We start from the raw sequence: 57,671 nt of genomic DNA, 5'->3' as shown, positions 1-57,671 counted from the left end.
GTCAAAGCAGAATCGATCACCACATCCCAAAAAGGAGCAACAGCTTTTGACCAATCAGCGGTGCGAATACTTGTCAAAGGCAAACTGCGGACAATTTCCTCGTATTCCGGCAAAGAAATCACATAAGGCAAAGCATAAACCCGGTAAATTTCTGCCAATTCCTTTCTCTCTTCATCAGTTAATTCTCCCGCCGTTTCTCCCACCGGGCGGTGACACCAAGTAGCCAAAATCAAAGTTCCTCCCGGCTTGAGTACGCGGCAGCATTCCTGCAAAAACTTAATTTTGTCGGGCATATGTTCGCCACTTTCGAGCGACCAAACCAAGTCGAATGACTCATCAGGAAAAGGCATATTCAAAGCATCTGCAACCAAAAAATTCACATTGCTTTGAGCATCGGCAATTTTAGCGCGTTCCGTCGCTCTGTTTGCCTGTACCGGACTCAGAGTAATCCCGGTAGCTGTAACGCTACCGCCCGTTTTATTTGGTTCGGGCGATCGGCTAAAATCACGATCGAACCCGCCATCCAACTTTAAATTATTTTGAGCGATCAAACTAAACTTTTCGGTCAAATACAGCGTGCTGCCGCCGATCCCGCAACCGACATCGAGAATGCGGTAAGATTCACACAGTGCCTTCTCTGACGGTACTTCAGCCCAAGCCAGCAGTTCTTCTATCAAATCTATCTGAGCCTGTCGGCGCTCTTTTTTCAAATTGCCATCTGGGCCGTAGTAACCGTGGTGCATATGTTCGCCCCACACCTGCTCCCACAAACCGCTAGAAGCGTCGTAAAGTTGCTGAATTTGCTGGTAAAGTGTTGATGTCATCGCCGGATCGCAAGTTATTAAAGGAATTCTACCGTTATTTTCCCGATGTTGTCATAGAATTTGGCGATTGAGTTCGATCGACCGCAGGCACTCGCCAGACAGAGATGTCCTTATTTGAAGCCCGAGGATCTATTTGTGGGTTCCCTCTAAAACCTCAAATCTAAAATCTAAAATCGATTTGTGGTTCCCTCTCAAATCTAAAATCTCAAATCTAAAATCTAAAATCGAATGACTGTCTCGCGAACCATTTGCTTGGGCTTTCTCGCCGTCATCACCGTAGGTGCTCTATTACTGATGATGCCCTTTTCCACAATTGATGGAACTTGGAGCGATCCAATAACAGCACTGTTTACCTCTACTTCCGCTGTCTGCGTCACGGGCTTGTCGGTGGTTGATATCGGAAAATATTACTCTTTTTGGGGGCAACTGTGCCTACTTTTACTGGTGGAAATAGGAGCCTTGGGCTACATGACAGCCACGACTATCTTGCTGCTGTTATTGGGCCGCCGCTTTGGCTTGAAAGAAAAAATTGCCCTGCAACAATCTCTCGACAAATCCGGGCTAGCCGGCGTAGTGCAACTCGTGCAGTCAATTCTAGCAACAACCGTTTTGTTTCAATTAACGGGAGTGTTTTTGCTGATGTCGGTTTTCGTCCCAGAATACGGATTTAAAGACGGTCTGTGGTTGGCTATATTTCACAGCATTAATGCCTTTAACAACGCCGGTTTTAGCCTCTACTCAGATAGTTTTATAGGCTACGTTAGTTCGCCTCTAGTTAACTTCACAGTTTGCGGTTTAATCATATTTGGAGGAATCGGCTATCAAGTAATTATGGAAATGTACCTGTGGCTGCGCGATCGCTTGAACAAAAGTCTTATCTGCACAGTTTATTCCCTGAACTTCAAAGTCGTTACCAGTACAACTGCTGTGCTTTTGATTTTAGGAACGCTAGCCTTTCTGGTGCTCGAATACGACAACCCAGGAACTTTCGGATCTCTAAATTTTCCTCAAAAGGTGATGGCCGCTTGGTTTCAATCTGTTACTCCCCGCACGGCGGGATTCAATACAATTGACATTGGCAAAATGAGCGAAGCCGGGCTATTTCTGACCATCGCGCTGATGTTTGTCGGCGCCAGTCCTGGCAGTACCGGCGGCGGAATCAAAACCACAACTTTTAGGATATTGTTTTGCTGTACTACAGCAGTTCTCGAAGGCCAGGAAGATGTGGAGTGCTATCAGCGTCAAATCCCGCCAGCAATGATTCTGAAAACTATTAGCGTAGTCTTCGGTTCTCTGTTGGTCGCGTTCACATCTGCAATTTTAATTGAGCTGACCAATCCCGAACTAAAATTTATCGAAGTGCTATTTGAAGCAGTTTCAGCTTTTGCCACGGTCGGCCTTTCCACAGGGATTACAGCCAAGATTTCAGTGATCGGTAAGCTGGTTTTGATTGCTACAATGTACATAGGTCGTGTTGGCGTGCTGATGCTGATGAGTGCCGCTGTCGGCGACCCCAAACCCAGACCTTTTAAGTATGCTGAGGAAAGTTTGTTAGTCGGATAAAAAATCCTGCCTCGTTGCTGATAATCTAAACAATGGGTGACAACCCAAATCAACTTTTACTACTTACCCAAAAATCAAAAGGAGGCGGCGCTGTCTCTGCTAAAATTTAAACAGCAAGACCCTCAGCGCTGGATATTCAGTGAACCTGTCATCTTTAAATTTTTTTCGCACTTTGCGCGCCGACAACAAGCAGTTTGCAGTTATTGGTTTGGGACGCTTCGGCAAAGCTGTGTGTTCTACTCTGCACGGTTTGGGTTACGAAGTCCTGGGAATTGACACCGATGAAAAAAAAGTAACTCAAGCTTTGAACGATCGTATTGCTGCTCACGTTTTGCAGTTAGATTCTACTGAGCCTAGCGCTCTTCAGGAAGCAGGTATATTTGAATTTGAAACAGTGATTGTTGCAATCGGCAATTATCTAGGAGAAAGCATTACCACCACCTTAAATCTTAAGGAAGGCGGGGTACGTCACGTAATAGCCAAAGCTTCTTCGGAAACTCACTTAAAACTGTTGAAAAAAATCGGCGCAGATCATGTAGTTTTTCCCGAACGAGAAATGGGCTGCTCTTTGGCCCGCCTTCTTACAAAACCCAGCATTTTAGAACGCTTTGACCTCGACCCAGCTCACAGCATCGTTGAGTTGCTAGTTCCTGAAAAGTTTGATGGCAAAACCATCTCGGAATTGGAACTCCGGCGCAGGTATGGTTTGAATTTGCTAGCAGTCGGTCGTGCCGACAAGTTCGAGATCAATCCGCAGCCCAGCGAACGCTTGAGCAAAGGCGAGGTGATGGTAGTAATTGGTTCTAATAAAGATATTAATCGCTTGCCAATTTAACAGCTCGCCATTTTACGCACCTACAGGAAAAGTCCTGGACCTATAAACCCAGTTTCTTGGGTTCCGAGTGTCGAAGTCCTCAGCAAGTGGTGCGGGATGTGTCAAAATTTCAGGCCCTCATAAACCCGGTTGATCTTAGATCAACCGGGTTTTTCTGTCTATCTTTATGTTCTAATTTTTAACCGAAATATCTAAATTGAATTTCACCAATTTTAGGGTTGGTTCCGCCTTTGCGACCCCCTCTGAGAACTTAGCCAGACAAATCGCGAAAAATTTCAACAAACTAGCAGCACTCGATCATCGCGCTCCCGCAAATCATAGGAGCGCTAGCCCTCAAAATTCAGCCGACTTTCAAGATTTTTTGCAAATAAGCTTTGCCGAAAATCAGCACCGCCAATACTAGAGCGAGTTCAACAGGCCAAGGACACACCGCTACCAACCAAATTAACGAACACATTCCAATAATTGCAGCTATGGGAGCCGGAATTCCGTCTAGCGTTCTGTTGTCAGTCCCGGCAGTCACCCACCAAGCAATCAAGCATACCGTCAACGGAATCAAGCAACTTGTGATCATGATTTTTACCCCATCAATTTTTTTACATATGGCATCTGAGCATATTGTAACAATACATCAAACATTCGGAAATGCACCATCAATTGCGATAAAATTTAAGGTTAGGTAATTCATACGCTGGGGTGATAAATTTTTTGAATTTTTAGCTTCGCCTCTCTCCGAAGGCAGAATTAGGCGGGCATTAAGCATGATTTGGGGATTTTTATTTCGGCAGAAGTGCTTTTGTTTTATACCTTGAGATGAATTGCGATGGGCCGATATCTGCAAGTTATACTCATGATTGCAGTCATTTACTGTAGAGCGTGAATCAATGCTGGGCAAATTTTTTCGCAAGCCAGAATTAGAAAACAGCGATCGCGTCCCGCCGGGTCAATACCTCGCCAACGGCTTTCCTGTCCTGACCTACGGCGATACACCCTCCGTCAGCATAGAGAGTTGGGAATTTAAAGTCTGGGGATTGGCAGAACCAAAAACCTTCACTTGGTCGGACTTCCAGGCCATGCCCCAAAGTAACTTTACTGCGGATTTTCACTGTGTCACTCGGTGGTCAAAACTCGACGTGCAGTGGACGGGAGTCAAAGTCACAGATTTTATGAAGTATGTAGAAGTCGATCCAAAAGCTCTGCACGTCCTGGAACACTGCTACGGCGGCTACACTACCAACATTGCGATCGCCGACTTCCTCCGAGAAGAAAACTTTTTCGCCCACACCGTCTTCGGCGAACCTCTATCCGCAGACCACGGCGGCCCGATGCGGCTGGTAGTTCCCCACTTGTACGCTTGGAAAAGCGCTAAATGGATTAACGGCCTGGAGTTTACAGAAACCGAAGAACTCGGTTTTTGGGAACGCAACGGCTACCACAAGCGGGGCGAACCTTGGGCAGAGGAACGTTACAGCGGTTTGTTTTGATGCGGGCGATGGGAACCAAGGACTTACCCAGAGCTTCTCTATACAATCTTTGTTGAGAGGCAATCCGGTCTTTTACCGCTTCAATCTGCGGAAATTGCATCTCCTCGATCGCATCTTTGGGATATCTCACGCCACGGGCTCTATTTAATTCAACCCAAATACGTAGACCCAACGATCGCATTTTGTAGGTAATTTACCCGATAGATAAACTACTTTAACTCCCCTACACAAGCCCCAAAAAACAAATATTGCCAGTTTCTGGCTAATAGAAAACTTCTGGAACTATCAGTACCCACGAATATTACCGTATTTATACTTAAGTGTTTCCTGTTGAGTATTGAGACTTGAGAATATAATAAAAAATTAGTCTAAGCCCGATCCAAATCAGTTTGACTGGCCCGCGCTCCCATGCCCGCGACTGCAAGGTTTCAAGCCACAATATTTATAATTATTTAGTGGGTATTATGAGGGAGCGATCGCCCGCAGATAGATGCGACCGACAGCATTTGTGAAGGTTATGTAAAGGCTTGATAAAGAATATGTCAAAATTCACCTAAAGTGAACCAAATACAAACAAAGTATCGCATAATGAAAATATTAAGACCATCGCACAAAAGGAACAGGTTATGAATACCAAACTCTTATCCGCCCTCACAGCTACCGCCGCCGCCACAGCTCTGTTTGGCGCCGGAACTCCTGCTCAAGCCTTCTCCTTTGGTACCAACGGCATCCAATTCGGCCAAGATACAAGTATCAAGTTTAGCTTCAAAGAATCTCACGGTATGTACCAATCCTCTTTGGGCATCTACAGTGTGGAGAACTCGGCGGTCTCTCTAGTTAAGACCCTGTTTTCGGAAACTAAATCCTCAGACAACCAGTGGGAAAACGAATGGAAAGGAACTCTGGGCAATACAGTCACGGGTCCTGGCTCAGTAGTATTCACATTCCTGGCAAATCAAATTTACACTTTGGGACTCGACAGCGGCTGGGGTGGCAGTGTCTACTCGAGCTCAAGCTTGAACAGTGGCAGCCAGCAAGCGGTGTTTGGCGCGCAATCGCAACTGTGGGACGAACTCGACAAAGAAAGCACGAACGTCTTCCAAGCTGCCGGACAATTCACAAATGGAACAGGTTCTCTGTTTAACGGAGGCACGCTAATTGGCTTGGACGATCGCGGTAACAGCAACGACAAAGACTTCCAAGACTTCACAGTGAGCGCAGAAGCAGTTCCCGAACCGATGACAATGACTGGTTTGGCTCTCGGTTTGGGTGGCTTGGTTGCAGCACGCCGCCGCCGCGCTAGCAAGACGACTTCATGATTTTTTTCAACCGGAACAATTTCCTCAATGACGTTTGACAAAATAAAATTCAATTAGGAGGCGCGCTAATGAGAAATCGGCTCGCCTTTTGCTTGATTTAAAAAGTCAGAAGGGAGAAGTCATATCAATTCTGGTTGCACTCCTCATGATTGTTGACTGTTGACTGTTGACGGGCGGGTCGCCAAACTGAATGATGGTTGAGTGTTGGATGTTGACTCGATTTTACGCCCGACGATGAAGCGCGGATTTGATATCAGGGTGAAGTTCGGCAACGCCCAGTGTAAGGGATTTAATGGATTTAACGGATGGGTGTTGAGGGAAGAAGTCAAGCGTGAAGCAAAAGGATTGTTCCCACTCTCCCACTCTCCCACTCTCTCGCTCTCCCAACTCAAAATTCAAAACTCACGGTAAATTGTTCGATCGTACAAAGTCACCAGTACCGGTTAAGGAATTTTAATATCCGCCCGGATGCACGCTACTTTAATCGCCAGTACAACCCTGGTGTTTGTCCGTCGCACCTGTGCTTGTTCGCGCAGCGTCCAATACCCGACAATAAGATGCAAAGAACCATCCTTAAAGCCTGAAGTATCAACATCATAGGCTAAATTTAAAGGCAAGTTAGTTCGCCTCTGGAGCAGGCTTATTAGTAAGCTGTTGTGCATTTAAATTGTATATTGAGGGCGGATTATCCTGCCCAATCCCTACTCCCCACAAAAGTAAAAATTTATTTGACTATGCAATTTAAATGCGGATTAGCTTGCCCGCACTGAATTGGTAAATACGATCGCCTTCGGCATGATAACTCGTTCTCCCCGATCAATAATAATTTGAGTTGAACGCCGCAAAATCTTTTCAACAGTACCTTCAAAGCCTTCTACAATTATCCGATCGCCCCATTGAAACGATTCGTGCAACAGCAACAATATTTCCGCTAAAAAGTATTTGAAGATGTCTTGGAACGCGAAACAAATCCCTACTGAACAAAGTCCTAACCAACTGATCATATCTGCAGGCCGCCAAGCTGGGAACGCAATTACGCAGGCGCTCAAACTGCCAGCAGCCCAAGTGAGAGTGTCAATCGATTTTCGATTTTCGATTTTCGATTTTCGATTGAAGCCTTGACCCCACGGATAAATTCGGGGGCTTGTATCCTGGATGCTTTCGGTCAAATAATTGAAGAATGCCACGCTAACACAAAAGATTGAGATCGATCGCCGGACAGGAATGTTTGACTCTGGCTGTGCAGGTGACTCCATCGACTAGCTCGCTAATCATTAAAACACAATCAAAATTTAAGATTAGCCTCGCCGCCCCCGATCAAGTAAAATCACAGCACTTGCCCGCCGATGGGTTAATCTGCTAAAACTAACAAAGTTTGATGATTTCTCAGAAATAACATACATGGTTGCTACATCCGTCAAGATTAAACACGAAGTCAAAGACTTGTCCCTCGCCCCCTTGGGAAAGCAACGCATCGAGTGGGCCGGCCGGGAAATGCCCGTTTTGCGGCAAATTCAAGAACGCTTCGCTAAAGAAAAGCCTTTCGCTGGCATTCGCTTGGCTGCTTGCTGCCACGTAACCACAGAAACCGCTCATTTGGCAATCGCCATCAAACTCGGCGGTGGCGACGCCGTACTGATCGCCAGCAACCCCTTGAGCACTCAAGATGACGTAGCGGCTTGTTTAGTTGAAGACTACGGCATTTCCGTCTTCGCCCTCAAAGGAGAAGACGCGGCTACCTACGAACGTCACGTCTACACAGCCCTAGACCACCGCCCCAATATTATCATCGACGACGGCAGCGACGTGGTAGCTGCCCTAATCCAGCACCGCCCGAACCAAATTTCCGACTTGATCGGAACTACCGAAGAAACTACCACAGGCATCGTGCGCCTGCGGGCAATGTTGAAAGACGGTGTGCTGACTTTCCCCGCAATGAACGTCAACGACGCCGACACCAAGCACTTCTTTGACAACCGCTACGGCACCGGTCAATCTACCCTAGACGGCATTATCCGCGCTACCAATATTTTGTTAGCCGGTAAAAATATTGTGGTTGCAGGTTACGGTTGGTGCGGCAAAGGTACGGCACTGCGCGCCCGTGGTATGGGTGCTAACGTAATTGTCACCGAAATTGATCCGATTCGGGCGATCGAAGCAGTGATGGACGGTTTCCGCGTCATGCCGATGGACGAAGCCGCAACAGTCGGAGATATATTCATTACCGTTACCGGCAACAAACACGTCATTCGTGCCGAACATTTCGAGACAATGAAAGACGGCGCAATTGTTTGCAATTCCGGTCACTTCGACATTGAAATTGACCTCAAATCCCTCGGCGCAAAAAGCACTGACGTGAAAACAGTCCGGTCTTTCACTCAAGAATATCACCTCAATAATGGCAAGTCGATTATTGTGTTGGGCGAAGGTCGTTTGATCAACTTGGCAGCCGCCGAAGGACACCCCAGCGCCGTGATGGATATGAGCTTTGCTAACCAAGCTTTAGCCTGCGAATATCTAGTTACGAACAAAGGCAAACTAGAGCCTGGTATTCACTCAATTCCCGTGGAAGTTGACAAAGAAATTGCCCGTCTCAAATTGGAAGCAATGGGTATTCACATTGATACCTTGACTGCCGAGCAAATTGAGTACACAAACTCTTGGACTTCGGGCACTTAATCATCGTTTATGGTTCCCACGCTGTGCCGGGGAATGAATACAAGGAGGCTCTGCCTCCCTCATGGGGAGTCGAGGCAGAGCCTCTAGATATTTGTTCCCCGGCTGTGCCTGGGAACGAGCGATGACTAATGACTACTGACTTCTTCTTACCAAATTATTAAATCAAAATGGTTGAATGGATAACTAACACAATGCAGTCGATGGGCTATTTCGGAATTGGCCTGTTGATGTTTTTAGAAAATCTTTTCCCGCCCATACCCTCAGAATTGATTATGCCGCTGGCAGGATTCACGGCATCAAAGGGTGATGATATACAGTTAGTACCGGCGATCGCAGCAGGAGTAATCGGTACAGTTCTGGGGGCGCTTCCCTGGTACTATGCTGGTAAATTATTGAGCGAAGAACGCTTGAGCAGTTTAGCCGACAAATACGGCAAGTGGATCGCTGTATCGGGCGCCGATATTGACAAAGCAAATAGATGGTTTAACAGACACGGCAACAAAGCCGTGTTTTTGTGTCGCCTCGTACCGGGAGTTCGCACCCTAATTTCCCTTCCGGCTGGCATCAATAATATGCCTTTAATTCCTTTTTTAATCTACTCAACAGGCGGCACTCTTTTATGGGTAAGTTTCCTGACTTTTGCCGGATATAAACTAGGGGAAAATTATACACTTGTAGAGGATTATCTCGGCCCGGTTTCCAAAATAGTTGTGGTGATTATAGTCATCTGGTGTATTTTGTGGATTGTGAAGAAGAATATGCAAAAAGAATAAAATTTTAGATAAATGCAGACATCCCCAAAAACATCTGCGTTTATCTGCTATTATCGGCGGTTAAAAATCAATTTATCAAAAATTCATAGAAATATTTAGGAGGGATTGAAGTTTAGGCAGATAATCGTGGCAAAATAGGGAACATTCCTATCCGCACTGTTAAGATATGTACGAAAAGATTGTAGCCCCGACAACAGGTTCTAAAATTACTTTCAAAGACGGTTTGCCGATCGTCCCCAATGACCCAATTATTCCCTTCATTCGCGGCGACGGTACCGGCGTTGACTTGTGGCCTGCATCCCAGAGAGTCATGGATGCTGCGGTACAAAAGGCTTACGGTGGCGATCGAAAAATCAACTGGTTTAAAATCTATGTAGGCGACGAAGCCTGCGATGTCTACGGTACTTACCAATATCTGCCCCAGGATTCCTTAGACGCCATCAAAGAATACGGAGTCGCCATCAAAGGGCCACTGACAACGCCCATAGGCGGCGGAATTCGATCGCTAAACGTAGCTTTGCGGCAAATCTTTGACCTTTACGCCTGCGTGCGACCCTGCAAATATTATGCTGGAACACCATCGCTACACAAAACTCCTGAACTCCTAGATGTAATTATTTACCGGGAAAATACAGAAGATATTTACCTCGGAATTGAATGGGCTAAAGGCAGCGAAATCGGCAAAAAATTGATTGAATTCCTCAATAATGAGTTAATTCCTGCAACACCAGAACATGGCAAAAAACAAATTCGCCTCGATTCTGGAATCGGAATTAAACCCATTAGCAAAACAGGTTCTCAGCGTTTAGTACGGCGCGCCATTACCCACGCTTTACGGTTGCCTAAAGATAAGCAGCAAGTGACTTTGGTGCACAAAGGCAACATCATGAAATATACTGAAGGAGCTTTCCGAGATTGGGGTTATGAATTAGCAACCACCGAATTTCGCCAACAGTGCGTAACTGAAAGAGAGTCTTGGATTCTGGGCAACAAAGAAAAAAATCCCGACATTAGCTTAGAAGATAATGCTCGCCAAATAGACCCTGGATACGATGCTTTGACGCCAGAAAAACAAGCCAAAATTCGTCAAGAAGTAGCCGACGTTCTGTTTGCAATTTGGGACAGTCACGGCAGTGGCCAGTGGAAAGAAAAAATTATGGTCAACGACCGAATTGCTGACAGTATTTTCCAACAAATTCAAACCCGACCGGCCGAGTATTCGATTTTGGCGACAATGAATCTGAACGGGGATTATTTGTCCGATGCGGCCGCCGCCATTGTGGGTGGATTGGGCATGGGCCCAGGCGCGAATATTGGTGATGAATGTGCAGTTTTTGAGGCGACTCACGGCACTGCACCGAAACACGCTGGTTTGGATAAAGTCAATCCCGGTTCTCTGATTTTGTCCGGGGTGATGATGTTAGAATACATGGGATGGCAGGAAGCAGCAGACTTGATTAAGAAGGGTTTGGGAGCGGCAATTTCTAACGGTGAAGTTACTTATGATTTGGCGAGGTTGATGGAGCCGCCGGTGCCTGAGTTGAAGTGTTCGGAGTTTGCTGAGGCGATTATTAAGCATTTCGCCGATTGAGTTCCTCGGTGCGCCAACAATTGAGTGCTGAAAGCAGGTCAGAAAATCATTCCAATCCTGAATCAGCAGTAGCTTTTAAACAACACCGCGATCTTCTATGTATTGGTACACTTGCCAAAACAGGGATAGCGGTGTTATAAAGTTCTTGAGTCCCATAGCAATTCTCACTCATTAGCGAATAATTAGTTAGGGTAGGCAAGCAAGGGGGTAAGCGCAGGGAAGTTCTCCTAAACCAATCTCGCGAATAATTATTATGACAAATTGTACAGATACTGGAGTTTTTATGAAAAACAAAGAGAAAACTGATACGATGCGGGTTTTGATTCTGGCGGATGTTTGCAATCCTGAGTGGCCTTCCTTACCGGTGGTTGGATATAAATTTGCGCGTGCAATCAGCCATTATGTTGATGCTACGGTTGTTACTCAAATTCGGAATAAACAAAATATCGATAAAGTCGGGATGGGTAAGGCTAAAGTCGTTTATCTAGATACAGAAAATGTTGCTGCTCCCATTCAAAATCTAGCTAATTTACTAACCGGTGGCTCAGAAAAATCCTGGACTATTAGGACAGCGCTGGGTTATTTCAGCTATCTCGCCTTTGAGTGGGAAGTATGGCAGCGCTACAAGCAAGAGTTGCAAAGCGGGCATTTCGATGTCGTTCACCGGATTACCCCGATGTCGCCCACGCAGCCAAGTCCTATGGCAGCTTGGAGTCCTATTCCTTTTTTGCTAGGGCCTCTCAACGGCGGGCTGCCTTGGCCGAAAGCTTTCACAACTGAGTTGAAGCGGGAACGCGAGTGGTTGAGCTATGTGCGAAATGCTTACAGGTTAATGCCTTTTTACCGCTCTACTTATGAACGTTCAGCAGGAATTCTGGCGGCATTCGATCACACGATCGTAGATTTGCCAGTCTCAGCGAGATCGAGGACAATTAATTATGCCGAAGTTGGCATCGATCCCGAATTGTTTAAGCTGCCAGAACGCTCTAGCAGCGAACAAGTGACGGTACTGTTTGCCGGGAGGCTTGTTCCCTATAAATTGCCAGAAGTTGTCATTCGTGCTTTCGCTAACAGTTCGATTTTGCAGCAGCATAAATTAGCGATCGTTGGGGACGGACCCGAACGTCCTAGACTAGAACAATTCATCGCAGAACACAATTTAGGCAACTGCGTTAAACTTTTAGGTCAAAAAACCCAAGCTGAAGTGGGAGAATTAATGCGCCAAGCAGAGATCTTTGCTTTTCCCTCGATTCGCGAACTGGGGGCTGGCGTTGTGGTTGAAGCGATGGCCTGCGGTATGGCTTGTGTTGTAGTTGACTACGGCGGACCCGGTGCGCTGGTAGAGCCCGATCGGGGGATTAAAGTTCCTATGGATAATTTTGACACACTGGTAAAAAATTTTACCGCAGAACTCGAACAGCTTGTCGCCGATCGCGCTCGTATTGCACGCATGGGCATTGCAGCCCACAATTACGCCATGAATCACTATTCCTGGGATGTTAAAGCTCAGCAGATGCTGCAAGTTTATCAATGGTTAGCAAGTCATGGCAGTGTCAAACCGGATTTTGAGCTACAGTCAAATACCTTGTGACGGCTCGTCAAGTTTAATTCTCAGTTAGGACTTCCGCCAACTGCCATGCCGCGCTCAACGGCGGGACGCTTTTGCACGGTTTCTACCCAACGTTTGAGGTGGGGGTGGTTGTCGAGGGTTAATCCTTGAAATTCGTAAATAGCAACCCACGGATAGGTAGCAATGTCGGCGATCGAATAGTCGCCGCAAATGTATTCATATTTTGCTAGTTGAGTGTCTAATACTCCGTAGAGGCGCAAGGTTTCTTTTTCGTAACGCCCAATTGCATAGGGAATTTGTTCGGGTGCAAAGCGTTTGAAGTGGTTTAGCTGACCAAACATCGGGCCGACGCTGGCCATTTGAAACATCAGCCACTCTATAACTTGAAAGTATTTTTGTTTGTCTGTGGGCAGAAATCTGCCGCTTTTTTCGGCAAGATACATCAGAATAGCGCCAGACTCGAAGACGGTGATGCCGTTATCTCGATCGACTATCGCCGGAATTTTGCTGTTGGGGTTGATTGCAATGAATTCTGGGCTAAATTGGTCGTTTTTTGTGATGTCGATGACGTGCAGGTTGTAGGGTAAACCTATTTCTTCGAGCATGATCGAGACTTTGCGACCGTTCGGGGTGGTAAAAGTGTAGAGGTCAATCATAGTTGTGATGTTAAGTTGAAAGTTTGCAAGGCAGGAAATAACCCGATATAATATCACAATTTGGACGAGAAGTGCGGATTTTTGATCTATTGTGTTAAAATTCTATTCTAATAATATAGCAATCCTAAATCAGTTTCAATAACTGCTTAACTGGTTCCCAAGCTCTGCCTGGGAACCGATGTAAGCGAGGCTCTGCCTCGGCTGCGACAATGGAGGCAGAGCCTCCGGATATGCGTTACCAGGCTCTGCCTGGTAACGAGTATAATCATTTAGGATTGCTATAGAAGAATAACGATCGCTCGAAATGGACATTCTTGAAATTCTCAAAGAAGATTATCAAAGATTTCCCGATAATCAGACTTACAGCATCTATGCAAAAGATGTTTATTTTAAAGATCCGGTGAATCGATTTACAGGAGTCGATCGCTACCGCAAAATGATCGGGTTTATGGGGACTTTTTTTCAGGATGTAAATCTCGATTTGCACGGGATTTCGCGATCGGGAGATACTATAGACACTCGCTGGACTCTGAGCTGGATCGCACCGCTACCTTGGAAACCGAAAATGGCGATCGCCGGTAGGAGCGAACTCAAAATCAACAGCGACGGTTTAATTGTTTCTCACATCGATTATTGGGACTGTTCGCGGTTGGATGTGATCAAACAGCTTGTATTTCCTCTGAAAACTAATGTTTGAGAAATTTTATTAGGTTTTTTAGCAATAAAAAATAGTGTTTCAAGAGCGAGATCCCTTTTTTAACCGCAGATGTTAGCAGATCAACACAGATGAACGCTGATGGATTTTTATTTGTTGCAATTGATATCTGAGATAAGTAATTTGAACTAATCTTGAAATGGCAGCAATTTCCTGGAACACGGGAAATGTGCTGGGTTCAGCGGCTGCTTGTCGCCAAAATTAATTCCCCCACTAAATTAATCTCTGTTACAGAACGTTACAATAAAGAAGTAAAGAATTTTCAGGCGAGCTAAACAATCAATGCGCTTAATTTTAATGACCGGAAAAGGCGGCGTCGGCAAAACCTCCGTAGCCGCTGCTACTGGGCTGCGATGTGCGGAATTGGGATACAAAACCCTAGTGCTGAGCACAGATCCCGCTCACTCCTTAGCCGACAGCTTTGACATGGAACTGGGACACGATTCGCGGCTGGTGAAACCGAATTTGTGGGGAGCCGAATTAGACGCTCTCAGGGAATTAGAAGGCAATTGGGGAGCCGTTAAGCGCTACATTACTCAAGTCTTGCGAGCACAGGGACTCGAAGGGGTGCAAGCTGAAGAATTAGCCATCTTGCCAGGAATGGATGAAATCTTCGGTTTAGTACGAATGAAGCGGCATTACGACGAAGGCGAATTTGATGTTTTAATTATCGATTCTGCTCCGACGGGAACAGCATTAAGACTGCTAAGTTTGCCGGAAGTTGGCGGCTGGTACATGAGAAAATTTTACAAGCCACTGCAAGGCATATCAGCCGCCCTTCGACCTTTAGTTGAACCTATTTTTAGACCAATTGCGGGTTTTTCTTTACCAGACAAAGAGGTGATGGATGCACCTTACGAATTTTACGAACAAATCGAAGCTTTGGAAAAGGTTTTAACTGACAATACTGTGACTTCAGTAAGGTTAGTTACCAATCCAGAAAAAATGGTAATTAAAGAGTCTCTGCGCGCTCATGCCTATTTGAGTTTGTACAATGTAGCCACCGATTTAGTAGTAGCTAACCGGATTATTCCTGCAGAAGTAACTGACCCATTTTTTAAACGGTGGAAAGAAAGCCAGGAACAGTACCGTCAGGAAATTCACTCAGATTTTATGCCGCTGCCAGTTAAGGAAGTGCCACTTTATTCAGAAGAAATGTGCGGTTTGGCCGCTTTGGAACGGTTGAAAGAAACGCTTTACAAAGACGAAGATCCAAGTCAAGTTTATTACAAAGAAAATACGATTAAGATCGTGCAGGAAAACAATCAATATAGTCTTGAACTGTATTTGCCCGGAATTGCTAAGGATCAGATCCAGTTGAGCAAAACGGGAGATGAGTTGAATGTTCGGATTGGGAATCACCGCCGTAATTTGGTGTTGCCGCAAGCTTTAGCGGCGCTGCAACCTTCGGGGGCGAAGATGGAGGATGATTATTTGAAGATTAAGTTTGCTTAACAACACTTACGCACTATCAACCTAAAAAACCCGGTTTCTAGGAAAAATCGTGGATTATCCCTTGAGATATTCACGCAGAAACCGGATTTTTTCCCCGCCTGCAGGTAGATGGTAAACGCATCTAAATTAATTTGACAAAAAAGTGGATTTGTGCATTACTAAATAACTAAAAAGACCTTCTTAAAATTCTTAACTTTAACCCCACTTAAGCAGATTCAATCAAAACTTTAAGAATTTCTAAAGTTTTTAAAGCCGGATAAATTTCACAAGAGATGGGTATTATATCGATTCCGGTTGCACCGCCCGTGATGGTTGACTGTTGACTGTGAGTCAGAAAAATGAAAATTGCGCGAATTATTTGTTGCCAGCTTGATTTGACTTTACGCCCGACGATGAAGCGCGGATTTGATATCATCCCAGCGCAGCCGGATTTGATATTACAGGGGTCTTGCCAAAACTCGTCTACAACATATTGTGACTGCTACAGCTATGAATATTTCAAGAATGTGGGCGTTTTGGCGTAACATTCCGATTGGCTTGACCCGTGTCTCTAGTTTTTATGCTCTTTTCCCTCTGGCTCATCATAGTTTTTTTTCCATGATTATGTGATGTTTGGTTTCACCCTTTTAAAATTCAGCAACCGTCTCTTTCCATCGCCGATTTTTATCTTAACTTTTTGAGTTTCTTCAAGTGCGATCGCCTCAAATTTTCCACCAACTGCCGCAACTGGTTCAAATTACCCGCTTCGCCGCCATACTTCCAGCGCACGTAAGCTTGCGAAACTTCATCAATCACCTCAGCTTCATCAGTTGCATGATTCCCGCGCATTGCCTCAGCATACTCCAAAGGCGTTTGAGCGCGAGGTTTCACAAAACCCCTACTCGCCAAATCCTTCAGCATTTCCTGATAAACCCCCTCCACCGGCGGCAACTTCGCCAGCCAGCGGCGGTGGCGCCACTTGCGCCACAGTTGCCAAATTAACCAGCCAATAAAGCCAAAGGCGATCGCAGCAATCAAACCAGTAAATAACCCCACCCAACCCTTAGCAAACTGTCCCAGAAACCAGCCCACAATCAAACTGATCCAGCCAATTAGAAAACCTATAACTGAATCCAGCCCGCTTCTCAGAGGAGTCGGTAGCCAACCCGCGATCCACTTCCAAAACGATTCGATCGCACTAAAAGTCTGGTTGTCTTCCACCGAAGCCGGAATCAGCGGATAACCGGGAATCGGATTAAAACCAAACCAGCCGTTATTGGGGAAATATACCTCCGTCATCAAGAAAGCATCGGTATTTTTCACAACATAGTAACCAGTAAACGGGTTAAATTCCCCCGTATCGAAGCCGCCCGCCAGTCGCGCCGGAATCCCGATCGACCTCAGCATAATTGTCAGTACCGTCGAAAAGTGATCTGGATATCCACCTGTAACTTTTTTGCCGTCCTGGGTGTTTTTGTAGCCAAACAGAAAAGCCTGGACTAAATCTTCACCTTCTTCTAAGTAAGGCAAAGCTTTTTCTATTTTGTAATTCGGATTTTGCTTTAAATATTGAGCCAAATACAAAGCTTTTTCGTAGGGAGAATCGATCGGTCTGTCCGACTGAGCTACTCTAGTTCTTGCAGCCAATATCTCTTCAGTTTTTTCTCGCACCTTCTGGGAAATTTCCGGCGGCACATCCAAATAGAAATTGCGAATATTTTTCGGGTAATTAGTACCAGTTTTACCTAACAAAGAGCGATCGCGAAAAGGTACATTAGAAATCACCGTATAAGTCACACCCTCTCCCAATGCCGCAGGCGCTCGCAAACCCCCCTCCGCATCAACTGCCACCTCTGGACTCGGAAAATAAAGCTCCTTCGGCTTGTTTAAAGCCGGAATCAAATTCGGCAACTGAGCAACAATAGTATAACTTTGAATCACCTCTTGAGTCCGAGGCGCATTGGGAAACGGATTCAGATAAAATTGATAAGACCACCTAGGTCTAGTCACCGTTTGAGCTTGTTCGTTGCGAGAAATTTCCCAGCCCTGACCGGTGTATTTGTCGAAGCCTAATACTCGCCAAAAACCCGCAGCCTGCGATCGCACCCGCATCACCACTTCAGGTTTCATTTCCCCCCGCAAATTTTGATTTATGCGCTGGTTGAAACCGTAATAAAAAGTAGAGTCCACCTCTCCTGGCCCAGAGTCTGGGTTTCTCCCCCTTCCTCCGCCAGTTCCTTTTTCATTTCCCCCTCTGACATACCCTGGATTCAGAATGCTGCGCGAGTCAAACTCCCCCTGATATTCAATAGGAGCACTCACAGGAAAAGTCCGTAACTGATAGCCAGGGAGGCGTGGCAAAAACGCAAAAATAGTCAGCCCCAACCCGACAGTTATCAGCAGCAGCCAACCAAAATACTTTGGGGATAAAGTAGCAGCAAATAGCGACAGGCTTTCATTTTTCCCTTTACCTTGTGCTTTTTCACCAATGGATTCTGGCTTCAAAAATCCCAAGCGCGATCGATAATCCAACACCAAAGTCGGAAGCGCTAAAGCCAAAAACACCAACAACAGCGGCGCAAAAGTCAAGGTTTGGCTGAGAGTCGCTGCTACCCCTAACAAAATTAGCCCGATTACCATCGAATAGCCTAAATCCTTGCGGCGAGGCAAATCGAAACTGTGCAGCACTTGAAGTTGGATTAACAGTTGCGCCAAAACTAACCGCGTATCATTCAATTCTCCCACCAAGCGGCTAAAAAAAGCGAACAGCGCCACCAGCATTCCAATAGCTATGCAGAACTTAGCAGCTACATTGCGATCGCGGCGGCGGTACCAACTCCAAGTTGCTCCCACAATACTAACAGGCACAGCCCACAGGTTCAGGGCTTCTTCGGCAGCAACGTCAGTAGCTACAATTCCCACAATTACCAACAACTGAACTAGGATTCGCAGCAGTAAAGAATCCTCTATCACCGGCGGAGGCATGGCCTCAATCTGCTCCCACAGCTTACCCAAAACAGGTATATTTCGCAGGTTATCAGTTGTCATGTGCACCCATCCAACTATTTTAGATTTTAGATTTTAGATTTTAGATTGAATTCACAGATAAATCTGGATTTTACCTAATCTCTAAATCTTATTTCCCTGTCATTAGATTTTAGATTAAATCCACAGATGAATCTGGGTTTTAACTAATCTCTAAATCTTATTTCTCTGTCATTAGATTTTAAATTTTAGATTGAATCCACAGATAAATTTGGATTTCAACTAATATCTAAATCTTATTTCTCTGTCATTAGATTTTAGATTGACTCCACAGATGAATCTGGGGGCTTGAACTAAGATCTAAACTTTTTCGCTTTCCACGACAGCAGTCGAGGGATTGCATCTGTTTTTGTGTGAGGTCAAACCAGAGAGTAAAAACCTAAATTATTTACTCTAAATAGACCTTTCTAGTTGCTATCTTGTCCTGTCCAAATTGGACGAATAGCAAACTTCAAAGGTCGGGTCTCGAAGTTTTGGAATCGAACTTCTAGGGCATAAGTCTTGTTAGGTTGCGGGTCAAACAACTCCACACTTAAATGCCCGGAATTCGGACGATGTGCAGTTGCTTCGGCATCTCCTCCCTTGAGTTCCAAACTTCCTGCCCCCGGAAATTGGCAGTCAACTCTTAAACACGGCATTGGCTGTTCTCTGTTGCGGTTTGACAGGTATTGAGCCTCCAGAGTCAGCGAACCCAAACCAGTCAGCCACTCCCGCGAAACAGGCGGCTGATTCACAGGACAATCCAAAGTTAGAGACTCAATGATTTCCCTCGCGGCCAACAGCGACAGCACCATTTGTTGATCGGTACTCGCCGCTTCGTAAGTCGGGAAATCTTCTAAATCGAGAAGTCCCCGCAAGGAACCTCGGAGCACTAAACCAGCTAATTCGTTAAGTTCCTGAGACTGACCCGGAAATAAGCCATCTACAGCGCGAACTAACTTCGAGCCTTGCCGCAGCGACGACATTACCAGTTCCTGACAAGGTTCTAGCAGTTGAGCAAAAACCCCTTGGGCGATCGGAATTGGCAGGCGGCCCCACCTGATATTTTGTAGTTGGGGAGTCCAGAGGTGTAGGGGGGGAACCCATTGCGGGGCTACATCGTCTGGGTAATCGTGGTCGTAGCTTTTGAATTCTGTTTCCCAGGGGAACAGCGGCGGGTTGGATTCAATTTCGGCTCTAAGCCTTTCTTTTAACAAGGTCTGAAAACGGTCTTGCACGGTCGGTATTTCTCCAATTGTCTGCGGTTGTGCGGGTGCATTGCTGTGCGCCCCCACTTGATAGTCCAGCGGGTCTGGTTCGTCCCATTCCCAGTATTCCACCCCGGAATTGTCTTCTGTGTCGCCCCACTCTTCTGAGCGAGGGGATGGATTGAGGTTTTCCTCATCTTCGTTAGAGGTATTCGCGATCGGCGCCTGCAATATCCAGTCTAAAAAATGGCGATCGAAAGCCTCTGCATCCCTGTTCGTTTCGTTATTCATCACTAGATGCCCCTTCTCCGGAATCTGAACGATTTCGCAATTCCCAGGCAAGTTCCAGCAATTTAAACCACCGTTTCTGTACCTGGGCTACCGTGCTGCCGAGGCTTTGCGCGATCGCTGACTCTGACAGACCTTGTTGTTTCAACTTTAGCAAACGCTGTCCCTCTGGGCCAATTTGCTCGCCAAAAGCCTGCCACTGAGAAGGCAGCAAACCCAAATTTCGATCTAAGTCTGCTTCCAGCCACTGGTGAACGAGTTCCCAACGATGCGACATGGCGAACCTGAGCAAATGGTACTTGAAGCGCTGCTGCAAATAGTCTCTTTGGCGGGGAGTTATGCCCAGAAGCGACTCTATTTCATTAGTCGGCAAGTCTTGCAAGCGCAGCACGAAGTAATCGGCGCAGTCTTGTTGGTTGCGCTCTTTCAAGTAAGCCACTAATTCGTCAATCACGTTTTGCCGCAAAGATTCTGACTCGTCGCCTAGGGGACGAATTGCCGCCGAACCCTGTCCGGCCATCGCTTCCCGCACTGAGTGCACCGAGGTGTCATTCCAAGTTTGGTCGGAATCTGAAGCCCCTCCGTCGGCGGCTTGTTCCATATCTACGGAGGTTTCTTTGGGCTGCTGCTGGGAAAAGGTTTGGGCCCGTAAAATAATTAGTTGCTGGCTGCGGTTCCGAGGTAAAGGAATGCGCCGCTTGCCGAAGCGCTCTACAAAGGCCATGTACTCTGCTAGTTCTAAACGAGTGCGGGGACTGTAGGTAGGTGGCAGTTGGGTTTCGCGCCGGAATGCCTTTAAAGCTTCGAGATAAAATCCTTGCAAAAAATCTTTGATCAGTTCTACTCGCGCCTGATAGCTAGACTGCACCTGCGGAGGAGTGATGTAGCGATAGACGATCGCGCTGAGGGTACTGTGCAATTCTACTCGACCGGGCCCGGAGCCTAAATTGTAATAGTGGAGGCATTGTTGCAAGCGGTGCTGAGCGAGGCTCTGGGCTGAACCTTCTATATCTCCGGAGGATTGAATTCGCTGGCTTTCTGTGCATATCCTGTTGACTTCTGCTGCGAGTCGCCCTGCTACATCTTGGCAGTTCTGCTCAGACGCGCGAGTGGACTTTTTAAGTTCGTCTAACAGCAGTTCAAATATGGTTTCCACGCTCTGGCAGATTTCCCGCATGATGGTTTACAGCTAACAATGAAAGTAGCACAGTTAGTAAAAGTATGGATAAATCTTTCCTACCGCTACTTTACCCCGTAATCCCCAGATAGGACAAACTGCAATGCCCTCTTTCTCCTCCTTCGCGCAAACACAGAGGACTGATTTTTTTATCTGTCCTGGAGGCGCCATCCGCCACAAACCAGGTTTAAACAGTTGCCATTGCAACGATGGTTCATCCGAGTGTGGGGTTTGACAAAGCATTCATGGGGGTCAAAAACGCTACACTGCCGTTGATACCTTCGGCTTAGTGCTGTGGTGGTCACAGCAGCAAGTGTTCCTGATGGTGAAGCGAGCAAACAGGTTCTCCCGGCGGTCTACTAGATGGGACAAAGGGTTTCATGGCTGTATTTGATCTGGGTCTTCCGCCAGTTTTGCCATAAAGTTTCGACGGCGATCGCCCGTCTGTTTCTTGGCAGCATCCTTGAAAGTCTATTTAACGGTTTCACTCAATATCAATTCTAGCATCCCAATCACACAGATCAGAACCGCTCATGTCCTAAAATTTGTTCCCTAGCCTTCTAGGATAAATGGGGTTATATTTAATTGGAAGTTCCTTATGCCGTCATTGAAACCCGATCGCACAATTAAGTGTGTGTGATGTTCGTTAACTTCGGCATAAATTCCTTAATTTTTACTAACAATCAGAGTGCAGCCTTTTTATAGCCCGATTGAGCAGGGACTCACCTGCGGCCCCATCGCTGTGTTCGCCAAACAAAGGCGCTGCAGAACAAGAAGTTTGATTGCATCTATCTAAGGGTATCAATATTGCAATTACTTTCACCTGAAAAGCAGATATTTTACTAAAGTGCGATCGTCTTCGATCGTCCTCTGGGTTGATGTAAGTTGCTGGCGAAATTTGTTCTAATAGTAAAGTTAGAGTTGAAGGAACAATTTTCAATGCGTAAGTTAAACATAGGTCTATCTGACGAGCAACGTGCAGGCGTTATCGAACTATTGAATCGCGACCTGTCAGATGCTTATCTGCTGTTAATCAAAACCAAAAAGTATCACTGGGATGTAGTGGGCCCGCAGTTTCGATCGCTCCACCAGTTGTGGGAAGAACACTATCAGGTATTAACTGAAAATATCGATACTATGGCCGAACGGGTGAGAGCTTTAGGCGGTTATCCAATTGGTACTGCTGAGGGTTTTCTAAAGTATGCCTCGATTAAAGAACATATTGGCGATTTGCCTTTGGCTACGGAAATGGTAGCGCGTTTAGTTGACGACCACGAACAGATTATTCGCAATCTCCGCCAACACGTCGAACAGTGCGGTGAAGAGTTTAAGGATGATGGAACCGCAGACTTTTTGACTGGTTTGATGGAACAGCACGAACAAATGGCTTGGATGTTGCGATCGTTTATTGAAGGGGAATCCCTTGCGTCAGACGGCCAGCAGCCAAAAGCTCAAACTCCTACAGCTTCTCACGCTTAGAAAGATTAAGTAAAAGGAAGAAGGAAGTTCGGCAACGGATTAGCTTTCTTCGGATGTAACGGATGTAACGGATGTAACGGATGTCAGTTCGATGGAAGTCGGAAGAAGGAAGAAGGAAGAAGGGAAAATTTAGATTTTTTATTTAACCCTCTTTCCTGATTCTCGATCGAGCAACCAGGCAGAATTAAACGCCCTCTAGCTTCCTCAAAAACCCGGTTTCTTCAAAAAACCGGGTTTTTCAATGTTGGGTTTATGTAGGTTTTCGATTTCCTAAACTATTGAATCGCATTCTTTCGTATACCTGCGACGGCAACATTCTGTGAGCCTTCGTCCGCGCCTCAATCCTAGCAAGTGTCGTCCCTTCACTCGATTGTGATGCTTGTTTTAACTCTAAGCCTGATTCAGTTGGCGGTGGAACTATTATTTTTAATATACTTCCTATTGACAGCAAATACAAATTGTGGCGCAAAAGTGCCATTGATAAATCTTCTTTGAAAGCTCGATACAGCCAAGATAATGTACTCCGGTGATTGCCGCTGCGGTTGCTCTTAACAGCTAAGTAAATGTAAAAATTGCTGCTAGACCAGCGATAAATGCTGCTGGGAATTTCGGGATGTTGCTGCCGGACATCTGCCATAATTAAAGAGTGAGATTTTGCCATTGCTGCATAGTTGCTAGACATACTGCGGGCAATCTGCCGATAGCCAACTAAGTATTCTGGCACGACTTTAAATTGATAATGTTCGGCTATGCGGAGGTGAAGTTCCCAGTCTTCGCAGCCTTGAGCGTTTTCTAGTTTAAGTTTGCCGTTGTAACCGCCGACTTTTGCAAAACAAACGCGACGGATTAGAGATGAGCTGGCATTGCCTATAAAATATTTATAAATTAATGCTGTGTAAACTTCTCCTTCGATGGTGGAATTATAAAATCCACCTGTGAGCAAGTCTTTTTCATTTATATCAACTGACCAGGAATAGACGACTCCGACAGATGGTGCTGAGGAATTCAGGCATTTCACTTGTTTTTCTAGGTTTTGCGGATACCAAATATCGTCGGCATCGATGGGAGCAATATATTCGCCTTTTGATTTCTCAATTGCTAAGTTGCGGGCGACGGCGACGCCAGCATTTGATTGGTGGAATAAGCTGACTCGGCTATCTTTTTGAGCAAAAGATTGGACGATTTCGGCTGTTGTATCTGTAGAGCCGTCATCAACTACTAAAACTTCTATGTTTTGATAAGTTTGAGATAAGACAGAATCTAAGGTTTTAGCAATAAAATTGTCAGCGTTGTAAGCTGGTATGATGACTGAAACTAATGGCTGATTTAAAGCGTTTTGGGAGGTGTTCATGTAATATAAAAACTTGTTTAGGTAAAAGTTTTGGTTCAAAGGGAGCTAGCTAAGGGTATGTTAGCAAATTACTAAAGCTCGATCGTACAGGGTCGGAAATTTTAAGACGTATATTTAAAATATTTTGCCAAAAGTCATAAAATGTGCATTGAGTCCGCAGTCGCGATCGAGACTTGGTGCAGGAGTCACTCACGGATGAGGTCTGTAAAAGAAATTGTACCGCGCAAGTCCTGACAGTTCGTGGGTATCCGTATAAACTATGTTAGATTTTATACGGTGTGCCTACTTGTAAAATCAAAGTCTTGTGTATTGCAACACAGCCACACCAAAATGCTGCTGGGGCTTTTTCCCAACTTTACACAAACAATCATATATTTAAAGCTTTTGTAAAGCTGTTGTCTACATCAGGTCAGTCTCAGCAAGATATGGCGTAAAATAGAGGTAAGAATGGGGAAAATCCAATCGAGAATACCAGCAAAAAATCTAGTTGAAGACAAACAGAAATAGAGTTATAAATAAAAAAGTAGAGCTGATTTTACCCTTCGTAAAGTAGCACCAATAAAATTCCAGCAAATTTTAGCCCCTGCAATTTAAACAATTTAGGTAATGATTTCTACCGCCGATCCCACTGTATCCGTTATTATCCCAGTCCACAACGGGGGCGCTTACTTCCGCACCTGTTTGTCAAAACTGGCTCAAGCTGTACCCAGGCCGATCGAGATTATTGTAGTAGCAGATGGCGAAAGCGACGGTTCCTGGCGTCTGGCCAACGAATTCGGCGCCAAAGTCATCAGGATTCCCGAATGCGGGGGGCCAGCGCGGGCAAGGAATTTGGGTGCCCAAGCTGCAAAGGGAGATATTCTGTTTTTTGTGGATGCTGATGTCGCTGTTTGTCCAGAAGCTGTTGGCTATGCGATATCGGTGTTCAAAAATAATCCCTACTTAGCTGCTTTCATTGGCTCTTACGACGATGATCCTGGAGATCCCGATTTTCTATCGCAGTACAGGAACTTGCTGCACCACTACGTGCACCAAACAGGTAACGAAGAAGCTTCGACTTTTTGGGGCGCTTGCGGAGTGATTCGCCGGGAAATTTTTTTGCAAATGGGCGGCTTTAATGAGAGTTACCGCCAAGCTTCGATCGAAGATATTGAGTTCGGCTACCGTTTGAAACAAGCAGGTTATAACATTCGGCTGTGCAAAACATTGCAGGTTAAGCATTTAAAGCGGTGGAAACCGATGGGTATGGTCAAAGCTGACTTTTTCTACCGAGCACTGCCTTGGACAGAATTGATTTGGCGCGATCGCAAATTGAATAACGACCTCAACTTGCAAGTTTCAAACCGCATCAGCGTGATTTTAACTTATGCAGTCCTGCTGGCAATTTTGGGGACGTGTTGGTCGCTGAGCTTTCTGCTAGTGGCTGGCTTGCTGGCAATACCACTGGTAGCAATTAATGCACCGCTTTACCGATTTTTTCACCGTAAACACGGTATCCTATTTGCCCTGAAAACTATTCCGTGGCACTGGCTTTTCTACTTTTACAGCGGACTGGCATTCGCGATCGGCACTGGTCGCTACTTATACCAAAAAAAGCCTGTGACTGGCAAAGTTAGTTTGCCGGTATCCGCTCAATAAATCAAGGCAAATTGTGCTTAAACATCAGGTTGTTCGAGAGTTTCTCAGGGTATTCACGGGTGCATCTATCCCTTTGACAAGTTATAAATAACTGTATAGTTTCGATAAAAAAGCTGGAGGTAGGCTGAGTGAAACATTATCCTGTTGCGATCGTCGGTGCAGGTCCTGCGGGCTTGACTGCTGCCTACGAGCTAGTCAAACAAGGCATCATCCCTGTTGTACTAGAAAAAGGTGATAAAGTTGGGGGAATAGCTCGCACAGAAACCTACAAAGGCTATCGTTTCGACATTGGTGGCCACCGCTTTTATACTAAAGTTGAAGCCGTGCAGCAGTTGTGGCAAGAGGTGCTGGGAAATGAGTTTATTAAAGTGCCACGATTGTCGCGAATTTTTTATCGAGGTAAGTTTTTCAACTATCCAATCAGTGCCTTCAATACTCTCTTTAATTTGGGGATAATTGAGAGTACGCTGATTATTTTGAGCTATCTGAAAGTTAGAATATGGCCGCTTCGGGAAGAAAAAACTTTTGAACAGTGGGTTATCAATCGTTTTGGCGAACGCTTGTATAAAACATTTTTTAAGACTTACACTGAAAAAGTTTGGGGCATTCCTTGTTCGGAAATCCAAGCAGATTGGGCGGCGCAGCGGATTAAAGGATTGTCGCTTACTACTGCAATTATTAATGCTTTGTTTGGCAGCAACGACACTAAAACATTAATCAAAGAGTTTGATTATCCAGCTTTGGGGCCGGGGATGATGTGGGAAAAGTTCGCGGAAGCTGTGGAGAATAAAGACGGCAAAGTTTATCTCGATACTAAAGTGATTAGCTTTGAGCGTGAAGGTAATAAGATTAAAAGTATTACTGCGGAGCAAAACGGAGAGTTAGTTCAATATTCTGCTGATAATTTCATTACGAGTATGCCGATATCGGCGCTGGTAGCAAGAATGAAACCTCAGCCGCCAGAAAAGGTATTGCACGCCGCGCGATCGCTCAAATATCGAGATTTTTTGATTGTAGCGCTGATTGTCGATCGCAAGGATTTGTTTCCTGACAACTGGATTTACATTCACTCCCCCGAAGTCAAAGTGGGACGAATTCAAAACTTTAAGAATTGGAGCGCCGCTTTAGTTCCCGATGTCAGCAAAAGTTGTTTAGGAATGGAATATTTCTGTAGCGTAGGCGACGAGATTTGGGAAATGTCGGACGCGGAACTTGTCGAATTAGCAACTCGCGAGTTGGTTGGTTTGGGGTTAGCAACAACTGCTGATGTGGAAGATGGAGTTGTCATACGGCAACTTAAAGCTTATCCAGTTTATGATGGGGAATATCGAGGACACTTGCAGGTACTTGAAGGTTTTTTGAAGGGATTTGAGAATTTGCAGACGATCGGGCGAAACGGTATGCACCGATACAACAACCAAGACCATTCTATGCTGACGGGGATGCTGGCTGTGAGAAATATTCTCGGCGAAAAGCACGATTTGTGGGATGTGAATACTGAGCGATCGTACCATGAAGATTTTAGTGTCGATCGCTCAAAAGAAAAGAAGGATTCGGATTTGATTTCGCAATCTAGTTGATATTTTTGGAACTATGGCGATGGGGCGATTCCCTACGGGATAGCTCCGCTTCACGTGCATCTTTTGTTTGTGGGCGATCACTCAAATATCATCCGGTAACGGCGGCAATAATGCCTCTACTTGTACCAGTAAACTAGGCAAAACACTTGTAACAATATTCCAAATAACTTCCGAACTCACTTGGTCATAACGGTGAACCAAAATATTTCGTAAGTTAATCGCATTTCGCCAATCAATTTCGGGATGGAACTGCTGAAACTCGCTCGAAACTCTCGCCCGCTGCTTCTCCCAAAATCCCCAACTGCCGCTCTACGGCACTTTGCATCAAAACACTTTCCAGATAAGTCTCGCAAGAAGCATCAGCCGTAAACTCCTGAATCCGACGGATTGCCTGCGCCATGTCCCAAAGTGAAGCACTATCCCGATCGCCCGCTTGCATAAATCACTCGATAGGTTTTCAAAATGTTCGATCGCCGATAGGGATTTTTTAACTGCTTTTTTTCCACCAAATCTACACAACGGTTAAATAAATGCTCTATTTGCTCCTGCATACCCAATAAATGAGACAGGGTGAGGCGGTGGGATGGCTCGTAAGTAACTAATACATCCACATCGCTATCAGGGCGAAAATCATCCCGCAGCACCGAGCCAAACAGGGCAAATTCGACAATGTTCCAGCGCTGGCAAAATTGCGCGATCGCATCTAGAGATACTTTTAGGCGATCGATCACTACATATTCTAAATCCGATTGCAACTCAATCATGCGCGAGGAAACCTCCAACGAGAGCAACTAACGTCTGAGCTAAAGTGAAGCAATGGCATCGCTAACTTTCACCATGAGTGTCATCGGATCGATCGGCGAAACAGTAAACCCGCACTTCTGGTAAAACTGCTTCGCATCTTCGGAGATAGCGTGTACGAGAATTGCGCGTATTCCTGCAATCTCAGCAGCTTGCAAAGTGCGAAGAATTGCATCCCGCAGCAAAGCGCGTCCGATGCCGACACATTGCCACTTGCGATCGACTGCAAGCCGTCCAATCACCATAACAGGAATCGGATCGGGCATATTGCGCCGGACTTTACCCGTTGCAACAGTTTGTGCTATTGCTCCATTTACAAGACAATAGTACGCAATGACTGCTTGGCGATCGCACAAAACATAAGTCCGTGAAGCCCCCTCTGACTCATTTTTTAGAGCGCGACGCTTCAGCCATTCATCTAACTGACTGTTGCCTGAATTAAAGCTCTCAATTTGATGTAACGAGTTCAGTTTTTCAGGCGGGCACAGTTGGTCTAAATCTCGATCTAATCCCACGGAGATTTTGTTTTTAGTAATGCGTTTAGCTTCTGATTTGGCGTCGGCGGTGCATCCAGAAGCGCCAAAAATTGCTTAAATTTAAGTTCATCTAACCCAAAAAAACAGCGGTCTAGAATCACATCTTGAGCTTTTTGGTAAGCTGATTCAAGCATGAATTCCGATCGGCTTTTTCCCTGTAATTGGGCCGCGCGATCGATGAGAGCGCGTTGATTCGGCTTAGCTCGAATGTTGATTGTCACATCGCGGGTCTGGCTGACTGATTCTTCAGATGCTGGCGGGTGCATAACAGTTACCTGTGGCTAGACACAGTAGTAATTAGAGCTAGTAAACCTAGCATATTTATATGCTAATTTTTTGTATACACAATGTCAACACATCTACTGAAATCTGCGATCGCGGATCTAGTTAACCGCGATGGAATCGTGAACTCACGCATTGTACGGGCAGCCCCCGCCGCCGCTGATACAGGAGCGCCTAAGTCCTGATGTTGCCTTTCTAGGTCTGTTTTGATAGTTGACACAAATTTTTTAAACTTGTGCTAACTCTTGACTTACAGACTTACAGAGTGAAAATATGCTAAGACGCAAGCAACAAACAAACCAACCTATGAACTTTTCCCAGAAGTCAGGGGGCAAAAGTGCCACACCCCCAAAAATCAACTCAACACAGAATCTCGGCGTCGGAGGATTGCGGAAATTACTTTTTGCCGCCGGCATAGCCTCTCTGTGCGCTAGCTGTCAAAATCCTCCAGCACCTACCGCCACAACTCCCGGAGGCAGCCCCGGAACCAGTCCCGCAGCCACTCCCGTCGCAGTCAGCAGCCCCGGCGACCCAAATACTGTCAAAATTGTCTCCATGCTGCCGATGACAGGCAGCGCCTTGGGTCAAGCTCAAACAATGGTCAACGGCATCCAACAAGCCCTCGCCGAAACCAACTCCAAAGCTTGCGACGGCAAAATCCAAATCCAATACGAAGTTTTCGATGACGCCACCGCCGCCGCCGGCAAATGGGACCCGGCCCAAGTAACGTCGAACTCCAACAAAGCCGTCGCTGACGGTTCGGTAGTTGCCGTCATCGGTCACTATAACTCCGGTGCCGCCAAACTTTCTATTCCCGTGCTCAACCAAGCTAACATCGTCATGATCAGTCCGGCCAACACTTATCCGGGACTGACTAAACCAGGAAAAGGCGAAGCCAAAGAACCTAACGTTTATTATCCCGCTGGCACTCGCAATTTCACCCGCGTTGTCCCCGCTGACGACCTTCAAGGGGCTGTAGCTGCCAACTGGGCGAAATCTTTAGGCGTGCAAAGAGTCTACATTCTCGACGACCAAGAACTCTACGGCAAAGGCATCGCTGATGTTTTTGAAGCAACTTCTAAAAAGTTGGGAATTCAAGTCCTCGGAAGAGAGGGAATTGATATTAAAGCTAGCGACTATAAGGCGTTAATGAATAAGATCAAAGCTTTAAATCCCGACCTGATTTACTTCGGTGGCACTACTCAGAGCAATGCCGGACAAATAATTAAAGACATGAGAAATGTTGGGATGGCTGCTGATGCAGTTAAGTTCATGGGGCCCGACGGCATTAAAGAGCAAGCTTTAATTGACGCGGCGGGCAAAGATGCCGAAGGAGTTTACGCTACTTTTGGCGGCTTGCCTCCTCAAGAATTGACTGGTATGGGTGCGAAGTGGTACGAAAGTTACAAGGCAAAATATAATGCTGAACCGGAAGCTTATGCAGCTTACGCCTATGAAGCTGCTAAAGTTGCGATCGGCGCAATTAATAAAGTTTGCAAAAATGACCGCGCTGCTATCCGCGAAGCGGTCTTGGCAACTAAAGATTTTAACGGGGTACTCGGCACTTGGAGTTTTGACACCAACGGCGACACGAGCTTGACTACAATGTCAGGAAATGTTGTTAAAGGTGGCAAGTGGGAGTTCGTGAATGCGCTCAAGACGGAATAATTAATCAGAAGGAAGAGGGAAGTTCGGCAACGATTTTATAACGGATGTAACGGATATCGTGAAGAAGGAAGTAAGGAAGAAGGGATAATAAAAAATTATGCCTTTTTCCTTCTCCCTCCAAATTCCCATGCCCAATCCCCAATGCCCAATTCCCAATGCCCAATTCCCAATTCCCAATTCCCAATTCCCAATTCCCAATTCCCAATTCCCAATTACTCAAAAACATGAAGAACTGGAAAAGTATTCTCTTATATCTAGGTGTAGTTTATATAGTTTTGCTATTAGGCCCGATCGCAGGATTTGATTTACCAAAAATCGTTGGAGAAATAGTAAGCAATCCTGAAGTTTTGATTCAACAATTATTAGTTGGTCTTGTCAACGGCGCGCTGATTGCAATTATTGCTTTGGGTTACACTATGGTTTATGGCATTATTGAGTTAATCAATTTTGCTCACGGCGATTTATATATGTTGGGGGCTTTTGCTTCCCTAACCGTGTTCGGGGCTTTTGGGATGCAAGATGGCGCACCTTTGGCTATTGCTATACCGGTGATGTTAGTCGCTTTAATTGTATGTTCGGTGTTTTGTGCTGGACTGAATATTGTTGTAGAAAAGTATGCTTATCGACCTTTGCGAAATGCTCCCCGTTTGGCTCCTTTAATTTCAGCAATTGGAGTTTCTTTTATTTTCCAAAATATGGGCTTGTTTTGGGGAGGATTGAAAGCTTTTATTCCGGTGATGGGTTCTAATTCTGCTGCGCCGAAAAGTTTTCCCGATTTGTTACCGCGAGTTGATATTTTCAAAGCTTTGGGAATTCAAACGAGTATTGTATTTACTACGAAAGATTTAATTGTGTTGGTGGTGGCGGTTGTATTGATGGTTTTGCTTCATGTATTTGTGCAATACACTCGTCTGGGAAAGGCGATGCGGGCAACTGCTCAAAGTCGCGATGCTGCTAAAATTATGGGCATTAATGTGGATCAGATTATTGCTCTGACTTTTTTGATTGGGGGAGCTTTGGCGGGTTCGGCTGGGATTCTGGTTGGTCTGTACAACAATACTATTGTTTTTACGATGGGGTTTACGGCGGGTTTGAGGGCTTTTACGGCAGCAGTTTTGGGGGGAATCGGCAATATTGTCGGGGCGATGTTAGGAGGGATTTTGATTGGGTTGCTGTCGTCTTTGAGCGATCAGTATTTGTCGAGCCGCTGGACTAATGCTTGGGTGTTTGGGGTTTTGGTGGTGATTTTGGCTTTTCGGCCAGGGGGTTTGTTGGGCGAGAATGTTCAGGAGAAGGTTTGAAGTTGCAGAATTTAAATAATCGCAAGAGAGATTTAAGTATGCCTGAAAAAACAGCACAGGCAGCTCCCAGACTTTTTATAGAAGTCGGGACACTAAAAGCGATCGCGTTTTACGTTTTAGTTTTACGTTTTAAATATTCCCTGGTTTGAGCCAGCCAAAAACTTCGCCTAAAGTCAACTGCATTTCCGGCATAAATTTGGGCATCGGAAGTATATCTGTTGGTTCTTGCAAAGAAATCGGCTGCTGCCTTGCGGGATAGGCTAAAATGTTTTTTTCATCGGGATCGAGCAACCAACCCATCTGGCAACCAGCATTCAAACAGTGCAAAATATTGTTTGTAACTTTCGTTTGGCTTTGGGCTGGGGACAATATTTCTATTGTCCAGTCTGGGTGAGCATTAAATGTATTGGCAATTTCGCCGTCAGCGTCTAGGGGAATGCGATTCCAAACAAAAATCGCGACATCGGGGACAATAGAACGTCCGCCAAAGGTGCAGCGAAGTTCTGGAAATGCCCAAGCAATCCGCTGAGGTTTGCCCGCTGCATTAACCGTCGTGATGAGTTCTCCCTGAATTGTACTGTGTTTTCCTTGCGGCATAGGTTTTTGTACGATCGCACCTTTGATGTATTCGCTAGCGGGTTTGGTTTCTGCCAGTTGCAAAAACTCGTCGAGGGTGATAGTTTTTTGAGGTGCTTGTACCATATAGCGATCGCCCGTTTGAAGTGTGTTGGGGTAACAGTTCCAGTATATTTGAAGTTTCGTCACTTTTGGTGCAATAATCGAACTCAAAAGACTCTAAACTGTAGCTAGCCCGATCGACCGTTTCCACGATAAGCAGTCGATCGCATTCATTGAGGCAGAATTTGGCACGGCCCGCGTCAGTCGCATCTATAACTGCAATTCCTAGCATTCTTTCATCTAACTACTGAGTAATGACTAATAACTTCTTCCTATGTCAAACAAGATAATTAAAGCTATTAAATCGAGCGGTATTTTAGGGGCGATCGGCTCTTTGACTGTTTTGTTATTCGGCGGTTGGAGCGGCACCGTGATCGGCTGGCTGATGGGTACGGCTGCGGGCTTTATTAGCTGTCGGGATCAGAAGGTTTACAGCCCGAAAATGGGTGCGACTATCGGCAGTTTAGCGGGATTGGGATTGGGAGTTTGGCTGTTAGTTGCGAGTGTGGTAGAAGGGGTTTTAATTAGACCTTTTTCTGGTCAATCTGCTGTGGCTTTGCCGACGACGCTGCTGTACGGGATTTGCAGTTTGACGATCGCAATTTTGACAGCTACGTTAATGGGTGCTTTGCAGGGTTTGCAGGGGGAACGCCAGCGGCTGGCAACTCTGGTGACATTAGCTTTTATTCTAATTCTGTTTCCGTTTATCGACATTCAGGCTCAGACTGGCTGGATTGCTACTGTAGTACAGATTCAAATCTTTATTATGTTGGCGCTGGGTTTGAATATTACTGTGGGTTTTGCGGGTTTGTTGGATTTGGGATATGCGGCGTTTTTTGCGATCGGCGCTTACACGACGGCTTTGCTATCTTCTGGACAGTTAAATATTGCTTGGAACTTTTGGGTGGTACTGCCGATCGCCGCCGGTGTAGCTGCGATCGCGGGTGTAATCCTCGGTATTCCGACACTGCGGCTCAAGGGCGATTATTTGGCAATTGTTACCCTCGGTTTTGGCGAAATTATCCCGGTTGTCTTTAGGAATTTAACCGCGATTCGGATTGATGAACCAGTCTCGAAGATTGTTGCGGCTGTTTTGGGTAAACCTGAGTTGGTGCTGTGTCTGGTTGGGTGCGATCGACCTTTTAACCTCACCGGCGGCGAAGCGGGAATAAACCCGATCGGGCGTCCATCTCTCCCCATCGTCGGCACTTTCAGCACCGGCAACTACTTTCCCTGGTACTACCTAATTTTACTGCTAGTTGTCTTCGCTTACTTCATGATTTCGCGGCTGCGAGATTCCCGCTTGGGGAGGGCGTGGAATGCCATGCGCGAAGATGAATTAGCGGCTAGTGCGATGGGGATTAACCTCGTCAAAACCAAACTTTCGGCTTTTGCGATGGGAGCCACGTTTTCCGGCTTTGCAGGCGCGTTTTACGCCGCCTATATCAGCGCGATTTTTCCCAGCGTTTTCGATTTCTCGGTGTCGGTAATCATCCTCTGTATGGTGATTTTAGGCGGTTTGGGCAACATGACCGGGGTGATTTTGGGCGCTATCATTATCATGTCTGCCGATCGACTTTATCTGCCACAATTAGCGCAAGTCCTCAAGGGTTTTCTGAATACTTTTGTACTCCCCAGAATTGCCATTCCCCAGTTGCGAGACTTTCTGGCAACCAGTTTAGACCCGATTCAAATGCGCTTATTTCTATTCGGCCTAACTCTTGTTGTCATGATGATCGTGCGGCCGGAGGGGCTGATTCCTGATAAGATACACCAAGCTGAACTGCATTCGGATGCTGAAGCGAGCAATGAGTCTTTAGCCGATGCGAGAAGTCAATAAATAGGTAAGAGCAAAAAACCATAGTATTTTGTAGCGGGTTTAGCTAAGAATCTAGGAGATAAGGGAGTTTATGAGTGTAAAAAAACCTCCTAATCTAATGTTTATTTGTAACCAACTACTTAGTAAGGGTGAAAGATTAGCCATGAACAATGTAACTGGTACTGCTTTTATCGTTGCGGAGTTTAGAGCAGAAGAGAATGAAGAGGCAATGCCTCTTTACACTGATCATGTAGTAAAAATTTGGCTCAATGAGGAAACAAAAGAAATAGCTGCAAAAATAGCTCAAAACTCTCCTGCGGCTAAAGAAATGGTTAAGTTGCGGACTAAATATTTTGATGATGTTTTGTCAAATCAAATTTTAGGAGGTTGCAAACAAGTAGTTATTTTAGGTTCGGGTTTGGATACTCGTTCTGCTAGAATTAATGGAGAAGGAGTGATTTATTTTGAAATAGACGACCGCGCGACTCTTCAATTAAAAGAAGAAACTCTCAAAGCTAACAAAGTTACTGCTAATGTTCGCTACCTTCCCGGCGATTACGTAAAATATGGTTTAATCTCCTTGCTGAAACAGAGTGAATTTGATTTCACTCTACCGACCTATTTTTTGTGGGAAGGCAACACTACCTTGCTTGACAAAAAAGATGTAATATTTGTATTAGAACAAATTCGCGACAATTTTCATAATTTCCGATTGTCCTTTGATTATATGTCGGAAAAGGTGATTTTGAGAACGACGGGCTACCAAGATATCAATGATTACATAGATAAATACGAAAGTATGTATGCACCGTGGATTACTGGGTTTGAAAACATTGCAACTTTGGCTGACGAACTCAATCTCAAAGTTATTGAAAACTTTTCGACGGCCGATTTACACGCAGAATATCGCCCTCGCCGTTCGCTAGAATCTAATCTTTTTAAGTTCTATTTTGTTTGTACGTTAGAGAATATGTCCTAAAATCTCCCAATACCAAATTGATTCGTGTGCGTGAAAGCTTGCGAGCATCCAGATCGCACTACTATAAAATCTTAGAAAACAGAAGCAAAATGTCATTATTAGAAGCACAGCAACTTACCATGCGATTCGGCGGTTTGACAGCGGTCAACCAGGTTAGTTTAACCTTGGAAAAAGGCTCGATCGCCAGTTTGATCGGCCCCAACGGTGCGGGCAAAACTACTTTTTTTAATATGCTGACAGGTATCTACAAACCGAGTGCTGGTCAGTTGCTTTTGGAACAGAAGAATATAACGGGTTTACCTCCGGATCGCCTGACAACTTTCGGCATTGCTAGAACTTTTCAGAATATCCGCTTGTTTAACAACATGACTGTGCTGGATAATGTTTTAGTAGGTAGACACTGCCGATTGAAAACAGGTTTGTTGGGTGCAATCCTCCGCCCTCCCGCTGCGAATTTGGAGGAGCGGGAAGCTAAAATAAAAGCGCTCACTATGCTTGATTTTGTCGGTTTAGGTGCTGCTAAAGCGCTGGAGTTGGCAAAAAACCTTTCCTACGGCGACCAGCGGAGATTGGAAATTGCCAGGGCTTTGGCTTCCGATCCGAAAGTGTTGCTTTTGGACGAACCTACGGCGGGAATGAACCCGAACGAAACGGCTGATTTAACTCGCTTTATTTACCGAATTCGCGATGAGTTGAATTTGAGTATTTTGCTGATTGAGCATGATATGAAAGTGGTGATGGGAATTAGCGATCGCGTGAGTGTTATGGAGTACGGTACTAAAATTGCTGAGGGAACTCCGGCAGAAGTTCGCGCCGATCCTCGCGTAATTGAGGCATATTTGGGAAAAGAAGAAGATGGACATGGATAATGGGTATTGTGTGCCGACAGATAAGTGAGGTGGGCAGTGTTTATCCTCGGAAGAAGCGGTATAATGTCCAGCCAATTAACCAATAAAATTAGGGGCGGGTTTCACCAAAAATCTGTCATTAAAACCGATAATATTTATCAACCAGCCCAGGGCGACAGCATTTTATAACGAGCAATTCAACGGAAACGAAAGGATGTGCGCCTCGCACATCCTACGGATTAACATTCGGAGTTTTTCCTAAACTTTTGATTTGACTTCCGACTTTGTTTTCTTGTGTTTTCTCTGCCGGACAAACAATCCTAAAAATATTGCAGTACCTAAGACTGTGCTCGGTTCGGGAACTGCTTCGGCTTCTGCTTCTGTCTTTGCGATATTGTTCTTAACTTCTACTAACCTTAAGTTAGTGGCGCTGTTGAATGTCCGCGAATATACCCCAGAAGTATACAGGAGGCTAGCTGCTGCACTTTCTTGAGCCAGAAAATTAAAGTTAATTTGTGTGGGTTTAAAGCTGTTGCTAACGAAGGCATTTGCATAAAAGCCACTAGAAGAGTCTAAACCGATGGCAAATTGAAAAGAGTCTAACAAAATGTTAGTAACAGTGTTAATAACAAAGAAAGATATACGGCCATTCGCCCTGGCGCGTTCGGATTGGGGGTTGTCAACTGATGTTAAAAGAGCTAAAAATGTCTGAAAAGTGAAAGAAAAAGTTTCTTCGGCATCAATGAAGAAGTCGCCGCTCACTGCTGCTTGACTTTGGGCTAAACCGGAATAGTTGCTGCCGTTGCCTATGACTTCACTTTGCGAGAGATTTGCTGCCAGCAATTCTTGGCAGTTAGATATAAAAACTGCATCAGCAGTCGCCTCGCTAATAACTGAACCGCTGTTAGCTATTGTCTGAGTGTTAGTGTTAGTAAATGTACCTGTCTCATTCGGTCTGTGACTGAAGTTGTCAATCGTTACTGCTGCTGCAGAACCGGCTATTGTGGCAGCACGGCTGGGGGCTACACCTACACTCAAGCTGGTTACTAAAGGAGTTGCTAATAAAAATGCGATCGCTCCGGTACTGTGATGTAATTTCATGGTGAATCTCCTTAAATTTGAAAATTTTTAAGTGCGATTATTGGTAACTTGTAGCGGTTGGTTTCGCTTACGAATTAATACTACCTATTTACGCAGAGATTTTTGTAAAGCTACTGTCAAGAAATCTTCTGTTTGATTAAAATTTCTGTAAAGTTGGTCGCCCCACTACTAAAAATACATTGTATGGGAGCTAGGGCTGGTGTTGTTCTAAGTAAAATTACTGCTTACTCTAAAAAAGCTTGATTTTAAATAAATGCAATAAAATTTTATAATAAGTCGGGATAATATAATAAGGCACAAAGCAGAAAGAGTAATCATGCTAGAAATTAAAGACATTCACACCTACTACGGAAATATCCACGCTCTCAAAGGAGTATCGCTAACAGTCTCGCAGGGAGAAGTTGTGACATTAATCGGCAGCAATGGGGCGGGGAAAACGACCACTCTCCGCACGATTCAAGGACTGCTGCGCCCGCGCCAAGGCACTGTATTATTTGAGGGAAAGCCTTTAGAAGCACTATCTACAGAGGCGATCGTCCGTTTGGGGATTTCTCAAAGTCCCGAAGGGCGGTTGATTTTTCCGCGCATGACGGTGCAAGAAAACCTAGAAATGGGTGCTTATCTCCGCAACGATACTCTCGGTATCAAGTCCGATATGGAAAAAGCATTAAATTTATTTCCTCGTTTGCGAGAAAGAATTAGTCAAAAAGGGGGAACTCTCAGCGGTGGCGAACAGCAAATGTTGGCGATCGGCCGGGCTTTGATGTCGCGCCCCCGCTTGTTATTATTGGACGAGCCGAGTATGGGATTGGCACCGATGTTAGTCAGTCAAATTTTTGCGATCGTCCGTGATATTAATGCTGAAGGAACAACTATTTTACTGGTGGAACAAAACGCCCGCATGGCTTTAAGTGTAGCCCATCGCGGCTATGTCATCCAAACTGGTCAGGTTGTAGTCGCTGGTACTGCTAGCGATTTGCAGTCAAATGAAACTGTTCGCAAAGCATATTTAGGTGAAAGTTAAATATGGGAATTGGGCATTGGGAATTGGGCATTGGGAATTGGGCATTGGGCATTGGTAATTGGTTATTGAAACTGACAAATAACCAATAACAACCAACAAATAAAAAATAACAAATTACCCTATTTGCGATCGCAACTTCCCCGTTTCCAATTCCGTCTCAAAAGCCGCTCGCACCTTTTCCCACTCCGCTTGGGCTTCCAACAGGCGATCGCGCGCCGTACTCACATCAAAAACCTGTTCTCCTCCAGACTCAACTGCCACGCGGCCCATATACTCCAACTCCTTGCAAACAGCAGAAAAAGACACGGCTCCTAAATTGGCGCTGCTCGACTTCAGCGTGTGAGAAGCCAGCTTCAAACTATCAGCATCGCCCAGAAAAATAGCCTCCTTAATAGTTTCTAAATGTTGCGGTGCGTCTTCCAAATATATCTTAATCAGCTCCCCCAAAAAATCTGGGTCTTCATCATCGTCTAGCTCGCGGAGATTTTGCAAAATATGAAAATCAATCGGCGAATCGGCTCCCGGTTGAGCGCTCGAAGATGCCGCAGCATCACTGTCAATGTGATCGGAAATATCTTGATTTTTTTGCTCAGTAACCGCATCCAATTCATCCCGCTTCAGAGGTGAGCACTTGCTCAAGGCGATCGCCAACTCTTCCCGGCGTACCGGCTTAGTAATATAATCGTCCATACCTGCTTCCAGACACTTTTCGCGATCGCCCTGCATCGCATTAGCAGTCATCGCAATAATTCTCGGCTTCTTGTTAGCAGGCCATTCCTGACAAATGCGGCGCGTCGCTTCCAACCCATCCATGTTCGGCATCTGCACATCCATCAGCACAACATCATAAGATTGCCGCTTCAGGGCCTCCAAAACCTCCAACCCATTAGCCGCAATATCAGCCCGATATCCTATCCTGTCGAGTAAATGCGTAGCGACTTTTTGATTCACCACATTGTCCTCAGCCAGCAAAATCCGAATCTGACTAGAATTAGTTGCATCCTGTCCGGCAGAACTCGCCGCAACCTGCCTCAAAACAGCAGGCGTCCGCTGCACGCGGTGCTGTTCTTGAGAATTTTCAAAATACTTCAATCCCGAAGTCAAAGTCACCACATTTGAAACTTCTCCCCGGCCGCTTCTGCCAGTAACATATCCAAAAACTTGCAGCAACACATTATAAAACTGGGACTGTTTTAAAGGCTTAGTTAAAAAAGCAGAAAAATGTACTTCTGTAGTTTCAAGTTTTTTCCAAACTTCCGCCTTACTTAAATAAGTAAACAGCACCAAAGGTAGTGCTATTTTGCGAGGGTTTTTAACGATGACATTCGGATTTAGACCGTCGCTGCCCGACAAATTGCTCAGCTCAAATTTCCGAATCTCCACAGCCAAAGCCACACCGTCCATATCTGGTAGATTCATCGCCAAAATAGCTAAATCGAGCGGCGAATTTCCTTTGATGATTTCCAACGCCTCAGCACCCGAAGTTACAGCCACGGGTATCATTCCCCAAGACTCTGCCTGTCGGATCAAAACTTGCCGATTAATGGCATGATGCTCAACAATTAACAAGCGCTTACCAGCGGCAAATTCGGGTCTTTTTTCCTCAGCTCGGATGTCATTCGCTTCAGCAGTCACCGTGAAATAAAAAATCGAACCCGATCCCGATATCGACGGCGGAGTAAATTCTGCAGGCGACCTTCCAGCGATACTTTGTCCGATCGCAGAAACTGCCGATTGAGACTTAGAACTTCCCGGAGTAACCTGGCTGACAACCCACATTGTACCGCCCATCATATCGCTCAAACGCTGGCTGATAGCCAGTCCCAAACCCGTCCCGCCGTAATGTCGCGTTGTCGAAGCATCCACCTGTGAAAAAGCTTTAAACAGGCGATCCATCCGGTCTGGCGGAATGCCAATTCCCGTATCTTGGACAGCAAATTGAATCTCGTATTGTTTGCTACGTGCCAACTCTCCCTGATTAATTGCTAGCGGTTGTGGCTCTAGAATATTAATTTTTTCCAGCGAACTATTAGCAGCTACCTGTTCAATTTGCCTAGCCGTACAGCACACCACAATTTCTCCAGATTCTGTAAACTTAACTGCATTTCCCAGCAGATTTACCAAAATTTGGCGCAGTCTCGTCACATCTCCTAAAATGTTTTTCGGAACAGAATCATCAATAAAATAAGCCAGCTCTAAACCTTTTTCTGAGGCTCTCGGAGCCAGTAATTCCAGAGATTCTTCTATACAGTTTTGCAGCTCGAAGGGGCTGCGTTCCAAATCCAATTTTCCTGATTCAATCTTGGAAAAGTCGAGAATATCGTTAATAATAGTCAGCAAAGCATCGCCGCTGGTACGAATTGTCTCCACAAAATCCCGCTGTTCTGGAGTTAGTTCCATATCCAACAGCAAGCCCGTCATCCCGATTACCGCATTCATCGGAGTGCGAATTTCGTGACTCATAGTCGCTAAAAATTCGCTCTTAGCTCTATTAGCAACTTCCGCCGCTTGTCGTGCTTGATCCAAAGCTTCATTTTGCTCTGCTAACTGTCGCTGTCGCTGAACTTCGGTTTCTAAAAGTTGTGCTTGAGCTAAGGTAATGCCGACTTGAGCAGCAACATCTTCTAATAGTTCAATTTCGTCGGGATTCCACTGCCGAGTTGCATCGCACTGGTGCAAAGTAATAATTCCATTCGGTTCTCCTTGATAGGAAGTGCGAACAGCCAACATAGATTTTAATCCGATGCGGCGGCACATCGGCCCCGAAGATTCCAGCAAAGGATCGGCAAACACATCGGGAGAGGCCAGGGCTATATCTTCAGCGAGGAGTTTTTCTGTGTAGGGGTTATAAGTGACAGAAAGTTCTAAATCTAAAGCCGATTCGTGACCGGGTTCTAAGTATTCCGCAACGCAAGGAAGGTGGGGATAAGGTTCGGAAATATAGGTGTGAATTGTACAGCGATTGACGCCAAATACGCGGCCGATTTGGGTGGCGGTAGTTTGAAAAATTTCTTGAGTATCTAAGGTCGATCGCACTTTTTGAGTAATTTGTTTGAGTAGTAAAACGCGCTGGTACTGACGTTGCAAAGTTCGCTCTCGCTCTTCGCGGGCAATTTCCGCGCCGATGTAATTGCCCATCAACTTTAAAATTTCCAAATTCAGCGGTTTCAAAGGAGATTTAGTGGTGCGGGAAGTAAAGCTCAAAGTGCCAAAAACGCGCCCCTGCACTATTACCCTCGTCCCCACAAAAGCCTCCAACTTCCGCACGCTGTAAGCGGGGTGGTTGCGCCACTGAGTAGTGCCGGCCGATTCGACAGAAATAGGTTCGCTCGATCGCAAAACCTCTCGCTCGAAGGTTCTGCTCAAAGCAAAACCGTCTCCTTTAGCAAATCCAAAGGGAAAATCTTCCGGTACATAAGCCGCGATCACTTCGTAGCGATCGCCCAAAACCCTGCCCAACAGCCCGATATCCATCCCAAACTGACTGCAACCCATTGCCAGCAACCGGATCGTTCGATCGTCAAAAGATCCTTCCGAGCTCACCATTACCTCGTAGAGCGATCGAATTGCCCGCTCACTTTCCCGCAGTTCCTCAACTCCTTCGAGGCGGTTGCAGACATCGTGCAAAGTCCCGAAAATTCCCGCTATTTCGCCTTGCGAATTCCGCCGGACTTGGGCAAATAGTTCTACGGAAACAAAGCCGGAATTACTGTGAATTCCCAAGGAATTTTTGCCCGAAACCGACTTGGACTTAAATCGCAGTTCTCGCCGTTCAAATTCCGACTTCCCCGACAGCAAAGACTCCAATAAATTTGCACATTGCTCGCGCTCATCTGGATGCACCCACTCTAAAAAATTAGTTTGCAAACTTTCGGAAACCGGAAAATTCGTAATTTCCGTCCAAGCGCGGTTGAGGAATTTCCAAACCCCCGCCGCATCAATGTGGAAAATTACTGTTGCTTTCAGAGAGTCAAATAGATGGAATTGTTCTCGATCATGCTCGCGGTTTTTGACTTCAAACTGCTTGTTTAGAGTAATATCTGTATGAGTTCCTACTACCCGCAGCGGTTTGCCAGTAGCGCTGCGTAAAACTTGACCTCGGTTCAGCACCCAGACAGTGCTGCCGTCTTTACAGTACATCCGATATTCGGCTGCAAAATCCGGTGTCTTTTGGGCGAAGTGTTCTTCTAAAGCTGCCTTTACCGAGTCAATATCATCTCGGTGGATGCGACTCCACCATTCCGATCGGCGATTCGAGATTTCCCCTTCTTTGTAGCCCAGCATTTCTTGCCACCGCGCCGAATAAAAAAACTCATCTGTTTCGAGATTCCAGTCCCAAATCCCCTGATTGTTGACTGCAGGGGGGAGATTTGGCCGCTCTACGAAACTGTTGTGAGAAATTTCAGCCATCTCGTGGCTATTTGCTGCTGTCCGGTGTATTTCTGCTGAGAGTTTTTTGTATTGAGCGTTGCTAGATTCTAGCTGGCGCTGCAAAGCGATTAAGCCAGAATGCAGAGATTTTGAATCCAGCGCTTGTAAAAGGATAGTTTTAGGGTTGACAATCCCGATCGGGTGATTTGTTTCGTTGATGACTAATAAAGGCAACTGGCAGTAGTGTTTTTGCAGCAGCGCGACGGCTGCTTCGAGGCTAGAGTGCGATCGCACCAGCGGCGGCGAACTGCTGCAAATTGCTCCCGCTTTAATTTTGTTAGAGTCTCTTCCCAGCGCCTGCAACTGCACAATATCCCGCGAACTTACCACTCCAACCAGTTTGTGAATGTTGGGATTTGTAAATTTGGAATTATGAGCAGCACCAGTCGAGTGTTGATCGGGGGTTTCAGTAATTAATACATAACTAACATTGTGTCTAAACATCAGTTGCGCCAAATAGCGAACCGAAGAATTAGAAGGAGCGTGAATTATTCGTGAGCCTGCTATTTGAGGGATTTGATAAAGTTTAATTAAACTTGCAGGTAGCTCTAATTTCTGATGCACAATTGGCAGCGGCGGAGGGAACGCGAAAGTCGCAGGTGGCGAAGCGCTGCTAATTGCTTTTGGTGTCGATTCCCCAATTCCCTGCAACATTTGCACCAAGCTTTGAGAGCTAATTAAACCAACAAGTTCTTCAGTGTCGCTGACGACGGGCAAATGGCTGATCTGATTTTTCTCCAGCACATTTGCTAAGGCAAAAAAGTCGGGAATTTCCGATTCTCGGGCTACAGTTACGGTTCTGATCATGATTTGCTCGATCGCAAATCCCCTCAAAGCAGCGCCGATCGAATTTAGCTGTACGATATCTCGCGTTGTAAAAATCCCCAGCACTGTCTGGCCGCCCGCATAGGGAGCTTTTGAGCCGTTGAGAGGCAGCCCGTTGCCTCCTGCGTGTAGCGCACGCGGTACACCGTTGTAGAAACCCGACTGTTCCCGCGATTCTGGGGAAGTCCCGTTCATAGAATTTCCGAGTTGAGAATTCCCGCGCGGTTCTACCACGAGGACGTAACTGGCTCCTGTGCTACTCATCAGCTCGATCGCCTTTTCTACGGGCGTCTCAGGGGTGACGGTGAGGGGATTGCGGTTGATGACCTGACTGAGGGAGGGAATAAACATCAGGGGGCATAAAAGTGATATTTGTTGGAAAAACCCGATCGCAAGCAGCAGATTGATTGAGAGGCTTTGCCCGCGAGATTTCCCAGCGCGCTCAAAGTTTCTGTACGATTAAACTCACCCCTACTTCCAGCATCTTGGCATTTAAAATTAATTCCGTGCCATATCCTGATAATTGACGGTTTCTGACTTTCAGAACCAATGCTATCTGCCAGAGGGCCCAGATGAAAGTGGGCGGGTAATTCCTCGCCTAGCCTAACTGCTGCGGGTTTACGAGCAAGAATTTCTGCGATTGTCTAGACTGCACCCTACTTTCTCGCCCTCAACGGAACTCTCGCTCGCATTCTGTTTGAGGCAAGATACCTGCACGCTACCAATTTACCAGCGACAGGAGGGGAATCACAACAGGACGACTTAGGTATGGCAACTGTGCAATTAGGGGTTCCAGGGTTCCAGGGTTCCAGGGTTCCAAGGCCAAGCAGGCAGAAAATAAATAATTCTGAGCATAACTAATTCTATCTTATCCCAATTATGGCCCAGAGGATTTGAGCTTCAATTCTGGCGGTCGAACTTGATGAGAATAGCGCTGTTCCCCGCCACCGCAAAACTCGCATTGCCGCCCTTCAGCGTTAATCTACCAACAACCTCATCCATTGTTTTAGAACTGAACTCCCGCACCGTGCCATTACCAGTTTTTATCAGCTCCGAAATATCAGCATTAACAGTGTAAGATGTTGCTTGGTCATTGACAACCAGCAAGTAAACATTCTTGCTAGCATCAAGAGTGGCAACTGCCATTAAATCCGAACTGTTAGTGATAGGAAAAAAGGTAGTTTTCCCCCCCTGCAAAGCCCTAATTCCCATCCGCAAAGCATAGTAGCCCGCGCGCCGTTTTCCCCCGTCCCCTAGCAAACCTTCCGCCCCTGCGGGCTTGCCCCAGTCGTACAAACAGAATATGTGACTGCCGTCAATATAATTATCCCCCGGTTGAGAACCTCGAATCAAATTCTTAATCAAATTTAAAGCTAAAGATAAATCGCCGTAGCTCATGTTGTAAGTTCCCCATTCTCCTACCCAAAGCTGCGAGTTAGCGCGGACAGTACCGTTCATCCAGCCGCGCACTTTGCGGATGTAGTTAGAAATATCTGCATCGTAGTTGTGGACATTGACTGTATCGAAATAATTCGGTATTTCCTGCAAAGCACTAGCCGGCCAATTGCTGCCGCCTATGGTTTTCGGGCCGTGGATGCGGTAAGTGCGATCGGGCAAATAAGTTTTATAAACAAAGTCTACCGCATCTTTTGCCACCTTAACCAATTCAAAATAGTCAGGCCTAGTCCCGCCCCAACCCTGATCGCGATTGTCCGGTTCGTTGTGAATTTCCCAATCATCAACGCGGTAATCATTGCGAACATTCAGCCAATAAACCGTAGCAAAAACGTGTTCCCACCACTCGTTCCAATCTTCTCCTGTGCGCGGCGGATTCAGTTGCAGCGCCCAACTCGGATTCCAGCTATTATCAACATTGCGAATGCTGACAACCGGGCGAATATTTGCTTGTTTTAGAGTATTAAAAATAGTCCTGGCATTGCCTTGCCAAACCGTACCTGGTCGTCCCGACCACCAATAATCGCTACCCTGGGGCGGATTAGTCATAATCTGATCCCAATTCGCCCAATTAATTATATTGGGATTTGTCTTAATTTCGTCAATAGATGGCCAACCGTATTTACCGTCGTCGTCTTCGGGTTCCCACCGGGACATCCCGCCGTAAATGCGGTAGGTATTAATTCCCAAATCTTGCAAATCTTTGATGTCGAAATTGATATTGCCCTCGACTGCACCGATGTAGCGAGTGCTGACACCCGCAGCAGTACCGGAAATTTTAATTGTTTCGATGTTTTGAGCAAAAGTTGTCGTTCCGATGAACAACTCTAGGCTGAGGGCAATTAAAAGCCCTAGAAACAAATTCAGAATTCTATTTTTTGATAACACGTGATTATTAACTACTAATTTAGGTTATTTTATGCCCGAGGTAAAGAGACCCCTCGCTAATCTAACTCGACGGGCGATCTAGTTTGTTAGGTATTGTAATAAAAAAGCATTAACGATTATACCAATTTCAATAATTAATACATAAAGTAAAATAGCACGGGTAGCAGTCAAAAGTGAAGGTTCACCTCGAAGAACCCCAGTAAAATATTTGGGTATAACAATTAATCCTATAAATTGCGTTAAGTATCTGGCGGGGTGACAACGCCGCCGGAAACCCAGACACGGCTAATATTTGATCGACTTGTGTTAAAAAAAGATAGGTCAAACTAAAGTTACACTCGACCTATCAAAATATATGTTACCTAAATTCTATCAGACTCACTTTCAAAGACAACAATCCCGCTCTCTGTTTTTAGTTCTAGAAATAGTGCTTAACCTCCAGCCCTGTCAAGGTAGGTCTTAAAATCTCTCTAATAGTCTAGGGATTTGGAATTCAGGCTTGAGGCTTTAAAGATTTTTACTCTATTAACCAGCCCTGTCAAGCTTCTTCTTTTAAACAGGTGATTAAGAATAAACTAGGTTTATTGCCGATCGCCAGTCCGTAGGATGAGGTAAAGTCGATCGATCGTACCAATAGGCTATGAGGGCAGTGTTCACCCACAAAATACGAGATTTCAAGCGTTTGAGGGAGTTATATACCAGGCTCGGCAGTCACGCCAGACAGGGCGGCTCATCAGCATCAAGCCGATCGCATTTGCCGCATAACCGCAGCGTGAACCATCCCTAAATTGCGCGCTGCGGTTATGCGGCGATGTTTTTTGAGCAGGGATTATATAGCAACCGCCAAGACGGTTAGGACGTTGTTAATGGCTGAAACGATTGATTTTATTGCTTCTTCCTTCTTCCTTCTTCCTTCTTCCTTCTGCTATATCTAGTTTCAGAGAATTACAGGGGGCGATCGCCTTTTGTTCGCTGGTAACAAGAAAACATGGACGCCCAAGCTAAAGATAAAGCGAGTGTGGGCTGGATGTGGGCTAAAAATTTGTTTAAGTCCCGTTAGGAAAAAACGCTTTTATTAATTAATTAGACGATCGCCATTTAATAAAAACATTAAACCCTCAGAAATTGCAGAGGGTTTATTTTCAAAATCATACAATTTTTCCGAAAAAAATATCTCGGTCTAAAGGTAGATGATATTTGTGACTAACCCAGGTTAATTTTAGTAGAATTATATACTTGTTTAGAGCGACAAAACAGGCGCATCAAAAGCGCAATAATTAGACCCAAAGCCCCACTGGTGAAGCAACCTAAAACATCGATGGATTTCTCTAGAGTAAGTCTTAAAGGAGCATAACAATGTTAGATATTGATGAAATGAGTTCACAAGAAATACAAGAACTTTTGCAGCAAGTAGGACACGGACACCTCGGCTGTGTATTTGAAGGGCATCCCTACGTTTTGCCAATGCACTATTATCTCCAAGATTCGGACATATACATTTTCACAACAGTCGGGATGAAAACGAAGTATATGGACGGCAATCCAGAAGTCTGCTTGCAAGTGGAAGAAATCCGCGATATGGAACACTGGCGCAGCGTTGTCGTGAACGGGCGAGCAGAACGCCTTACGCAGCAGGAAGACATCGATCGCGCTATGCAATTGGTCAAAGAACACAACCCCACACTTTCGCCCGCCATCAATCGCACCTGGATTGACTCGCAGGGGCGTGCGGAGACCATCGCAATTTACCGCATTCAGCCCTGGGAAATGAGCGGGCGCACGACGGAGGGAATCAGCAGTCGGTGAACGTCGAGACTCACTTGTAACCGGGTTTTTTACGAAAATACTTAATTAAGATTTTCAATCTCGGTAAAAAACCCGGTTTACGAGCGTCAGGGCGCCTCCAAAACTATAAATTCCTAAAAAGTGCTACCGGGGAAAATAGTGCCAAATATCAGCTCAAACAGCTTTGCTTGCCAAAAAATCTCTCATGTACCGATTCACTAACTGCGGCTGTTCCTGCTGCACCCAGTGGCTGCAATTAGGAATGTAATGAATCAGAAAATCCCGGACGTAATCTGCGGTTCCATAGGTTAACTCTTTGCCGAGGGCGGCATCATTTTCTCCCCAAATCATCAGCGTGGGAACTTCCAGAACCCTCCAATTCTGGCGATCGAGAAATCCGCGAGCAATATTGCGGTAATAATTGATAGTAGCAGTCAGAGCGCCCCGTTTGGCAGCCGCATCTTTGTAAGCTTCGATATCTGAGAGACTAAAGGTGCTTTTGTCAACTGCCATACCTTCCAAAGCAGCCGAAATTGCCTGATAGTCGCCCAACTGAATTAACAACTCCGGCAAAACTGGCAATTGAAACAAAAAAATGTACCAACTTTTCAACAATTGTTGGGGAGTGCGTAACCCTTCAGCAAACTTGGCAGGGTGCGGTAGATTCATCACAATTAATTTATCCACCATTTGGGGATAAGCATAAGCAAAATTCCAGGCGATCGCGCCTCCCCAGTCGTGACCAACTAAGACGCAACTTTCGTATCCCAAACCCTGAATAATGCCCTTGACATCTTGCACAAACTCTGCCATCACGTAAGCAGATTGATCGTGAGGTTTGTCGCTGTCGTTGTAACCCCTGAGATCCACAGCGACGACTTTATAATCTGATGCAAATTCTGGGATTTGATGTCGCCAAGAATACCAAAATTCAGGAAATCCGTGCAGCATCAGCATCAGCGGCCCAGAACCTTGAGTGACATAGTGCAGTTTAATGCCGTTCGTAGCGATAAATTCGTGTTTCCCAGCAGTTTCTAGCACAGACATATTTGATGCTTCCTCTAGCTTTCGAGATATCCTAGCAGTTACTCTCTTTGAGAGGAACCAACTTTAGGCATATCTAGCAATTTCCCCAGCACTTGTAAACTCTTCCTTTTCTCTTCCTTTGTGCAACAGGCATCCCGCCCGTGGTTCTTCGCAAAAGGGGTGCGTAAAAAAAAGCCGATCGCCCGTTTCCCGAAAATATTGCTATCTCTGTCAAAATAATAGTATAATGTTGCTCGCATCCCGACAACTGTTAAGCCAAAAATTACTCATTTTTGATCGCGCGAAAATCCCGATCCGCAATAATTTGAGGTGTTGTGAGGGTGCAAGTTAAATAATTCAGATCGGGCAAGTGTACTAGGAATTAAAGGAGTTAATATCATGTCTGGCGATCGCCTGCAAAACATTGTTAACCGCTTGACAGATCGTCTAAAGCGCGATGTATTAGTTGAAAAATCCCTCTACGACATCAGAGAAGTTTTGCAGAGCGATCGCGCCGTACTGTACTATTTTTACAGACAGTGGCAAGGTCGAGTGACTTACGAGATGTTGAGTGCGATCGAACTCTCCATCTTGGGTTCAACAGGACCAGACGAATGTTTTAACCACGAATACGCTGCTTTGTACGAAGCCGGCAGAGTTAAAGCAATTGCAGACATTGAAGTAGAACCAATTAACCAATGCCACCGAGATTTTCTGCGTAGCCTGAAAGTTCGCGCCAATTTAGTTGTGCCAATTTTAACGAACAAAGGACTGTGGGGGCTGTTAATTGCTCATCAGTGCAGCGGGTCCCGCACTTGGTCGCGATCGGACATTGAATTCATGCAGACACAAGCACAAAATATGGCAATGTCTCCCACAATTCAAGATAGTTAATCTTTAATCCAAAATCCTGCTTTGTGACAGTTGGGGTGCATTGTCTGTGCAATGGAAAATTACCAACCAACCAAAATATGGTGTTCTATTGTTAGGCAGAGGTTTGTAGCGACTCATAGGGCTGGATGAGAATCTCAGCGGGAATTCCTAACTCTTGATTCAGCTTCCGAATCATTTCTAAAGTCAAGGAGCGTTTGCGAGATAATATCTCAGATACTCTAGCTCGACTGCCAATACATTGTTCCAAATCGCTACCAGACCATCCGCGGGCGTCCATGTAGTATTGAATGGCTGCAATGGGATCGGGTATTGCGATCGGAAAGTGTGCCTTCTCGTAAGCTTCTACTAGGGTACTGAGCACATCTAGGCGATCGGAGTCAGGTGTATTAGGAGGTGCATTAAACAGCAACTCAACCTCTCGAAGGGCTTCCTGATAGTCAGTTTGGCTTCTAATTGGACGTATTTCCATATATCAATTTCTGTTTAGATTGTTTCTGCATCTATCTTGTCATACTCGGCATGAGTGCCAATAAAGCGGATAAAAATAATGCCGATGTCATAACGAATGGCAACAATCAGCCGATAGGAATTGCCTTTGATGTTAAACACAACACGATTGTTTGCAATGATGCTGGCATTACGATGAGCGGACTTAACATCGACTGGACTCTGCCAATTGGCGTGAGACGCTTCGTAGTACCAAGTTTGTAGTGCTTCTGAGGCATCTGGATGAGTTTCCCAGAAGTTTCGCAAGGTGCTGCGGGACAAAATACGCATAGAACTTGGTGACTGGAACTCCCGAAACACGAGACAATGGAAATATCGGTTCTGCCATTCTCATAGGGCAAAGAATAACCTGCTATCTCATCATTTTACCACAGAATCTTTGTCTCTAGGAATAGTTGGTGGCAAGGAGTTTTCGGATGCTGGGGGAGCGAAACCCAAGAATGATATCTTGAGGAGACACGCCACGTTGAATCAGTTCTCGATCGATATAGATTTCGGTACTGTTGTGTTGAATCCAGATTTTATTTTCGATGATATCAAGCTGCATGGCACACCCATAGATGCGATATTCGTCGCGCCATTCGTTGTGCATTACGAGGTATCGATCGCGGGCGATATCGAATATTAGCTGAGCATTTGCGTCATTTTTAGAAAAGTCTTCGAGAAAGTCACAAACAATTTTGCGGTATTCGTTTAGTCTATCCATTGGTCGATCGCCTCACGAGTTGGATTGTAAATAATTAGTCGAATTTCATAACGTTCGATGACAGTTTTTGCGGGTTCAAATCTGAAGCAACTATTCAATACTCTCTAAATTTAGGACAATATTCCTGCTCGGTTGAGCAGTGAGGTAGCCTAAGATGCTGGTTTCGATATCTGTAGCACAAAACTTAGTAACCACTGTATTACCACAATGATAGCAATCCAGATCGATGGCATCCACCATCTAGCTGGCTTACCACCATTTCGCATTGCTCGATAGAAGTGGGATTTCTCACTTCCATAAAGTGCTATGGCAACCAACGCATTGATGAGTAGTCTTGAACGATATGCAAAGAAGTTATCAGCAAAAAAATCTCGAAAAGCTAGACAAATCAGGAATGACGCTGACAAGATAGCTAATAATCGACCTCGCCACACATAGCCTCGACGAGATAAATTTATACTGTACAAAAATATTCCCACCGAAAAGTTGCTGACAAGACAGTAAGCAGCTAAGACCCCAGGGCTGTAAAAACAGCGACTTAAAGATACTGCTTCATCAGGAGATTGCTTCCTATCATCTGAAACCCACAAGGTATATCCCAAGAAGTTGATATGCTTACTCATTTTTATATTTTAATTGTTACGTCCTTATGACACCTTCAAGTGAGGAGACAATACACTCAATCATGTCCGTATCAGTTGCTTGCAATGCCTGCTTTGCGTACCAAACCGCCTCAAACACCTCATAGTCGGATCCTGCCCTGCAGCTCGTCGAGCCGACAATTGAGCAGCGTCCGAACAAACGTCGAACGCAAGTTCGTTCGGAGGAGTCCATAAAGCTGCCTTGCCCGTCCACACAACGGCACTTGCTGCATAGACAGCGTGTAAATGCTGTAGTTGATAGTCGTAGGTGACACTGCCTTCATTAGCATTGAAATAGGCCTTCTCTTCTACGTCCTGTGCCGAGCCAAACGCTGCGTATATCGCGCTACTAAAGCTACTGGGTAATGTAAGCTCCGTTTCAATGACAACGAGCAATTCACGCAGCGTCAGTGAGCCGAATACCGCGTGGTTCTCGTCCCATTTCTCCGAGTAGGACTCCCATATCGGCAATGATGCCCAACTCGCGGCCAACGCGACTCGCACTTGCGTTGGTTTCCCGAAGTTGGCGAACCCCCATAACCACTCGTCCAACCGAATGCCCTTGTTCCTTTTCTGGATGTAATCCCAAAGTAAACCTTCCTTCATCGTCACTATTTATGTCGAAAAAGCGGGTTTTTTACCTTTTATGGCGGCTACAATCCGTATTTTCGGAAAAAACCCGGTTTCTACATCCCTGTGCGTAAGTCCTACCAAATTTAATATTAGCTAACAGCTACAGCCTCCCCCAAAGGATGCTGCTTTAAAACCGCTTGCAAATATTTCCCAGTATAAGACCTCTGATTTGCCGCCACATCCTCCGGCGTCCCCGCCACAATAATTTCGCCGCCCTTATCTCCCCCTTCAGGTCCCAAATCGATCGCCCAATCGCAGCACCGAATCACATCCAAATTGTGTTCGATTACCAAAATTGAATTACCCTTATCCACCAATCTTTGCAGCACATTTAACAAATGGTGAACATCATAAAACGACAAACCCGTCGTCGGTTCATCGATTAAATAAAGCGTCTTCCCAGTAGCGCGGCGCGACAGTTCCGTTGCCAATTTTACCCGCTGCGCTTCGCCCCCAGAAAGCGTCGGCGCCGGCTGTCCCAACTGAATATAACCCAAACCAACATCAACCAAAGTTTGCAGTCTGGCGCCCGCCCTGGGAATATTTTTAAACATCTCCAAAGATTCCTCCACGGTCATGTTCAAAACATCAGAAATCGACTTGCCTTTGTACTTCACTTGCAGCGTTTCTCGGTTGTACCGTGCACCTTTGCAAACCTCACACTGCACGTAAACATCCGGCAGAAAATTCATCGAAATCACATTCACGCCTTGGCCGCCGCAAGCTTCGCACCTTCCCCCTTTCACGTTAAAAGAAAACTGCCCCGCTTTGTAACCTCTTGCCTTCGCTTCAATGCTTTCGGCAAACAAATCGCGAATCACATCAAAGACTCCCGTGTAAGTAGCGGGATTAGAACGCGGAGTGCGGCCGATGGGAGATTGATCGATAACAATTACCTTATCAACCACATCCTCTAGAGAGCGTTCGCCTTTAGTTTTGAGGGCGTCCATATCGGGTGGTAAAGGCACTTTTTTGGTGATATAGTGTTGCAGCGACGGGTACAGCAATTCATTGATTAAGGTAGATTTTCCAGAACCGGAAACGCCGGTCACGCAGACGAGTTTTCCCAGGGGAATTTCTACATCAATATTTTTTAAATTGTTGCGCGTTGCATTTATGATTGAGAGAGCTTTGCCGTTGCCTTTTCTTCTTTCATTAGGGGTTTCAATTACTCGCTTTCCCGACAAATAAGCCCCGGTCAAAGATTCCTCGGCCGCCAGCAAGTCTGCTAAACTTCCTTGCGATATAATTTTGCCACCGTGAACGCCGGCGCCGGGGCCAATATCCACAATGTGGTCGGCCGCTCGCATGGTTTCTTCATCGTGTTCTACGACAATCAAAGTATTGCCTAAATCGCGCAATTTTGTTAAGGTTTGCAGCAGGCGAAAGTTGTCTCTTTGGTGCAGTCCGATGCTCGGTTCGTCCAAAACGTAGAGAACACCAGTCAAACCAGAACCGATTTGAGTCGCCAGCCGAATTCGCTGGGCTTCTCCGCCCGAAAGCGTCATTGCTGCGCGGTCTAAAGTCAGGTAATCTAACCCGACATCGAGCAAAAATTGCAGCCTTGCTTTGATTTCTCTCAGGGCTAAATCGGATATTTGGAATTGCCGATCGCTCAATCCCAAATTATTTACTCTTTCGCGACATTCGCGAATCGAAATACTGGTTAAATCTACAATTCCGTACTGTCCCAACCGCACCGAAAGCGCCTCGGGTTTCAAGCGTTTGCCCTGACAAACCTCGCAAGAGCGATCGACCCGATACTGTTCCAACTTCTGCTTGATCAAATCAGAACCAGTATCGTCGTACTGGCGCTGCAACATGGAAATCACGCCATTAAAATCTCTCCTAAAATCAGTGCTGCCGTCGCGCTTTTTATTTTCTGCGCTGCGCTTGGACTCATTCCCGTACAAAATTACCCGCTGGTGTTCGGGCTTTAATCGATACCAAGGAGTGTCGATATCAAACCCGCAAGTATCAGCAATACTGCAAAGCAAAGAGAGATAATAGGAATTGTCTTTGTCTGACCAAGGCGCGATCGCACAATAAAGAGGCGCTTTCTCGTCGGGAACTACCAACTCCGGCGCAAAAGTCCGTAAACTCCCCAAACCGTGACAATTTTGGCACGCGCCGTAAGGCGAATTAAAAGAAAATAACCTGGGTGAAAGTTCCTCCATTACTGCGCCGTGTTCGGGACAAGCAAAGTTTTCGGAAAATACGATCGGCCCCTGTGGTTCGGAATTTTCATCAGTCGGTAACTCTTCAACGATCGCAATTCCCTCTGAATGGCGCAAACAAGTTGCCAGAGAATCAACTAAACGTTCTTCTAAACCGGGTTTTTTAATTAACCGATCGACAACTATCTCGATATTGTGCGTATGATTTTTATCTAATTCGATATTTTCCGACAGTTCTAAAATTTCTCCGTTAACTTTAACGCGAATAAATCCTTCGGAAGCTAAACTCGACAATAATTTGCGGTGAGTGCCTTTTTTTCCGCGCACAACTGGTGCCAGAAGGTGAAAGCGAGTGCCGTCGGGAAGTGCCATGACTCGATCGCACATTTCATCAATTGTCTGCGGTGCAATGCAGCGATCGCAAATCGGACAGTGCGGTTCGCCAGCTCTGCCGTAGAGCAATCTGAGATAATCGTAAATTTCTGTAACAGTGCCAACAGTCGATCGCGGGTTGTGAGAAGTTGACTTTTGGTCGATCGAAATAGCCGGACTCAACCCCTCGATCGCGTCCACATCCGGTTTGTCCAACTGTCCCAAAAACTGGCGCGCGTAAGCGCTGAGAGACTCGACGTAGCGGCGCTGTCCCTCGGCAAAAATTGTATCGAAAGCGAGGGAAGACTTACCCGAACCGGAGACACCAGTAAAAACGATCAGGCGATCGCGCGGCAGTTCCAGATCGATATTTTTCAGGTTGTGCTGTCTCGCACCGCGAACCCGAATCGTATTTTGGTTGTTAGAGTGAGAATTCGTCACATTATGCCCGTTGCGGGATGCACTTGGCTGGCTGTTTGAGGTTTCGGCGCGTTGGGACATGAGAGTAGTGCAAAACAGTGCTTAACCATCTTAGCGCTGCCGATCGAATAGCTGGCATCCAAACTCAAGAATATCAAAGAATTGTCAAATAAGTTTCCGTCGGCCCGTCGGGCAAAACCTTCAATCTTTGATTTTTCAAATCGACTTCAATTCCCAGCGCTTCCATCGGAATCACCCCTAAAAGTGGAGTTTTTCCCTCTGGCAATTCCAAACACTCAAAAGTCCCTTCGCGGCCGCACAGAGAAATCTTGGCATCTTGAAAAATCCTCGCCTCACTAATGCCCGTGGCTGTTTCCACAACCACTTGCTTGAGAATTTTCAAACCCAGTCTGGCGATGACATCTTTAGGCAAACACAAAGTTGTCGCCCCCGTATCCACCAAAACATTTTCTAGAGTAACAGACCTCACTTGCTCGATTGGAATCAGATTATCTTCGGCTTTTCCTTCATCCAGCCGATTCGTAATTACCAGGGTTGTGATAACTTTTCCCATTGGGGTTTCCGTAGTTGTTTCCATTACGTTAAAATTATCATAAATTGCTGTTTTAATTATAGCGCACATATTTACACAGATTGTAAGGCGATGCACTCCCCATTCTGCACCGCCCACCTGACGAATAGCTCTGGCTAAATCATCAAATTATTGCACGCCAATAAACTTGTGAGTTTGCAAAGATAGCCTGTAACTAGGATTTTGTTTCAGCAATTCCAAAATAATGGGAATCGCTGAACTTTTTGAGTTCCATTCTGGTTGCAAGAAAACCGGAATATTAACATTGTTTTCCCAATGCTTGTGATAAAATTCAACTTCTTCGCCAGTGCTAATCACTAACTTAATTTCATTTGCTCTAGTCCAAAAAAGCTCTTGCACCGGATATTTAGGATTGACGTGTTCCTTCGGAGAAAGAGTAATCCAAGCCTGCGGGGAAACATCCTGCCAGCAAGCACCGGAAGTTTCAATACTCACCTCCTTGTCAGCTTGTAACAAAGCTTCAACTAACTCCGGCAAATCCCGGTGAATGAAAGGTTCGCCGCCAGTAATGACAACTCTCGGAGACTGCAATTGAGCTAGCAATTGGGCGATCGACTGCGGCACAGACGGCAAACCTTTGCCCCCATTTTCGTAGCCTGTGTCGCACCAAGGACACCGCACAGGGCAACCTGCCAATCTAATAAAATCAACTAAAGTCCCCGTCCAGTAACCTTCGCCTTGAACGGTACACTGAAAAGTTTCGTGAATCGGTAATTTTACCTGTAAATTAGACACCCGAAGTTACGCCTCTGATTAACTAAAAAATACATCATTCTGTAGAGTGAGCCCAGCGCACCTTACTCTATACTTTTGAGTTTCTAGGGTGCGCTCAGCGCACCTTAGTCTATATATAAAACTGACTTGTATATTCTTGAATAATTAGCAGTTTGTGGCAATTTAAAAATGAACCGCAAACCGCAAACAACTCTTTAATTATGCTGTTCAGGTTCCATCAGAGTAGCCCAACGGCGTTTCAGGGCCAAAGTCAGCCCGTCAGCAATGGGGACAACACTGAGAGTAACTCTGGGATCCTTACGCAATTTGTCGTTGAAACTACGAAGGGCGGTGGTACTTGTGTCTTGTACTTGAGGATCAGCAACTCGTCCAGACCACAGAACATTGTCAATTACAATTAAACCGCCATTGCGTACAAGTTGCAGCGATCGCTCAAAATAAGCCTCATAATTTTCTTTATCGGCGTCGATGAACGCAAAATCAAAGGTTCCTGCTTGTCCCTCGGCTATTAGTTTGTCGAGAGTATTTATTGCTGGGCCCAACTGCAAAGAAATCTTATTAGCAACGCCCGCAGCTTCCCAATAGCGTCGTGCGATCGCAGTATATTCCTCGCTGACATCGCAGGCAATAATTTGACCGTTAGAAGGCAGTGCTAAAGCTACGCACAGCGAGCTATAACCAGTAAAAACCCCTATTTCTAGGGTTTTTGTCGCTCCCATAAGCTGCACCAGCATCTCCATAAACTGACCTTGTTCGGGAGCTATCTGCATCATACCCATAGGATGTTTAGCAGTTTCTTCCCGTAGTGAAGCGAGAATATCGGGTTCCCGCAGAGAAATAGATAACAGATAATCGTAAAGTTGATTTTCTAAGCCAATAGTTGAGTTCGCCATAGGTTTGTCCTTGCTGCTGACTTTTGATTTGAGATTGTAGACGCGCAGTTAATGGAAATCTGAGACTGTAGAGTTAATTTTGGCACCTATTTTGCTGTGGCTGATGACAGGTTGCACTAGCAGTGTCTCGGTTACACAGAGGCAACTTGCAAAACGCGCGAGCTACTTCCAAATCAGTTTATCTCAGCTACAGGTGATTTAGCAGATCTGGAAAATAAAAATGGAGAGAGGGGAGCGTTTTGAGATTCCTGGTTTTCTAGCACCGCGTAACGCCGTTAGTGATACGAGTTCAAAAAATGAATGCAACTGTAGACAAGCTGCAAACCCATACATAATAAACCATTGTCTATTTTAAATTTAAAATAAATCAATACTCCGGACAGTTTTTAAGCAGCCAAAGTACCATAAGACAAGACTGAAGGAAGATTAGGATGGTTTAAAATCA

General features: G+C 45.6%; 50 protein-coding genes (1 of these 50 running past the window's edge). 21 read left to right on the top strand and 29 right to left on the bottom strand.

Going from position 1 to position 57,671, the window contains the following annotated elements; all coding sequences use genetic code 11:
- On the bottom strand, positions 1-824 hold the 5' portion of the coding sequence (locus QUB44_RS13620; protein ID WP_333368059.1) for a methyltransferase domain-containing protein. It extends 130 nt beyond the left edge of the window; 824 of the gene's 954 nt are visible here — the first part of the coding sequence; it begins with the start codon at positions 822-824; the stop codon falls past the left edge of the window.
- A gap of 228 nt (positions 825-1,052) precedes the next feature.
- On the opposite strand from QUB44_RS13620, the gene QUB44_RS13615 reads away from it, so the two are divergent.
- The gene (locus QUB44_RS13615) at positions 1,053-2,387 is read left to right on the top strand and encodes a TrkH family potassium uptake protein (RefSeq protein ID WP_333368056.1); all 1,335 of its coding nucleotides are present in this window, start codon (positions 1,053-1,055) and stop codon (positions 2,385-2,387) included.
- Between the two features lie 139 nt (positions 2,388-2,526).
- A complete protein-coding gene (locus tag QUB44_RS13610; protein ID WP_333368053.1) occupies positions 2,527-3,222 on the top strand; it encodes a TrkA family potassium uptake protein in 696 nt (231 codons plus the stop codon).
- Between the two features lie 340 nt (positions 3,223-3,562).
- On the opposite strand, the gene QUB44_RS13605 is transcribed toward QUB44_RS13610, so the two are convergent.
- Complete coding sequence (locus tag QUB44_RS13605; RefSeq protein WP_333368050.1) at positions 3,563-3,796, bottom strand: hypothetical protein; 234 nt, start codon at positions 3,794-3,796, stop codon at positions 3,563-3,565.
- A 310-nt stretch (positions 3,797-4,106) separates the two neighbouring features.
- Here QUB44_RS13605 and QUB44_RS13600 point away from each other — a divergent pair, with 310 nt between their 5' ends.
- Positions 4,107-4,706, top strand: a complete 600-nt coding sequence (locus tag QUB44_RS13600) for a sulfite oxidase-like oxidoreductase (protein ID WP_333368047.1) — start codon at positions 4,107-4,109, stop codon at positions 4,704-4,706.
- A 626-nt stretch (positions 4,707-5,332) separates the two neighbouring features.
- Positions 5,333-6,025, top strand: coding sequence for a PEP-CTERM sorting domain-containing protein (locus QUB44_RS13595; protein ID WP_333368044.1), 693 nt, complete (start codon positions 5,333-5,335; stop codon positions 6,023-6,025).
- 443 nt (positions 6,026-6,468) lie between these two features.
- On the opposite strand, the gene QUB44_RS13590 is transcribed toward QUB44_RS13595, so the two are convergent.
- Complete coding sequence (locus tag QUB44_RS13590) at positions 6,469-6,687, bottom strand: hypothetical protein (RefSeq protein WP_333368041.1); 219 nt, start codon at positions 6,685-6,687, stop codon at positions 6,469-6,471.
- A 90-nt stretch (positions 6,688-6,777) separates the two neighbouring features.
- Positions 6,778-7,281, bottom strand: coding sequence for a mechanosensitive ion channel domain-containing protein (locus QUB44_RS13585; RefSeq protein WP_333368038.1), 504 nt, complete (start codon positions 7,279-7,281; stop codon positions 6,778-6,780).
- A 145-nt stretch (positions 7,282-7,426) separates the two neighbouring features.
- On the opposite strand from QUB44_RS13585, the gene ahcY reads away from it, so the two are divergent.
- The 4 genes from ahcY (at position 7,427) to QUB44_RS13565 (ending at position 12,659) form a co-directional block, all read left to right on the top strand.
- Positions 7,427-8,704 (top strand): adenosylhomocysteinase, encoded by a 1,278-nt coding sequence (ahcY, locus tag QUB44_RS13580; RefSeq protein WP_333047387.1) that lies wholly within the window; start codon positions 7,427-7,429, stop codon positions 8,702-8,704.
- Between the two features lie 167 nt (positions 8,705-8,871).
- On the top strand, positions 8,872-9,477 hold the full coding sequence (locus QUB44_RS13575) for a DedA family protein (protein WP_333368035.1): 606 nt from the start codon (positions 8,872-8,874) through the stop codon (positions 9,475-9,477).
- A 166-nt stretch (positions 9,478-9,643) separates the two neighbouring features.
- Entirely contained in the window at positions 9,644-11,068 is a 1,425-nt protein-coding gene (locus QUB44_RS13570) for an NADP-dependent isocitrate dehydrogenase (RefSeq protein WP_333368032.1), read from the top strand.
- A 283-nt stretch (positions 11,069-11,351) separates the two neighbouring features.
- Positions 11,352-12,659: a glycosyltransferase family 4 protein gene (locus tag QUB44_RS13565; RefSeq protein ID WP_333368030.1), complete on the top strand. Its 1,308-nt coding sequence runs from the start codon at positions 11,352-11,354 to the stop codon at positions 12,657-12,659.
- 20 nt (positions 12,660-12,679) lie between these two features.
- Here QUB44_RS13565 and QUB44_RS13560 read toward each other — a convergent pair whose 3' ends face one another.
- Positions 12,680-13,294, bottom strand: coding sequence for a glutathione S-transferase N-terminal domain-containing protein (locus QUB44_RS13560; protein WP_333368027.1), 615 nt, complete (start codon positions 13,292-13,294; stop codon positions 12,680-12,682).
- 304 nt (positions 13,295-13,598) lie between these two features.
- On the opposite strand from QUB44_RS13560, the gene QUB44_RS13555 reads away from it, so the two are divergent.
- On the top strand, positions 13,599-13,991 hold the full coding sequence (locus QUB44_RS13555) for a DUF2358 domain-containing protein (protein ID WP_333368024.1): 393 nt from the start codon (positions 13,599-13,601) through the stop codon (positions 13,989-13,991).
- A gap of 300 nt (positions 13,992-14,291) precedes the next feature.
- Complete coding sequence (locus QUB44_RS13550; protein WP_172188640.1) at positions 14,292-15,464, top strand: TRC40/GET3/ArsA family transport-energizing ATPase; 1,173 nt, start codon at positions 14,292-14,294, stop codon at positions 15,462-15,464.
- 205 nt (positions 15,465-15,669) lie between these two features.
- Here the strand turns inward: QUB44_RS13550 and QUB44_RS13545 are convergent, their stop codons facing one another.
- The 4 genes from QUB44_RS13545 to hetZ form a co-directional block, all read right to left on the bottom strand.
- A complete protein-coding gene (locus tag QUB44_RS13545) occupies positions 15,670-15,879 on the bottom strand; it encodes a hypothetical protein (protein WP_333368021.1) in 210 nt (69 codons plus the stop codon).
- 248 nt (positions 15,880-16,127) lie between these two features.
- Positions 16,128-18,491, bottom strand: coding sequence for a transglutaminaseTgpA domain-containing protein (locus QUB44_RS13540; protein WP_333368019.1), 2,364 nt, complete (start codon positions 18,489-18,491; stop codon positions 16,128-16,130).
- A 404-nt stretch (positions 18,492-18,895) separates the two neighbouring features.
- The gene (locus QUB44_RS13535) at positions 18,896-19,966 is read right to left on the bottom strand and encodes a hypothetical protein (protein WP_333368016.1); all 1,071 of its coding nucleotides are present in this window, start codon (positions 19,964-19,966) and stop codon (positions 18,896-18,898) included.
- Positions 19,959-21,140, bottom strand: coding sequence for a heterocyst differentiation protein HetZ (gene hetZ / locus QUB44_RS13530; protein WP_333368013.1), 1,182 nt, complete (start codon positions 21,138-21,140; stop codon positions 19,959-19,961). The genes QUB44_RS13535 and hetZ overlap by 8 nt, the downstream gene beginning before the upstream one ends.
- A gap of 939 nt (positions 21,141-22,079) precedes the next feature.
- On the opposite strand from hetZ, the gene QUB44_RS13525 reads away from it, so the two are divergent.
- A complete protein-coding gene (locus QUB44_RS13525) occupies positions 22,080-22,619 on the top strand; it encodes a Dps family protein (protein ID WP_333368010.1) in 540 nt (179 codons plus the stop codon).
- Positions 22,620-22,869: 250 nt separating this feature from the next.
- Here QUB44_RS13525 and QUB44_RS13520 read toward each other — a convergent pair whose 3' ends face one another.
- Positions 22,870-23,970, bottom strand: coding sequence for a glycosyltransferase family A protein (locus tag QUB44_RS13520; protein WP_333368008.1), 1,101 nt, complete (start codon positions 23,968-23,970; stop codon positions 22,870-22,872).
- 606 nt (positions 23,971-24,576) lie between these two features.
- Between QUB44_RS13520 and QUB44_RS13515 the strand changes: the two genes are divergently transcribed.
- Both QUB44_RS13515 and QUB44_RS13510 read left to right on the top strand, forming a co-directional pair.
- Positions 24,577-25,608, top strand: a complete 1,032-nt coding sequence (locus QUB44_RS13515; RefSeq protein ID WP_333368005.1) for a glycosyltransferase family 2 protein — start codon at positions 24,577-24,579, stop codon at positions 25,606-25,608.
- A 128-nt stretch (positions 25,609-25,736) separates the two neighbouring features.
- Positions 25,737-27,188, top strand: coding sequence for an NAD(P)/FAD-dependent oxidoreductase (locus QUB44_RS13510; protein ID WP_333368002.1), 1,452 nt, complete (start codon positions 25,737-25,739; stop codon positions 27,186-27,188).
- An 81-nt stretch (positions 27,189-27,269) separates the two neighbouring features.
- On the opposite strand, the gene QUB44_RS31170 is transcribed toward QUB44_RS13510, so the two are convergent.
- Genes QUB44_RS31170 through QUB44_RS13490 form a run of 5 tightly spaced genes read right to left on the bottom strand, consistent with a single transcriptional unit; the run spans position 27,270 to position 28,791 of the window.
- Positions 27,270-27,392, bottom strand: coding sequence for a HepT-like ribonuclease domain-containing protein (locus QUB44_RS31170; RefSeq protein WP_445299898.1), 123 nt, complete (start codon positions 27,390-27,392; stop codon positions 27,270-27,272).
- Between the two features lie 28 nt (positions 27,393-27,420).
- Entirely contained in the window at positions 27,421-27,627 is a 207-nt protein-coding gene (locus QUB44_RS13505) for a HepT-like ribonuclease domain-containing protein (RefSeq protein ID WP_333367999.1), read from the bottom strand.
- Entirely contained in the window at positions 27,605-27,952 is a 348-nt protein-coding gene (locus QUB44_RS13500) for a nucleotidyltransferase family protein (protein ID WP_333367995.1), read from the bottom strand. Before QUB44_RS13500 ends, QUB44_RS13505 begins: the two co-directional genes overlap by 23 nt.
- A 39-nt stretch (positions 27,953-27,991) precedes the next feature.
- On the bottom strand, positions 27,992-28,504 hold the full coding sequence (locus QUB44_RS13495; protein ID WP_333367992.1) for a GNAT family N-acetyltransferase: 513 nt from the start codon (positions 28,502-28,504) through the stop codon (positions 27,992-27,994).
- Entirely contained in the window at positions 28,495-28,791 is a 297-nt protein-coding gene (locus QUB44_RS13490; RefSeq protein ID WP_333367989.1) for a DUF1778 domain-containing protein, read from the bottom strand. Before QUB44_RS13490 ends, QUB44_RS13495 begins: the two co-directional genes overlap by 10 nt.
- Before the next feature lie 322 nt (positions 28,792-29,113).
- On the opposite strand from QUB44_RS13490, the gene QUB44_RS13485 reads away from it, so the two are divergent.
- Positions 29,114-30,475 carry a branched-chain amino acid ABC transporter substrate-binding protein gene (locus tag QUB44_RS13485; RefSeq protein ID WP_333367986.1) on the top strand — a complete coding sequence of 454 codons (1,362 nt, stop codon included), beginning with the start codon at positions 29,114-29,116 and terminating at the stop codon, positions 30,473-30,475.
- A 4-nt stretch (positions 30,476-30,479) separates the two neighbouring features.
- Here the strand turns inward: QUB44_RS13485 and QUB44_RS13480 are convergent, their stop codons facing one another.
- A complete protein-coding gene (locus QUB44_RS13480) occupies positions 30,480-30,701 on the bottom strand; it encodes a hypothetical protein (RefSeq protein WP_333367983.1) in 222 nt (73 codons plus the stop codon).
- Between QUB44_RS13480 and QUB44_RS13475 the strand changes: the two genes are divergently transcribed.
- Positions 30,700-31,776, top strand: coding sequence for a branched-chain amino acid ABC transporter permease (locus tag QUB44_RS13475; RefSeq protein ID WP_333367980.1), 1,077 nt, complete (start codon positions 30,700-30,702; stop codon positions 31,774-31,776). The two genes, QUB44_RS13480 and QUB44_RS13475, sit on opposite strands and share 2 nt — an antisense overlap.
- Positions 31,777-31,905: 129 nt before the next feature.
- On the opposite strand, the gene QUB44_RS13470 is transcribed toward QUB44_RS13475, so the two are convergent.
- Positions 31,906-32,478: a Uma2 family endonuclease gene (locus QUB44_RS13470; RefSeq protein ID WP_333367977.1), complete on the bottom strand. Its 573-nt coding sequence runs from the start codon at positions 32,476-32,478 to the stop codon at positions 31,906-31,908.
- A 250-nt stretch (positions 32,479-32,728) separates the two neighbouring features.
- On the opposite strand from QUB44_RS13470, the gene QUB44_RS13465 reads away from it, so the two are divergent.
- From QUB44_RS13465 to QUB44_RS13455, 3 genes are all read left to right on the top strand, one after another.
- The gene (locus QUB44_RS13465) at positions 32,729-34,294 is read left to right on the top strand and encodes an ABC transporter permease subunit (protein ID WP_333367974.1); all 1,566 of its coding nucleotides are present in this window, start codon (positions 32,729-32,731) and stop codon (positions 34,292-34,294) included.
- Between the two features lie 142 nt (positions 34,295-34,436).
- A complete protein-coding gene (locus tag QUB44_RS13460; RefSeq protein ID WP_333367971.1) occupies positions 34,437-35,252 on the top strand; it encodes an SAM-dependent methyltransferase in 816 nt (271 codons plus the stop codon).
- Between the two features lie 89 nt (positions 35,253-35,341).
- Positions 35,342-36,121 carry an ABC transporter ATP-binding protein gene (locus tag QUB44_RS13455; RefSeq protein WP_333367968.1) on the top strand — a complete coding sequence of 260 codons (780 nt, stop codon included), beginning with the start codon at positions 35,342-35,344 and terminating at the stop codon, positions 36,119-36,121.
- Between the two features lie 237 nt (positions 36,122-36,358).
- Here QUB44_RS13455 and QUB44_RS13450 read toward each other — a convergent pair whose 3' ends face one another.
- On the bottom strand, positions 36,359-37,201 hold the full coding sequence (locus QUB44_RS13450) for a PEP-CTERM sorting domain-containing protein (RefSeq protein ID WP_333367964.1): 843 nt from the start codon (positions 37,199-37,201) through the stop codon (positions 36,359-36,361).
- 316 nt (positions 37,202-37,517) lie between these two features.
- Between QUB44_RS13450 and QUB44_RS13445 the strand changes: the two genes are divergently transcribed.
- A complete protein-coding gene (locus tag QUB44_RS13445) occupies positions 37,518-38,225 on the top strand; it encodes an ABC transporter ATP-binding protein (protein ID WP_333162984.1) in 708 nt (235 codons plus the stop codon).
- 114 nt (positions 38,226-38,339) lie between these two features.
- Here the strand turns inward: QUB44_RS13445 and QUB44_RS13440 are convergent, their stop codons facing one another.
- Positions 38,340-43,832, bottom strand: a complete 5,493-nt coding sequence (locus tag QUB44_RS13440) for a response regulator (RefSeq protein WP_333367961.1) — start codon at positions 43,830-43,832, stop codon at positions 38,340-38,342.
- A 549-nt stretch (positions 43,833-44,381) separates the two neighbouring features.
- Positions 44,382-45,824, bottom strand: a complete 1,443-nt coding sequence (locus QUB44_RS13435; protein ID WP_333367958.1) for a hypothetical protein — start codon at positions 45,822-45,824, stop codon at positions 44,382-44,384.
- 1,356 nt (positions 45,825-47,180) lie between these two features.
- On the opposite strand from QUB44_RS13435, the gene QUB44_RS13430 reads away from it, so the two are divergent.
- On the top strand, positions 47,181-47,630 hold the full coding sequence (locus tag QUB44_RS13430) for a pyridoxamine 5'-phosphate oxidase family protein (protein ID WP_333367955.1): 450 nt from the start codon (positions 47,181-47,183) through the stop codon (positions 47,628-47,630).
- 153 nt (positions 47,631-47,783) lie between these two features.
- Here QUB44_RS13430 and QUB44_RS13425 read toward each other — a convergent pair whose 3' ends face one another.
- A complete protein-coding gene (locus QUB44_RS13425) occupies positions 47,784-48,656 on the bottom strand; it encodes an alpha/beta hydrolase (RefSeq protein ID WP_333367952.1) in 873 nt (290 codons plus the stop codon).
- Between the two features lie 378 nt (positions 48,657-49,034).
- On the opposite strand from QUB44_RS13425, the gene QUB44_RS13420 reads away from it, so the two are divergent.
- Positions 49,035-49,529, top strand: a complete 495-nt coding sequence (locus QUB44_RS13420; RefSeq protein ID WP_333367949.1) for a GAF domain-containing protein — start codon at positions 49,035-49,037, stop codon at positions 49,527-49,529.
- A 91-nt stretch (positions 49,530-49,620) separates the two neighbouring features.
- On the opposite strand, the gene QUB44_RS13415 is transcribed toward QUB44_RS13420, so the two are convergent.
- The 8 genes from QUB44_RS13415 to QUB44_RS13380 all read right to left on the bottom strand — a co-directional run bounded on the left by QUB44_RS13415 (position 49,621) and on the right by QUB44_RS13380 (position 57,226).
- Positions 49,621-49,998, bottom strand: coding sequence for a helix-turn-helix domain-containing protein (locus QUB44_RS13415; RefSeq protein WP_333367946.1), 378 nt, complete (start codon positions 49,996-49,998; stop codon positions 49,621-49,623).
- A 14-nt stretch (positions 49,999-50,012) separates the two neighbouring features.
- A complete protein-coding gene (locus QUB44_RS13410; RefSeq protein ID WP_333150468.1) occupies positions 50,013-50,306 on the bottom strand; it encodes a type II toxin-antitoxin system HigB family toxin in 294 nt (97 codons plus the stop codon).
- A 115-nt stretch (positions 50,307-50,421) separates the two neighbouring features.
- Positions 50,422-50,742 (bottom strand): XisI protein, encoded by a 321-nt coding sequence (locus QUB44_RS13405; RefSeq protein ID WP_333236233.1) that lies wholly within the window; start codon positions 50,740-50,742, stop codon positions 50,422-50,424.
- A 1,038-nt stretch (positions 50,743-51,780) separates the two neighbouring features.
- Positions 51,781-51,972, bottom strand: coding sequence for a hypothetical protein (locus QUB44_RS13400; protein ID WP_333367943.1), 192 nt, complete (start codon positions 51,970-51,972; stop codon positions 51,781-51,783).
- A 133-nt stretch (positions 51,973-52,105) separates the two neighbouring features.
- The gene (gene uvrA, locus QUB44_RS13395; RefSeq protein ID WP_333367940.1) at positions 52,106-55,066 is read right to left on the bottom strand and encodes an excinuclease ABC subunit UvrA; all 2,961 of its coding nucleotides are present in this window, start codon (positions 55,064-55,066) and stop codon (positions 52,106-52,108) included.
- Between the two features lie 73 nt (positions 55,067-55,139).
- The gene (locus QUB44_RS13390) at positions 55,140-55,583 is read right to left on the bottom strand and encodes a retroviral-like aspartic protease family protein (protein ID WP_333316243.1); all 444 of its coding nucleotides are present in this window, start codon (positions 55,581-55,583) and stop codon (positions 55,140-55,142) included.
- A gap of 123 nt (positions 55,584-55,706) precedes the next feature.
- On the bottom strand, positions 55,707-56,333 hold the full coding sequence (locus QUB44_RS13385; protein ID WP_333367937.1) for a 7-carboxy-7-deazaguanine synthase QueE: 627 nt from the start codon (positions 56,331-56,333) through the stop codon (positions 55,707-55,709).
- Positions 56,334-56,527: 194 nt separating this feature from the next.
- The gene (locus QUB44_RS13380) at positions 56,528-57,226 is read right to left on the bottom strand and encodes a class I SAM-dependent methyltransferase (RefSeq protein ID WP_333367934.1); all 699 of its coding nucleotides are present in this window, start codon (positions 57,224-57,226) and stop codon (positions 56,528-56,530) included.
- Positions 57,227-57,671: the final 445 nt, after the last annotated feature.

Origin of the sequence: Microcoleus sp. AT3-D2 (genome assembly GCF_036705715.1) — a bacterium.
Classification (GTDB): Bacteria; Cyanobacteriota; Cyanobacteriia; order Cyanobacteriales; family Microcoleaceae; genus Microcoleus.
The sequence above is the reverse complement of the archived record's forward strand: the minus strand, read 5'-3'. Positions and strand labels throughout refer to the sequence as shown.

Bases quoted from the DNA above. Each gene is read 5' to 3' on its own strand.
- QUB44_RS13615 (WP_333368056.1), top strand. From the start codon at position 1,053: ATGACTGTCTCGCGAACCATTTGCTTGGGCTTTCTCGCCGTCATCACC.
- QUB44_RS13605 (WP_333368050.1), bottom strand. From the start codon at position 3,796: ATGATCACAAGTTGCTTGATTCCGTTGACGGTATGCTTGATTGCTTGG.
- QUB44_RS13600 (WP_333368047.1), top strand. From the start codon at position 4,107: ATGCTGGGCAAATTTTTTCGCAAGCCAGAATTAGAAAACAGCGATCGC.
- QUB44_RS13595 (WP_333368044.1), top strand. From the start codon at position 5,333: ATGAATACCAAACTCTTATCCGCCCTCACAGCTACCGCCGCCGCCACA.
- QUB44_RS13590 (WP_333368041.1), bottom strand. From the start codon at position 6,687: ATGCACAACAGCTTACTAATAAGCCTGCTCCAGAGGCGAACTAACTTG.
- QUB44_RS13585 (WP_333368038.1), bottom strand. From the start codon at position 7,281: ATGGAGTCACCTGCACAGCCAGAGTCAAACATTCCTGTCCGGCGATCG.
- ahcY (WP_333047387.1), top strand. From the start codon at position 7,427: ATGGTTGCTACATCCGTCAAGATTAAACACGAAGTCAAAGACTTGTCC.
- QUB44_RS13575 (WP_333368035.1), top strand. From the start codon at position 8,872: ATGGTTGAATGGATAACTAACACAATGCAGTCGATGGGCTATTTCGGA.
- QUB44_RS13570 (WP_333368032.1), top strand. From the start codon at position 9,644: ATGTACGAAAAGATTGTAGCCCCGACAACAGGTTCTAAAATTACTTTC.
- QUB44_RS13565 (WP_333368030.1), top strand. From the start codon at position 11,352: ATGAAAAACAAAGAGAAAACTGATACGATGCGGGTTTTGATTCTGGCG.
- QUB44_RS13560 (WP_333368027.1), bottom strand. From the start codon at position 13,294: ATGATTGACCTCTACACTTTTACCACCCCGAACGGTCGCAAAGTCTCG.
- QUB44_RS13555 (WP_333368024.1), top strand. From the start codon at position 13,599: ATGGACATTCTTGAAATTCTCAAAGAAGATTATCAAAGATTTCCCGAT.
- QUB44_RS13550 (WP_172188640.1), top strand. From the start codon at position 14,292: ATGCGCTTAATTTTAATGACCGGAAAAGGCGGCGTCGGCAAAACCTCC.
- QUB44_RS13545 (WP_333368021.1), bottom strand. From the start codon at position 15,879: ATGATATCAAATCCGCGCTTCATCGTCGGGCGTAAAGTCAAATCAAGC.
- QUB44_RS13540 (WP_333368019.1), bottom strand. From the start codon at position 18,491: ATGACAACTGATAACCTGCGAAATATACCTGTTTTGGGTAAGCTGTGG.
- QUB44_RS13535 (WP_333368016.1), bottom strand. From the start codon at position 19,966: ATGAATAACGAAACGAACAGGGATGCAGAGGCTTTCGATCGCCATTTT.
- hetZ (WP_333368013.1), bottom strand. From the start codon at position 21,140: ATGCGGGAAATCTGCCAGAGCGTGGAAACCATATTTGAACTGCTGTTA.
- QUB44_RS13525 (WP_333368010.1), top strand. From the start codon at position 22,080: ATGCGTAAGTTAAACATAGGTCTATCTGACGAGCAACGTGCAGGCGTT.
- QUB44_RS13520 (WP_333368008.1), bottom strand. From the start codon at position 23,970: ATGAACACCTCCCAAAACGCTTTAAATCAGCCATTAGTTTCAGTCATC.
- QUB44_RS13515 (WP_333368005.1), top strand. From the start codon at position 24,577: ATGATTTCTACCGCCGATCCCACTGTATCCGTTATTATCCCAGTCCAC.
- QUB44_RS13505 (WP_333367999.1), bottom strand. From the start codon at position 27,627: ATGCAAGCGGGCGATCGGGATAGTGCTTCACTTTGGGACATGGCGCAG.
- QUB44_RS13500 (WP_333367995.1), bottom strand. From the start codon at position 27,952: ATGATTGAGTTGCAATCGGATTTAGAATATGTAGTGATCGATCGCCTA.
- QUB44_RS13490 (WP_333367989.1), bottom strand. From the start codon at position 28,791: ATGCACCCGCCAGCATCTGAAGAATCAGTCAGCCAGACCCGCGATGTG.
- QUB44_RS13485 (WP_333367986.1), top strand. From the start codon at position 29,114: ATGAACTTTTCCCAGAAGTCAGGGGGCAAAAGTGCCACACCCCCAAAA.
- QUB44_RS13475 (WP_333367980.1), top strand. From the start codon at position 30,700: ATGAAGAACTGGAAAAGTATTCTCTTATATCTAGGTGTAGTTTATATA.
- QUB44_RS13480 (WP_333367983.1), bottom strand. From the start codon at position 30,701: ATGTTTTTGAGTAATTGGGAATTGGGAATTGGGAATTGGGAATTGGGA.
- QUB44_RS13470 (WP_333367977.1), bottom strand. From the start codon at position 32,478: ATGGTACAAGCACCTCAAAAAACTATCACCCTCGACGAGTTTTTGCAA.
- QUB44_RS13465 (WP_333367974.1), top strand. From the start codon at position 32,729: ATGTCAAACAAGATAATTAAAGCTATTAAATCGAGCGGTATTTTAGGG.
- QUB44_RS13460 (WP_333367971.1), top strand. From the start codon at position 34,437: ATGAACAATGTAACTGGTACTGCTTTTATCGTTGCGGAGTTTAGAGCA.
- QUB44_RS13455 (WP_333367968.1), top strand. From the start codon at position 35,342: ATGTCATTATTAGAAGCACAGCAACTTACCATGCGATTCGGCGGTTTG.
- QUB44_RS13450 (WP_333367964.1), bottom strand. From the start codon at position 37,201: ATGAAATTACATCACAGTACCGGAGCGATCGCATTTTTATTAGCAACT.
- QUB44_RS13445 (WP_333162984.1), top strand. From the start codon at position 37,518: ATGCTAGAAATTAAAGACATTCACACCTACTACGGAAATATCCACGCT.
- QUB44_RS13440 (WP_333367961.1), bottom strand. From the start codon at position 43,832: ATGTTTATTCCCTCCCTCAGTCAGGTCATCAACCGCAATCCCCTCACC.
- QUB44_RS13430 (WP_333367955.1), top strand. From the start codon at position 47,181: ATGTTAGATATTGATGAAATGAGTTCACAAGAAATACAAGAACTTTTG.
- QUB44_RS13425 (WP_333367952.1), bottom strand. From the start codon at position 48,656: ATGTCTGTGCTAGAAACTGCTGGGAAACACGAATTTATCGCTACGAAC.
- QUB44_RS13420 (WP_333367949.1), top strand. From the start codon at position 49,035: ATGTCTGGCGATCGCCTGCAAAACATTGTTAACCGCTTGACAGATCGT.
- QUB44_RS13415 (WP_333367946.1), bottom strand. From the start codon at position 49,998: ATGGAAATACGTCCAATTAGAAGCCAAACTGACTATCAGGAAGCCCTT.
- QUB44_RS13410 (WP_333150468.1), bottom strand. From the start codon at position 50,306: ATGCGTATTTTGTCCCGCAGCACCTTGCGAAACTTCTGGGAAACTCAT.
- QUB44_RS13405 (WP_333236233.1), bottom strand. From the start codon at position 50,742: ATGGATAGACTAAACGAATACCGCAAAATTGTTTGTGACTTTCTCGAA.
- uvrA (WP_333367940.1), bottom strand. From the start codon at position 55,066: ATGTCCCAACGCGCCGAAACCTCAAACAGCCAGCCAAGTGCATCCCGC.
- QUB44_RS13390 (WP_333316243.1), bottom strand. From the start codon at position 55,583: ATGGAAACAACTACGGAAACCCCAATGGGAAAAGTTATCACAACCCTG.
- QUB44_RS13380 (WP_333367934.1), bottom strand. From the start codon at position 57,226: ATGGCGAACTCAACTATTGGCTTAGAAAATCAACTTTACGATTATCTG.